General features: G+C 75.4%; 35 protein-coding genes, 3 tRNA genes and 2 pseudogenes (1 of these 40 cut by a window edge). 23 read left to right on the forward strand and 17 right to left on the reverse strand.

Features of this window, described 5'->3' with window-relative positions; translation table 11 throughout:
- Positions 1-111 precede the first annotated feature (111 nt).
- Complete coding sequence (locus tag ACIOHG_RS11280; protein ID WP_400948271.1) at positions 112-2,097, reverse strand: ATP-binding cassette domain-containing protein; 1,986 nt, start codon at positions 2,095-2,097, stop codon at positions 112-114.
- A 613-nt stretch (positions 2,098-2,710) separates the two neighbouring features.
- Between ACIOHG_RS11280 and ACIOHG_RS11285 the strand changes: the two genes are divergently transcribed.
- The 8 genes from ACIOHG_RS11285 (at position 2,711) to ACIOHG_RS11320 (ending at position 15,645) form a co-directional block, all read left to right on the forward strand.
- Positions 2,711-2,783 (forward strand) — tRNA-Gln (locus tag ACIOHG_RS11285).
- 10 nt (positions 2,784-2,793) lie between these two features.
- Positions 2,794-2,878 (forward strand) — tRNA-Ser (locus ACIOHG_RS11290).
- A 20-nt stretch (positions 2,879-2,898) separates the two neighbouring features.
- Positions 2,899-2,990 (forward strand) — tRNA-Ser (locus tag ACIOHG_RS11295).
- A gap of 517 nt (positions 2,991-3,507) precedes the next feature.
- Complete coding sequence (locus ACIOHG_RS11300; RefSeq protein WP_400948274.1) at positions 3,508-6,225, forward strand: SdrD B-like domain-containing protein; 2,718 nt, start codon at positions 3,508-3,510, stop codon at positions 6,223-6,225.
- A gap of 159 nt (positions 6,226-6,384) precedes the next feature.
- Entirely contained in the window at positions 6,385-8,685 is a 2,301-nt protein-coding gene (locus ACIOHG_RS11305) for a hypothetical protein (RefSeq protein WP_400948277.1), read from the forward strand.
- A 386-nt stretch (positions 8,686-9,071) separates the two neighbouring features.
- A complete protein-coding gene (locus ACIOHG_RS11310; protein WP_400948280.1) occupies positions 9,072-12,290 on the forward strand; it encodes a type 2 lanthipeptide synthetase LanM family protein in 3,219 nt (1,072 codons plus the stop codon).
- Entirely contained in the window at positions 12,287-12,487 is a 201-nt protein-coding gene (locus ACIOHG_RS11315) for a hypothetical protein (RefSeq protein ID WP_400948282.1), read from the forward strand. The genes ACIOHG_RS11310 and ACIOHG_RS11315 overlap by 4 nt, the downstream gene beginning before the upstream one ends.
- Before the next feature lie 245 nt (positions 12,488-12,732).
- Positions 12,733-15,645, forward strand: a complete 2,913-nt coding sequence (locus ACIOHG_RS11320; RefSeq protein WP_400948285.1) for a helix-turn-helix transcriptional regulator — start codon at positions 12,733-12,735, stop codon at positions 15,643-15,645.
- Here ACIOHG_RS11320 and ACIOHG_RS11325 read toward each other — a convergent pair.
- From ACIOHG_RS11325 to ACIOHG_RS11350, 6 genes are all read right to left on the reverse strand, one after another.
- Positions 15,538-16,440 (reverse strand): thioesterase II family protein, encoded by a 903-nt coding sequence (locus tag ACIOHG_RS11325; RefSeq protein WP_400948287.1) that lies wholly within the window; start codon positions 16,438-16,440, stop codon positions 15,538-15,540. The genes ACIOHG_RS11320 and ACIOHG_RS11325 overlap by 108 nt on opposite strands.
- Positions 16,437-18,236, reverse strand: a complete 1,800-nt coding sequence (locus ACIOHG_RS11330; RefSeq protein ID WP_400948289.1) for a non-ribosomal peptide synthetase — start codon at positions 18,234-18,236, stop codon at positions 16,437-16,439. Before ACIOHG_RS11330 ends, ACIOHG_RS11325 begins: the two co-directional genes overlap by 4 nt.
- Positions 18,229-21,201, reverse strand: a complete 2,973-nt coding sequence (locus ACIOHG_RS11335) for a type I polyketide synthase (protein WP_400948292.1) — start codon at positions 21,199-21,201, stop codon at positions 18,229-18,231. The genes ACIOHG_RS11330 and ACIOHG_RS11335 overlap by 8 nt, the downstream gene beginning before the upstream one ends.
- Entirely contained in the window at positions 21,198-24,485 is a 3,288-nt protein-coding gene (locus ACIOHG_RS11340; protein WP_400948293.1) for an amino acid adenylation domain-containing protein, read from the reverse strand. Before ACIOHG_RS11340 ends, ACIOHG_RS11335 begins: the two co-directional genes overlap by 4 nt.
- Positions 24,482-25,759 (reverse strand): acetyl-CoA carboxylase biotin carboxylase subunit family protein, encoded by a 1,278-nt coding sequence (locus ACIOHG_RS11345; protein WP_400948296.1) that lies wholly within the window; start codon positions 25,757-25,759, stop codon positions 24,482-24,484. The genes ACIOHG_RS11340 and ACIOHG_RS11345 overlap by 4 nt, the downstream gene beginning before the upstream one ends.
- A 116-nt stretch (positions 25,760-25,875) precedes the next feature.
- A complete protein-coding gene (locus tag ACIOHG_RS11350) occupies positions 25,876-27,474 on the reverse strand; it encodes an MBL fold metallo-hydrolase (protein ID WP_400948298.1) in 1,599 nt (532 codons plus the stop codon).
- Between the two features lie 221 nt (positions 27,475-27,695).
- Here ACIOHG_RS11350 and ACIOHG_RS11355 point away from each other — a divergent pair, with 221 nt between their 5' ends.
- From ACIOHG_RS11355 to ACIOHG_RS11415, 13 genes are all read left to right on the forward strand, one after another.
- Complete coding sequence (locus ACIOHG_RS11355) at positions 27,696-29,006, forward strand: ATP-grasp domain-containing protein (RefSeq protein WP_400948300.1); 1,311 nt, start codon at positions 27,696-27,698, stop codon at positions 29,004-29,006.
- 58 nt (positions 29,007-29,064) lie between these two features.
- Positions 29,065-30,390 carry an acetyl-CoA carboxylase biotin carboxylase subunit family protein gene (locus tag ACIOHG_RS11360; protein WP_400948303.1) on the forward strand — a complete coding sequence of 442 codons (1,326 nt, stop codon included), beginning with the start codon at positions 29,065-29,067 and terminating at the stop codon, positions 30,388-30,390.
- The gene (locus ACIOHG_RS11365; protein WP_400948304.1) at positions 30,381-31,676 is read left to right on the forward strand and encodes an MFS transporter; all 1,296 of its coding nucleotides are present in this window, start codon (positions 30,381-30,383) and stop codon (positions 31,674-31,676) included. Before ACIOHG_RS11360 ends, ACIOHG_RS11365 begins: the two co-directional genes overlap by 10 nt.
- 8 nt (positions 31,677-31,684) lie before the next feature.
- A complete protein-coding gene (locus ACIOHG_RS11370) occupies positions 31,685-32,260 on the forward strand; it encodes a hypothetical protein (RefSeq protein WP_400948307.1) in 576 nt (191 codons plus the stop codon).
- Positions 32,261-32,310: 50 nt separating this feature from the next.
- Positions 32,311-33,579: an ATP-grasp domain-containing protein gene (locus tag ACIOHG_RS11375; RefSeq protein ID WP_400948309.1), complete on the forward strand. Its 1,269-nt coding sequence runs from the start codon at positions 32,311-32,313 to the stop codon at positions 33,577-33,579.
- A gap of 41 nt (positions 33,580-33,620) precedes the next feature.
- The gene (locus ACIOHG_RS11380) at positions 33,621-34,892 is read left to right on the forward strand and encodes an ATP-grasp domain-containing protein (RefSeq protein WP_400948312.1); all 1,272 of its coding nucleotides are present in this window, start codon (positions 33,621-33,623) and stop codon (positions 34,890-34,892) included.
- Positions 34,889-35,929: an enolase C-terminal domain-like protein gene (locus ACIOHG_RS11385; protein ID WP_400948313.1), complete on the forward strand. Its 1,041-nt coding sequence runs from the start codon at positions 34,889-34,891 to the stop codon at positions 35,927-35,929. The genes ACIOHG_RS11380 and ACIOHG_RS11385 overlap by 4 nt, the downstream gene beginning before the upstream one ends.
- A 52-nt stretch (positions 35,930-35,981) precedes the next feature.
- On the forward strand, positions 35,982-37,916 hold the full coding sequence (locus ACIOHG_RS11390; RefSeq protein ID WP_400948316.1) for an alpha/beta hydrolase family protein: 1,935 nt from the start codon (positions 35,982-35,984) through the stop codon (positions 37,914-37,916).
- A 52-nt stretch (positions 37,917-37,968) separates the two neighbouring features.
- The gene (locus tag ACIOHG_RS11395; protein ID WP_400948317.1) at positions 37,969-39,186 is read left to right on the forward strand and encodes a fatty acid desaturase; all 1,218 of its coding nucleotides are present in this window, start codon (positions 37,969-37,971) and stop codon (positions 39,184-39,186) included.
- Positions 39,186-40,181: a proline dehydrogenase family protein gene (locus ACIOHG_RS11400; RefSeq protein ID WP_400948319.1), complete on the forward strand. Its 996-nt coding sequence runs from the start codon at positions 39,186-39,188 to the stop codon at positions 40,179-40,181. Before ACIOHG_RS11395 ends, ACIOHG_RS11400 begins: the two co-directional genes overlap by 1 nt.
- Before the next feature lie 11 nt (positions 40,182-40,192).
- Positions 40,193-41,335: an aminotransferase class V-fold PLP-dependent enzyme gene (locus ACIOHG_RS11405; RefSeq protein ID WP_400948322.1), complete on the forward strand. Its 1,143-nt coding sequence runs from the start codon at positions 40,193-40,195 to the stop codon at positions 41,333-41,335.
- Between the two features lie 108 nt (positions 41,336-41,443).
- A complete protein-coding gene (locus ACIOHG_RS11410; RefSeq protein WP_400948325.1) occupies positions 41,444-41,935 on the forward strand; it encodes a GNAT family N-acetyltransferase in 492 nt (163 codons plus the stop codon).
- Positions 41,936-42,079: 144 nt separating this feature from the next.
- Positions 42,080-42,901: an SAM-dependent methyltransferase gene (locus tag ACIOHG_RS11415; protein WP_400948328.1), complete on the forward strand. Its 822-nt coding sequence runs from the start codon at positions 42,080-42,082 to the stop codon at positions 42,899-42,901.
- Between the two features lie 71 nt (positions 42,902-42,972).
- On the opposite strand, the pseudogene ACIOHG_RS11420 reads toward ACIOHG_RS11415, so the two are convergent.
- The 4 genes and pseudogenes from ACIOHG_RS11420 to ACIOHG_RS11435 all read right to left on the reverse strand — a co-directional run.
- Positions 42,973-43,698: pseudogene (locus tag ACIOHG_RS11420) on the reverse strand (putative Ig domain-containing protein); the annotation flags it as partial.
- Between the two features lie 201 nt (positions 43,699-43,899).
- Positions 43,900-44,586: pseudogene (locus tag ACIOHG_RS11425) on the reverse strand (serine protease); the annotation flags it as partial.
- A 181-nt stretch (positions 44,587-44,767) separates the two neighbouring features.
- Positions 44,768-45,046 carry a GlsB/YeaQ/YmgE family stress response membrane protein gene (locus ACIOHG_RS11430; RefSeq protein WP_400948331.1) on the reverse strand — a complete coding sequence of 93 codons (279 nt, stop codon included), beginning with the start codon at positions 45,044-45,046 and terminating at the stop codon, positions 44,768-44,770.
- 101 nt (positions 45,047-45,147) lie between these two features.
- Positions 45,148-47,352: a M4 family metallopeptidase gene (locus ACIOHG_RS11435; RefSeq protein WP_400948333.1), complete on the reverse strand. Its 2,205-nt coding sequence runs from the start codon at positions 47,350-47,352 to the stop codon at positions 45,148-45,150.
- A gap of 181 nt (positions 47,353-47,533) precedes the next feature.
- Between ACIOHG_RS11435 and ACIOHG_RS11440 the strand changes: the two genes are divergently transcribed.
- Entirely contained in the window at positions 47,534-50,242 is a 2,709-nt protein-coding gene (locus ACIOHG_RS11440) for a LuxR C-terminal-related transcriptional regulator (RefSeq protein WP_400948335.1), read from the forward strand.
- A 33-nt stretch (positions 50,243-50,275) separates the two neighbouring features.
- Here the strand turns inward: ACIOHG_RS11440 and ACIOHG_RS11445 are convergent, their stop codons facing one another.
- From ACIOHG_RS11445 to ACIOHG_RS11455, 3 genes are all read right to left on the reverse strand, one after another.
- Positions 50,276-52,072, reverse strand: a complete 1,797-nt coding sequence (locus tag ACIOHG_RS11445) for a ricin-type beta-trefoil lectin domain protein (protein WP_400948337.1) — start codon at positions 52,070-52,072, stop codon at positions 50,276-50,278.
- Positions 52,073-52,409: 337 nt separating this feature from the next.
- Positions 52,410-53,000: a Dps family protein gene (locus ACIOHG_RS11450; RefSeq protein ID WP_400948340.1), complete on the reverse strand. Its 591-nt coding sequence runs from the start codon at positions 52,998-53,000 to the stop codon at positions 52,410-52,412.
- A 117-nt stretch (positions 53,001-53,117) separates the two neighbouring features.
- The gene (locus ACIOHG_RS11455) at positions 53,118-53,648 is read right to left on the reverse strand and encodes a hypothetical protein (RefSeq protein ID WP_400948342.1); all 531 of its coding nucleotides are present in this window, start codon (positions 53,646-53,648) and stop codon (positions 53,118-53,120) included.
- Positions 53,649-53,931: 283 nt separating this feature from the next.
- Between ACIOHG_RS11455 and ACIOHG_RS11460 the strand changes: the two genes are divergently transcribed.
- On the forward strand, positions 53,932-54,150 hold the full coding sequence (locus ACIOHG_RS11460; RefSeq protein ID WP_400948345.1) for a hypothetical protein: 219 nt from the start codon (positions 53,932-53,934) through the stop codon (positions 54,148-54,150).
- Between the two features lie 66 nt (positions 54,151-54,216).
- On the opposite strand, the gene ACIOHG_RS11465 is transcribed toward ACIOHG_RS11460, so the two are convergent.
- From ACIOHG_RS11465 to ACIOHG_RS11475, 3 genes are all read right to left on the reverse strand, one after another.
- Positions 54,217-55,362 (reverse strand): hypothetical protein, encoded by a 1,146-nt coding sequence (locus ACIOHG_RS11465; protein WP_400948346.1) that lies wholly within the window; start codon positions 55,360-55,362, stop codon positions 54,217-54,219.
- 386 nt (positions 55,363-55,748) lie between these two features.
- Positions 55,749-56,354 carry a hypothetical protein gene (locus ACIOHG_RS11470; protein WP_400948349.1) on the reverse strand — a complete coding sequence of 202 codons (606 nt, stop codon included), beginning with the start codon at positions 56,352-56,354 and terminating at the stop codon, positions 55,749-55,751.
- Positions 56,355-56,427: 73 nt separating this feature from the next.
- Positions 56,428-57,671, reverse strand: partial view of an FUSC family protein gene (locus ACIOHG_RS11475; protein WP_400948352.1) — the 3' portion only. Its footprint extends 469 nt past the window's final position; the window shows 1,244 of its 1,713 coding nt (coding positions 470-1,713); its start codon lies off the right edge, out of view; the stop codon is at positions 56,428-56,430.

The following is a 57,671-nucleotide window of genomic DNA, read 5'->3' on the forward strand; positions in this document are numbered from 1 at the left end:
CGCTGCTCCTGGGCCCACCGGGCGGGGCGGAACCCGGCGGCGTCATCGCCCCGTCGGGCGGAGATCATCCGGGCGTAACGAAACCAGCTCTGCAAGATGGCGCAAAACTTTTCAAGCACGCGCCTGGCCGGGGAGCCGTCCGGCGTCCGGAGTGGTGTCGTACTGCTGGGCCTGGATGCGGTACATCCGGCCGTAGAGCGTGTCGCCGGCCATGAGCTGGGCGTGGGTGCCCTGTTCGACCAGGCGGCCGTGGTCGAGGACGGCGATGTGGTCGGCCTTCGCGGTGGCGGCGAGGCGGTGGGTGATCAGGACGACGGTGGCGCCGAGGTCGCGCAGGCGGCGGATCTGTTCGAACGCGGCGATCTCGGCGGCCGGGTCGAGCGCGCTGGTGGGTTCGTCGACGACGACCAGGGCGGGGTGGCGGCCGTCGGCGTCGGGGGTGGTCAGGCGCAGGTGAGTGCGGGCGAGCGCGATGGTCTGCCACTGGCCGCCGGAGAGGTTGACCCCGCCCTCGAAGCCCCGGGCCAGCAGGGTGCGCCGGCCGTTGGGGAGGGCGTCCAGGACCCGGTGCAGGTCGGCGTAGTCGGCGGAGGCGTCCAACTGCTCCCCGGCGATGGGGACTTCGGGGCGGCCGAGGAGCAGGTTGGCCTCCAGGGTGAACGGCCAGCGCTGGTAGGTCTGGTCGAGCAGCACGGTGGAGCGGAACTGCTGGTGCCGGTCCGCCCCGTCGGCGGTGTCGACGCCGTCCCAGCAGATCCTGCCGCGGTCGGGCAGGTAGACCCCGCACAGCAGGTGGGCCAGGGTGGACTTGCCGGAGCCGTTGGCGCCGACCAGCGCGGTGACCCGTCCGCGCGGGAGGGTGAGGCTGACCCGGTCGAGGGCGGGGGCGGGCTTGCCCGGGTAGGTGAAGGTGACGTCCTCGACGGTGATCGCCTCCGGGCGCCCGGGCAGCGGGGTGCCCCCGGCGGGCACGGCGCGCCGGTGGCCCTCGGTGCGCAGCCGGTCGAGGTCGCGGACGAACAGGGACTCCTCGTAGAGCGAGTTGACGCGTTCGACCAGGGCGCCGATCCCGGCGGCGCCGGTGCGGATCGCCAGGACGGCGGTGAAGGCGCCGGCCAGCGGGACGGCGTGGTCGAGGACGAGCCAGCCGAGCAGGGCGAACGCGCCGGCGGTGGCGAGGCCCGCCAGGGCGGCGGTGAGCGTGTCGGTGCCGGCCCGGGCGCGGGCGAGGCGGCTCTGCTCGCGTTCGGCGGCCTGCGACATCAGGGCGTAGTGGTGCAGCAGGAACGGTCCGGCGGCGTGCACCCGCTGCTCGGCGGCCGAGTAGGGGTGGATCAGCAGGTCGGCGATGGCGGTGCTGGCCCGGGCGTGCTGGAGCATCGCCCGGGTGGAGGCGTACCGGCGGCGGGCGGTGACCACCGCGCCCCAGCCGCGGGGCGCGGTGATCAGCACCAGCATGCCCAGCAGCAGCGGGTCCAGGACGGACAGCACGCCGGCCACGGAGACCAGGGAGAGCGCGCCGGTCAGGACGGCGGTGGCCTGCCCGATGATGTTCTGCAGCGACTTCGCACCCCAGCGGGCGCTGTCGACCACCTCCAGGAACTCCGGGTCCTCGATCGCCGCGAGCTCCGAACGGCTGACCACCTCCAGGAACTCCAGGGTGGCGAGGCGGAACACGGCGGGCTCCAGCCGCCCCGCGGCCCAGGTCGACAGCGTCGCCAGCACCGCGGACCCGGCGGCCAGCGCCCCGGCGACCGCCACGGCGGGCACCGCCGCGCGGGTGACCTGCTCGATGCTGCCCGGCGCCATCAGCGCGGCCAGCACCCGGTTGACGGCGATCAGCGCGGCCGCCGCCGCGACGCCCCGCAGCACCTCGGCGCCGATCAGGACGCCCAGGGCGCGCGGGCTGGCCGCCCGGGCCATCCGCCCCGCCAGCAGCAGGAAGCGCGGGATCTGCCGGGCCACCGCGCCGAACGACAGCCCGTCGGCGGCGAGTTCGTGCCTGGCCCAGCCGTAGCTGTAGCGCATCGGTCCACCGAACAGCAGCCGCTCACTGTCGGAGACCGGCGGTTCGGAGGTCTCGGTCCTGCGGGTCACGTACGTCCTCTCGGTCGGTGGATCCCGTTCGGGAAGGCCCCGTTGGCGCTGACCGGCGACGGCCGCCGGCAGGTGCGGGTCGGGCTTGGTGGCGTGCCGGCGCGGCGTCTCCGCGCAGCGGGCGTCGAGGCAGCGGCGGGTGGTGCCCCGGTGGTCGCGGGTGGTGCCCCGGTGGTCGCGGGCCGTACGCGAGTTCGTGGGCAGGTGTCCCACCGTAGGCGGCGGTCCGGGCCCCGGGCGGCGGGTTGCGGGCGGCACCACACGATCCGGTGAATCGTCCCAACTAGTCTGATCTGCAAGGCTGTTGCCGACAGGTTCGGACACTCCGGCGCGGGTCGCCGACGGGCCTCGACGGTCCCGGACGGGCCGGTGGGGAAAATCCGTTGCCCGTGGGGGCGTTCCTGGCGCAGAGTAGGGGCATCGCCCGGCAGCAACTCGGTGGAGAGGAGCGCGAAATGAGCAGCAGCAGCAGTAGCCAGTCGTATCAGCGTTCCTCGAGCTCCCAGCGGAGCACGGGGCTCTCCTCCTCGCGGTAGCCGGGCTCGACAGCGCCGGGCCGCCCACGGGGAAGTCTCCCCGTCCGGGCGGCCTTCTGCTTGCCGCCCTCCCGCAGTGCCGGATGGTGCAACTGGCAGCACGCCTGACTCTGGATCAGGAAGTTCGGGGTTCGAATCCTCGTCCGGCAGCGCAGCACCAGGAGAGTTGGCCGAGTGGTAAGGCAGCGGCTTGCTAAGCCGTGGTCGGGTGAAAGCCCGCGCGCGTTCGATCCGCGCACTCTCCGCGCGACAACCGCAGTTCACTGGAGGAGCCAGCCGACAGGTGGCGCCGGCCTCGGTCTCGAAAACCGTTGGGGTGCGCGAGCGCCCGTGTGGGTTCGACCCCCACTTCCTCCGCTTTCTCCGCCAAGGGCGAGCTGGGCACGGGAGAGCCCAAGGGCCGGTCTTCGAACCCCCGGCGCGGCCCCGCGGTGGTCGGTGCGTGCTCTCGGCGTGCCGGCCGGAAATCCTCGTACTGGGTGTGCTTGGGTTTTCGGCCGGGGCGGCGAGAGGGCGTGCCAAGGGGGTACCTCCCAGCCCCCCTTGGGGCTGGGGGAGCCGTGGGGCAGGCGGGGGTTCGACGACCGGCCCAAGGGCCTGTAAAGCCCCCGCTTCGGCTGTGCCGGTTCGACTCCGGCCTCGCCCACCCGCTTCCGTCCCTCCCCCGTCAGCGCGGGCGTCCCGCTCGAACTTCCGCTCGAACCGGGGCGGCCCGGAGTCGTGCATTTCCCTGACTGAGCGTCAATTTTCTTGTTCTGTGCGCCGGATGGCTGTATTCCGCTTACGATTCGGCCAAAAGACTGGTGTGCGCAGGGCCGTTGGGGTGGTTTCGCGGCCCCGGTCCGGCGTGCCTTCCCGACCACGAGAGCAGGGCATGATCCAGACAGCAGAACAGCCTCGATCACCCGTGCCGGGCACGGGCCGGCGGCGGGCCGGGCGGGCCGCCGCCGTGGCGGTGGCACTGGCCGCCGCGACGGCGGTGGCGGCGCCGTCCGCCGCGCCCGCCGGCGCGGAGGGCTCGGTCACGGTGCGGGTGGTCCGCGCCGTCGACGCGAGCGGGACGTGGAGCCCCGCGCTGGAACCCGGCCTGGCCGGCGTGACGGTCACCCTCACCGGCGACGACGGGGCGGTGCGCACCGCCGTCACCGCCGCCGACGGCACCGTCACCCTCACCCCCGCCAGGGCCACCGCCGGCGGCAGGTACCGGGTGGAGGTGGTCAATCCGAAACCGGGCGTGCTGTACCCGGCGTTCGCCGCCCGCGAGGGCCTGGCCGGCGCCCCGAACCGGCTGAGCAGCAACGAGGAGTTCGTCGACCTCTCGGCGGGCAAGCAGGCCACCCTGACCACCGGCCTGTGGAACCCGTCCGACTACTGCCAGGCCAACGCCCCCCTCGCCACCGCCTGCCAACCCGCCGCGACTGCGACGGCCGACCGTCGCACCCTGCTGACCTTCCCGTACCGGGCCCGCAGCTCGAACGGCGGCGCCGGTCAGGTCACCGACCTGGCCACCGGCCAGGACACCGGCACCCTGTTCGGGCTGGCCTGGAACCGGGACGACCGGCGGCTGTTCGGCTCCGCGCTCGCCAAGGCCGGTACCCGGTACGGCCCCGGCGGCCCCGGCGCGGTCTACGTCACCGACCCGGCCACCAAGGCCACCTCGCTGTTCACCACCGTCCCGAACGCCGGGACGACCGGACACGACGGTGACGACGGCGGCTTCCTCGCTGCCCCGGGCAAGGAGAGCCTGGGCGGGCTGAAGCTCACCGAGGACGGCCGCGACCTGTACGTGGTCAACCTCGCCGACCGCAAGCTCTACCGGTACGACGCCACCGCGGCCACCGCCGCCGCACCCAAGGCCGTCTACCCGATCCCGGCGGCCGACTGCCCGGCCGCCGGCGACTGGCGTCCCTACGGCCTCGGCATGCAGGACGGCGTCGGCTACCTCGGCGGCGTCTGCTCCGGCGAGTCCACCCAGAAGATCACCGACCTGCGGGCCGTGGTCCTCCCGTTCGACCCGGCCACCGGCGTCTTCGGCGCCGCCGTGCTGGACCAGCCGCTCGATTACCCCCGCCTGCGGGCCACCCCCTGGGCCACCGATCCGGCCTGCCAGGGCGCCGGCTGGTTCCCGTGGACCGACGCCTGGCCCACCGGCAGCACCGGGCAGCCCTGCGCGGGCCGCGGCTTCGCCAAGCCCGAACCGGAGCTCGGCGAGATCGGCTTCGAGACCGACGGCTCGATGCTGCTCGCCTTCCGCGACCGCCTCGCCGACCGCATCGCCGGCCAGAACCTGACCGCCCCCGTCTGGTCCGGCGGCGACCTCGACAAGGCCTGCAAGTCCGGCGGCAGCTACGTCCTGGACGTCAACGAGGGCTGCGGCGCCACCACCCGGGGCACCAAGTACTTCGACGTGCACCGGATGACCACGTACCACCCGAACGCCGCCTACGCGGGCCTGGCGCTGTCGAAGGTGGAGAACTCCATCGCCACCGCGGGCGTCGACCCGGACAACACCATCTGGGGCTACGGCCCGATGTTCACCCTCCGCGACGGTACGGTCGACCCCGGCTTCGGCCTCCGGCTCAACGACAGCGCGCACCCCGCCGCTTTCGGCAAGGGCGCCTCGCTCGGCGACCTGGAAGTGCTCTGCGACCGGGCGCCGCTGCAGATCGGCAACCGGGTCTGGTACGACCCGGAGCGCTCCGGCCTGCAACTGCCCCAGCAGCAGCCCGTCCCCGGCGCGACCGTCGACCTGTACGACGCCGACGGCAAGAAGGTCGGCAGCACGAAGACCACCGCGCGCGGCGAGTACTACTTCGACGACAGCAACGTCACCGGCGGCCTCAAGCCGAAGACCGCGTACACCATCCGGCTCGACAACCCCGCCGACTACGCCAAGGGCGGCCCGCTCCACCACTGGGTCCCCACCGGCGCGAACGTCGGCGACAACCGGCTGACCGACTCCGACGGCACCGTCCCCGAGGGCGGAACCTACGCCGAGCGGGCCCTGACCACCGGAGCGGCCGGACAGGACGACCACAGCTTCGACTTCGGCTTCCAGCCCCAGCGCGGCGCGCTGCGCCTGGCCAAGCAGGACCAGGACGGCAAGCCGCTGGCCGGGGCCGTGTTCCAGCTGTGGCGCGAGACCAACGGCACCGACGGCCCCCAGACCCGTGGCGACAAGGCCGACACCAAGGTCGGCGGCCCCTGCACCACCGGCACCGACGGCACCTGCACCACCCGGGCCGACCAGGGCACCTACTACTGGGAGGAGGTCGCCCCGCCCCAGGGCTACACCGCCCCGCGCGAGCCGGTCCTCGGACCGGTCGTCCTCGACGACGACCACCTGGACGCGGGCATCACCACCACCGCCGTCAACACCCCGATCCCGCCCACCCCCACACCCACCCCGACCCCGACGGTGGACACCCCCGCCCCGCCGCAGGCCCGCCCGGTCCCGTCCGGCCCGCTGGCCAGCACCGGAGCAGGCGGCAACCTGCCCTACCTGCTCGCCGGCGGCGGCCTGCTGGCCGCCCTCGGCGCCGGCCTGCTGATCGCCGCCCGCAGGCGCCGCACCGGCCGACGCACCACCTGACAACCGGCTGACGCATCGTCAGCACAGTACCGGTGCCCCGGGGCGGGGACGGCCCAGTCGTTCCGCCCCGGGGCACCGCTCCGACTGGGGAGGTCATCCATGTTCGATCGTTCACTCCGTACCTTCCGGCTCCGACGGCGAGGGCCCGCCCGGGGAGCGTTGGCCGCCGTGCTGGCGCTGCTCGCCGTCGGCCCCGCCCCCTTGGCCGCCACGCCCGCCGCGGCCCGGCCCGCCGCCGCCGTCACCACCGCCACGGACCTCACGGACACCGGGACCCCGGTGGTCGCGGAACTCGCCGACGGCGACACGGTGCTGCTGGCCCGGCGCTGGGGCGACGTCCTCCACCGGCGGGTGCACCACCTGGCGGACGACTCGTGGGGCGACTGGGAGAGCACCCTGGGCACCGCGGCGAGCGATCCCGCGGTGGCCCGCGAGCTGAACACCCGGCTGTCGGTGGTCGCCCGGCGCGACGACGGCCACCTGTGGTGGCAGCGGCAGAGCACCGGCGGCTGGTCGGACTGGACCGACCTCGGCGCCCCCACCGGCACCACCGCGGTCGGCTCCCCGGTACTCGTCACCGACGACAACACGCTCACCAACCGCGCGGCGGACAGCAGCGGCGCCGTCCGGGGCAACACCGACGGGCGTCTCGAGCTCTTCGTCCGCGGCGCGAACGGGCAGCTGTGGCACCGGATGCAGAAGTCGCCCAACGGATCGGCCTGGAGCGGCTGGGAGTCCCTGCCCGGCTTCTGGTCGGGCGGCTTCACCGCCGTCACCGGTGCCGACGGCCGGATCACGGTGGCCGCCCGCAAGGACGACGGCCGGGTGCGGGTCATCACGCAGCAGAGCCCGAGCAAGCCCGACAGCCCGCTGCCCGCCGACAACTGGCCGTCCTGGACCGAGATCGGGACGGGCTTCACCGGGGGCCTCGCCCTCGCCTCCAATATCAACGACAAGGGCACGGCCCTGCTCCAGGTGTTCGGCAACAAGAGCAACGGCACCCTGTGGACCGTCGCCCAGACCACGCCCCGCAGCGCGCAGAACCCCGCCGGTGAGTGGGACACCGGCCTGAACCTCGGCCCCGCGGTGGCGGCCCGGCCCGCCGTCGCCACCCACAGCGACGGCCGCCTCGCCGTCTACGGCACCGACCCGCAGGGGCACGTCACCTACCGCACCCAGACCTCCGCCGCCACCAGGAACAGCCCCGACGGCATCTGGGAGGGGAACTGGCGCGCCCTCGGCGACCGGGCGGTGCGCTCCCTCGCCCTGCGCCCCGCCTCGGGCACCGGCAACGACGGCTTCGGCGTCTTCGCGCTCGACCGGGACTCCTACACCCTCTACCAGCGCACCCGCCTCGCGCTGGGCTCCGCCGACGGGAACCGACCGGACCTGTGGGCGGACTGGAACAACCTCTCCGCCGCGGGCGACAACCCGTGCGAGGGGCCCGGCAGCCTCGGCTGCCTGAACATCACCGCCGACTTCGGCCCGTTCCTCGGCCTGGAGGACAAGGCCGACTCCGGCAGCCGGGCCGGCGTCGGGCTGCCCGACATCTCCGGTCCGGAGGAGTGGTCGCTGCGCCCGCTGGCGGGCGACCCGGGCGGGCAGGTCACGATCGTCGACCGCAGGTGGAGCGGGTGCCTGCAGCCGGACGCCGCCGGCTCCATCGCCACCCACCTGCGCATCGCCCCGTGCGACGCCCGCATGCCGCAGGGCTGGTACCTCGATCCCGTCCCCACCGCCGGCACCGACCCCGCCACCCGGGGCCTGGCCGGCTACCGCATCCGCTCCGGCGGCTCCGGCACCTGCCTGACCGCGCTGGTCGCCAACCGGTTCAGGCACACGGCCGCGCTGCCGGAGATGATCTCCTGCGACACCACCGACGACAACGACCACACCGTCTGGAAGTTGGAGCACAACGGCGTTCCCACCCCCGGCGTCCTGAACACCGCGCTCGACCAGGCCGCCCGCAGGTGCGCGAACGACCCCGGCCGCACCGGCAGCAACTGCGTCTTCGTGCCCGTCCAGCAGGAATCCTCCGCCTACCGGGCGGCGGGCGGCTGCGTGGTGGGGAAGGTCGTCTACAACCAGAGCTCCGCGGTGAACTCCTACAGCCTCTCCTGGACCCGCACCACCGGCACCGAACTCTCCGTCGGCGGCTCGGTGGGAGGACGCCTCAGCATGCTGAGCGCGCAGTTCACCGCCTCCGCCACCTGGGTCCAACAGGACTCCGTCACCGACCAGTTGACGATCAACGTGCCGGAGGGCCAGTTCGGCTGGATCGAGTCCCGGCCGGTCCGGCGCGAGACGGTCGGCTACTGGGAGTTCACCGCCACCGGCCGCGCCGCCTGGACCGTTCCCGGCCGCAACCTCTCCTACGCCAAGGACGGCACCGACGGCGCCACCGTGGTCAACGTCTTCCGCTCCTCCCCGACCCCGCCGACCAGCAGGAGCTGCGGCTGACCCGTCCGTCCGGGCCCGCCCCCGCCGAGGGGGCGGGCCCGTTCGAGGGCGGGGCGGGCCCGTTCGAGGGCGGGTCGAGCGGTTCGCGTGCGTCGGGGAGTACCTTTGTCGTGCGGGAAGATCGCCTTGTTCCCAACGAGTTTGACGCAGCGTCAGGTTCGTGTGCTCAAGGCCATGGGTGCGAAGGGCCGGTGACCGAAAGGCACTTGGCTCCTCCCCGGCGGGCGGCGACCCGTCCCCGGCGGTTGCGCATGGGGGTGCGGCCCCCATCTTCCTCCGGATCGTCGCGGGCCCGTGGGGGCCCGGCCCGCAGGGGAGGGGGCTCGAACGCCCGGGTGGGGTTGCGCCCTTGTCGGGAGGCGGAGAGCCCTGCAATTCTCTGGCCTGTGATCAGCACCATGATTGCTCCTGCCGATCCGGCCGTATCCGGCCACCGGCGAGGCGGGCCTTCCGCCGTCGAACTCCTCCCCGACCCGCGACCGGAGTGCGCCGCGTTCGTCGCGGCGGCGATCGCCGCCGCCCCGCTCGCGCCGGTGGTTCCGGCCGGGGAGCTGCCGGGCACCTCCGGCTTCCGGTTCGTCCTGGCCCCCTTCGCCGAGCTGGCCGCCACCCGCCTGCCGACCGCCGTCCCCGACACCGACCTGCCGCGCCTCCGGGCCCGGTTCACCGACCGCCTGACCCGGAGCCTGGCCCGGCAGGCCGCCCGCACCCTGGTGCTGGAGCTCAACGTCGCCCGGGCCGAGGGCCGCCTGCCGGGTGACACCCCCACCGAACGGTTCCGTTCCTTCCTGGCCATGACGGCGCGTCAGGACGGCCTGGCCGCCCTGCTGTCCGAGTACCCGGTGCTCGGCCGACTGCTGGCGCAGACCTGCCTGAACGCCGCCGACGCCCTGACCGAGCTGCTCGACCGCTACACCGCCGACCGGGCGGAGCTGGTCCGCACCCTGCTGCCCGCCACGCACGCAGACACCGGCACGAGCGCAGACACCGGCACGAGCGCAGGCATCGGCACCGACCCCGGGCCGCTGGTCTCGGTCCGCACCGCCGCCGGCGACGGGCACCGGCACGGCCGGAGCACCGCCGTGCTGACCTTCGCCGACGGCTCCCGGGCGGTGTACAAGCCGCGTCCGCTGACCGCGCACCGGCACTTCAACGAGCTGGTCGACTGGTTCAACGGGCAGCCGGGCGTGCCGGAGCTGCGCACCGTCGCCGTGCTGGAGCGGCCCGGCTACGGCTGGCTGGCGTACGTGGCCGCCCTCCCCTGCCGGGACCGGGGCCAGGTGGAGCGGTTCTACCGGCGGCAGGGTGCCTGGCTGGCGCTGCTGCACGCGCTGGACGCGACCGACCTGCACTTCGAGAACCTGATCGCCCGGGCGGACCACCCGGTGCCGGTGGACGTCGAGACCCTGTTCCACCCCCCGGTGTCCGGGGCCGCCCCCGACGGCGACCCGGCGGCGGTCGCGCTCGCGGCCTCGGTCCACCGGGTCGGCCTGCTGCCGCTGCTGGTCTTCGGCCCGGACGGCACCGCCCTGGACGCCTCCGGCCTGGGCGGCGACGCCGGGAGCGCGGCGCCGCTGCCGGTGGCGGCCTGGGCGGAGAGCGGCACCGACCGGATGCGGCTGGTCCGCCGGGCCGGGACGATCGCCGGGGCCGAGAACCGCCCCCGGCTCGGGGAGGCGGCGGCCGACCCGGCCGAGTTCACCGAGGCGCTGGTGGCCGGGTTCCGCGCGGGCTACCGGGCGATCGCCGCCGGACGGGAGGCACTGACCGGCCCGCGGGGCCTGGTGCACCGCTTCGCCGCCGACGAGGTGCGGGTGGTCCCCCGGGCCACCCAGGTGTACGCCACGCTGCTCGACGAGTCGACCCACCCCGACGTGCTGCGCGACCCGGCCGACCGCGACGAACTGCTGCGGCTGCTCGGCACGGACGCCCTCGGCGCCCCCGGACCGGCCCGGCTGCTGGAGCACGAGATCGCCCAACTCTGGGACGGCGACGTGCCGTTGTTCACCGCCCGGCCGGGCCTGACGGACCTGTGGGCCGGCCCCGGCCGGCGCGTCCCGGGTGCGCTGGAACGGCCCGGGCTGGCCCGGGTGGTGGCGAAGATCCGGGCGATGGGGCCGGCCGACCTCGCCGCCCAGGAGTGGATCGTCCGGGCCGCCCTGGCCACCAGGTCCACCGCCCCCGCCCACCGCAGCAGCCGCACCGGACCGGCTCGGAGGGACCGGACGACGCAGGCGTCGCAGGCGGACCGGCCGACCGCGGAGCGGCTGCTCGCCGCGGCCCGGCGGATCGGCGACCGCTTGGCGGACGGGGCGCACCGGGGCCGGGGCCGGGCCAACTGGCTCGGGCTCGAACTGCTCGGGGACCGGTCCTGGCGGTTCGGCCCGGCCGGGGCGGACCTCGGGCACGGCTACCCGGGCCCCGCGCTGTTCCTCGCCGAACTCGCCGTGCGCACCGGGCAGGAGCGGTACGCGGAGACCGCCCGCCGGGCCCTGCGCCCGCTGCCCGCGCTGCTGGACCGCCTCGCGGCGGAGCCGGCGGACCGGGCCGCCGTGGGCCCGGGGGCCTTCGCCGGGCTGGGCGGCATCGCCTACGCGCTGGCCCGGACCTCCGTCCTACTGGCCGACCCCGAGCTGGCCGCCTGGGCCGACCGGGCCGCCGAACTCACCCTTGCCGCAGTCGAGTTCGAGCTCGACGCCGAGGTCGGGCTCGACGCCGAGGTCGGGCTCGACGCCGAGGTCGGGCTCGACGCCGCGGTCGGGTTCGACGCCGCGGTCGAGTTCGGCTCCGGCGACGGGCTGGTCGCGGGGACGGCCGGCGGGCTCGCGGCGCTGCTCGCGGTGCACGGGACCACCGGGAGTGCCGCGGCCCGGCTCGGCGCCGCGCTCTGCGCCGAGCGGCTGACGGAGCGTCCGCCGACGGAGCGTCACCCCACGGGCGCCTCCACGGCCGTCCCCACGGCCGCCCCCGGGTTCGCCGAGGGCGCGGCCGGGGTCGGCTGGGCGCTGCTGCGGTTCGCGGCGGCCGGCGGCGGGCAGCGGTACGAGCGCGCGGGCCTGGCGGCGCTGCGCCACGCGGCCCGGGGCGCCCGGGCCGCCGACGCCCGCACCGGCCCGACCTGGTGCCGGGGCCTGCCGGGGATCGCGCTGGCCGTGGCCGACAGTCCCGCCGCGCTGGCGGTGCCGGAGCTGGCCGGGCTGGTCGGGCGCGCCGTCCGGGAGGTCGCGGCGGCCGGTCCGCTGCCCGGCCACGCCCCGTGCCACGGCGAGTCGGGCGTCCTCGAACTGCTCGGCGTGCTCACCGATCCCGCTGCCCGGGAGCTGCTGGAGCGCCGGGCGGCCGCCCTGGCCGCCGCGCTCGACCGGGCGGGACCGGTCTGCGACACCCCCGGCGGCCCGGCTGTCCCGGGGCTGCTGACCGGACTGTCCGGCATCGGTCTGGGCCTCCTGCGGCTCGACCCGGCCGGGCGAACAGCTTCGACGCTGCTGCTGCAGCCGTCGCCGACGCGTCCGTCGTACACCGACGGCGCGACCACCGCACCCTCAGCGCGTCCGTCGTGCACCGACGGCGCGACCACCACCGGAGAGAGGAACACCCAGGCATGAACGTCGAAGAGACGGTCCGCAGTTGGAAGCAGCCGAAGGCGCGCGGCGAGCGGGCCGCCGACCACCCGAGCGGGCAGATCCTGCTGCGCCCCGGCGGCGGCCCGCGCCGCAGCCGGCTGCTCGCGGGTTTCGACGAGCAGTCGATCCTCGGGACCCTGACCGTGACCGTTCCGTTCGTGGCGACCGCGATCGGCTAGTGCGCGTGCGCACGGGCCCGGTCCCGGTTCCGGTCGTGGTTTGACCGGGAGTTGACCCGGCGTCGGCAGTCTTCGGCCGGTGTGCCCGTGGCCGTACGGGCGCACCGGCCGTCGTGCGCGCGGTGGCCGGGCGTCGTACGGCAGGTGGCCGACCGTGGTACCGGCAGGAGGACGGCCGTCGGACGAACCGTGCGGTGGCCGTTCGTCCCTGTCCGCATGTCGATCCATCAAGTAGCCTCCACGACATGCGCATGACTTCCTCACCCGTGGTCGGTCGGGACGCCGAACTCGCCCTGGCCGACAACCTGTTGTCGGACGCCCGGCAGTGTTCCGGGCGTGCGCTCTTCCTGCTGGGGGAGGCCGGGATCGGCAAGTCCCGGCTGGCCGGCGAGTGCGAGTCCAAGGCGGCCGCGCTGGGTCTGCCGGTGCTGCGCGGGCGGGGCAGCCCGAGCGGGTCGGGCACGCCGTTCCGGCCGCTGGCGGAGGCGCTCTCCTCACGGTTCCGGATCGGCGGGCCGCCGACCGATCCGGCGCTGGCGCCCTACCGTCCGGCGCTGGCCCGGCTGATCCCGGAGTGGCGGCCCGCGACGGCCGTCGGGCATCCGGAGGGCGTGGTCGACCTGGCCGAGGCGCTGCTGCGGCTGCTGGCCGTGATCGGGCGGCAGCAGGGCTGCCTGCTGGTGCTGGAGGACCTGCACGACGTGGACTCCGAGACCGTCGCCGTGCTGGAGTACCTGGTCGACAACCTGGCGGGGCTGCCGGTCCTGCTGGTCGGCACGCTGCGCCCGCAGCCGGGCCCGGCCCTGGACCTGGTGGACGCGGCCGACCGGCGGCGGGCCGCCTCGGTGGCCACCCTGCGGCCGCTCAAACCGGGGGCGGTGCGGGCGATCGCGGCCGGCTGCCTGGGGGTGCCGGTCGCCGGGGTGCCGGTCGAGCTGGTCGAGCGGCTGGTCGCCGGCGGGGACGGGAACCCGTACCTGGTCGAGGAGTTGCTGGCCGAGATGGTCGGCTCGGGCCTGCTGCGCTGGGGCGGCGGCGGGGGCTGGCAGGTGGTCGGCGACCTCTCCACCACCGTCCCGGCCACCGTGGTGCGGGGCTACCGGCGGCGGATCGAGCTGCTGGCCCCGGAGGCCCAGGAGGTGGTGCTGCTGGCGGCCTCGCTGGGGGCCCGGTTCTCGGTCGCCACGCTGCGCGCGATCACCGGGACGGCGGACCGCCGCCTGTTCGCGCAGCTGCGCTCCGCCGTCGAGGAGGGCCTGATCGTGCCCGACCCGGCGGGGCCGGACCGGTACGCCTTCCGGCACGCGCTGACCGCCGAGGCGGTGCTGGCCGGCCTCCCGCCGGCCGAGCGGGCGGCGATCGCCCGGCAGGCCGCGATCGGCCTCCAGCAGGCCGACCCGGAGCTGACCGACGACCACTGCCAGCTGGTCGCCGACCTGCGGATCGCGGCCGGCGACCTGGCGGACGCGGCGCTGCTCTACGCCGAGGCCGGGCGCCGGGCCCGGGCCGACGGCCTGTCGGGGTCGGCCGTGGCGCTGCTCGGGCGGGCCCACGAGCTGGCCGACCCGTCGGCCCGGACGGCGATCGCCGAGTCGCTGCTGTACGCGCTGGCCGACGCCGGGCAGCTGGACCGGGCGCTCGCCCTGGTCGACTCGCTGGCCCCGGCCGGGGCGGCGGCGCTGGGCCCGGACGCCCGGATCGCCCTGCACACCCGGCTGGCCTGGGTCGCGGTGGCGGCCGAGCGGCGGGCCGACGCCGTCGGCCAGTTGGCGGCCGCCCGGGCGCTGCTCCGGGACGGCGGCACCCCGCAGCAGGGCGCGGCGCTGGCCGTGGTCGAGTGCGGGCTGGCCCTGCTGCCCGGGCAGGGCGGGTGCACGGCGGAGGCCGAGCGGAAGGCCCGGGCGGCGGCGGAGGTGGCCGAGCAGACCAAGCAGCCCGTGCTGGCCTGCCAGGCCTGGCAGATGCTGGCGCTGCTGGTCCGGGAGCGCGGCTTCGACGCGGCCGACGCCTGCCTGGAGCGGATGCTCGCCGTCGCCGAGACGCACACCCTGCCGCTGTGGCGGGTGGAGGCGCTGACCCGGCTGGGCGCCAACACGTACATGCGGACCGGTGACATCCGCCGGCTCGAACAGGCCTGGGAGGCCGCGAACGAGCTGGGCGCGATCCAGCTGGCACAGACCGCGGAGAGCGTGCTGGCGATGAACGCGGTGCTCCGGGGCGATCCGCGGCGGGCCGAGGAGATCCTGGCCCGCTGCCTGGGCGCCAGTGCCCGGATGGGGAACCTCGGCACCCGCCGCTACCTGCTGCTGGTCTCGGCGACCCTGGGCGCGCACCGGGGCCGCCGCCGCGAGATGGAGCGCGGCCTGCTGGCGTTCCGTCAGGCCGGGGGCGCCGAGTCGCAGTTGACGCCGGTGATGCTGGGCCTGTGCCGGGCCGTCTGCGCCCTGCTGGAGGAGGACCGGACGGCCGCCCGGGCCGAGCTGGCCGCCGCGGCCGCCTGGGAAGCGCTGCACCCGAACGTCTACTACCTGGCCGGCCGGTACGGGCTGAGCCCGCTGCTGGAGGTGCTGGCCGGCCGGGCGACCCGCGCGGACTTCGCGGCCGTCGCGGCCAACCCGGCCGCCGGGCTGGCCTGGAACCGCCAGTTCCTGCTGCTGGCCGACGCCGTGCTGCTCGGCCGGGAGGGCCTGGGCGAGCGGGCGGCCGAGGCGGTCGAGGACTTCCGGCAGCACGCCGTGATCTTCCCGACCGGCCACCACCTGGGCCTGCGCCTGGTCGCCGAGGCCGCCCTGGCCGACGGCTGGGGCGACCCGACGTCCTGGCTGCAGGCCGCCGAGGAGTACTTCCACCAGCTCGACGTGCCCGCCGTGGTGGGCACCTGCCGGGCGATGCTGCGGCAGGCCGGGGTGACCGTGCCGCAGCGCCGCAGCGGCCGGGAGCTGATCCCGGCCGAGCTGCGCGCCCAGGGCCTCACCCCGCGCGAGTACGAGGTGCTGGCCCTGCTGGTCGACCGGCCCGGCAACCAGGACATCGGCCGTCAGCTGTGCATCTCACCGCGCACGGTCGAGAAGCACGTCGCCAGCCTGCTGCAGAAGACCGGCCTGTCCTGCCGCGCCGACCTGAGCCGGCTGGCGGCCGAACTGCCCGCCGGCGGCTGAACCCGCCGCCCGGGAGGCCGGGGCCGGGGCCTCCCGGGCTGCGGTCTCCCGGTACGGGGCCTCCTCCCGGTACGGGCCGAGCGGGCCCAGGTACAGGTCGAGCGGCGGTTCGGGCGCGAGGTAGAAGTGCCCGCCGGGCAGCGCCTCGTGCCGGAACGGCCCCCGGGTGAGGTCGCGCCACAGTTCGCCCTGGCGGTGCGTCACGTGCGGGTCGTCCGCGCCGCGCACCACCAGCAGTTCGCAGGCCAGCGGCGGGCCCGGGCGGTGCGCGTAGCGCTGGAACAGCTCGAAGTCGGCCCGCAGGTAGGGCAGCACGAGTTCGCGGACCCGGGGGTCGGCCATCAGCTCGGCGTCCGCCTGGCCCGCCTCGACGATGCTGCGCACCGCCGACTCGTCGTTCCAGACGGCGTCCCGCACCGAGACGTGGGCCGGGTCGTGCGGGGCGCGGGCCGCCGAGACGACCAGGCGGTGCACGCCGTGCCCCTGCTCCTCCAGCCGCCGGGCCACCTCGTAGGCGACGATCGCGCCCATGCTGTGCCCGAACAGCGTGACGGGCCGGTCGAGTGCGGGGAGGAGGGCGGCGCAGACCTCCTCGGCCATCGCGTGCAGGTCGTGGTGGCAGGGCTCCAGCAGCCGGTCGGCCCGGCCGGGGTACTGGACGCCGAGCACCTCGACGTCGGCGCGGCCCCGGGTGGCCCAGCCGCGGTAGTAGTTGGCCGAGCCGCCGGCGTGCGGCAGGCAGACCAGCCGCCGCGGCGCGCCGGGGCGGGGCTCCAGGATCCGGACGGTGGTCACGCGTCGACCTCCTGACGGTGCGTCAGCACCATGTCGTGCAGTTCCTCGAAGGAGCGCAGCCCGTAGACGTCGGCGAAGTCGAGCCGGACGCCGAAGGCGACCGCGATCGACTCGATCAGCAGGATCAGGTCCAGCGAGGTGCCGCCGGCGTGGAAGAAGTCCGCGCCGTTCCCGGCGGGCGTGCCCGTCCGCTCCAGCCAGAACCGGGCCAGCACGGCCCGGTCGTCCGTACCGACTGCGGGTGCGGCCTCCGGTGCCTGGGGGAAGGGCAGGGCCTTCAGGGCTTCGCGGTCGACCTTCCCGGAGGGCTTGAGCGGGAACGCGTCGACCAGCGCCAGTTCGTCGGGCACCAGGTGCTGCGGGGCCCGCCCGGCCAGCCGGGTCCGGACGGCCAGCGGGTCGACGCCCGGGGCGGTCGGGCGGACGAAGGCGCGGACGTGCCGCTGGTGGCCGGTGCCGACGGCGGTGGCGACCACCTCCCGCACCTCCGGGTCGGCGGCCAGCAGGGCCTCCACCTCGGCGAGGTGGATGCGGTGCCCGCGGACCTTGAGCTCGTCGTCCTCGCGGCCGTGGAACTCCACCGTCCCGTCCGCGCGCAGGGCGGCCCGGTCGCCGGTGCGGTACATCCGGGCACCCGGCCGGTCGGAGAACGGGTCCGGCAGGAAGCGCTGCTCGGTCATCGCCGGGTCGCCGACGTAGCCGAGGGCCAGCCGGTCGCCGCCGAGGTGGAGGTCGCCGACCTCGCCGGGCGGCAGCGGGCGCAGCCGCTCGTCCAGGACGTGGCAGGTGGCGCCGGCCAGGGCCGTTCCGATCGGGACGGAACTCCCCTGCCGGTCCCAGCCGTTGAGCCGGAAGGCGGTGGAGATCACGGTGTTCTCGGTGGGGCCGTAGGTGTTCAGGAACTCCAGCTCCGGGAACCGGTCCAGGACGCGCAGCGCCTGCTCGCGCGGCATCACGTCGCCGCCGACCATCAGGCACCGGAGCTCGCCCAGCGCGTCGGGGTGGTGGTCCGCGAGCAGGGCGAACACCGCCGGGGTGAGCACGGCGGTGGTGACCCGCGCGTCCCTGAGCAGGTCGGCCGTCTCGTGCAGGGACAGCGCCCGGCGCGGGGCGCACAGCACCGAGGCGCCGACCAGCAGGGCGCCCCAGATTTCGAACATCGCGGTGTCGAAGGTCAGCACCGTGTGCACCAGGAGGGTCTCGTCCGGGTCGCGGCGCAGCACGCCGGGGCGCAGGCAGAGCGCGGTGAGCGCGCCGTGCGGCACCGCGACCGCCTTGGGCGCGCCGGTGGAGCCGGAGGTGAAGATCACGTAGGCCGGGCGGTCGGGGTCGCCGGCGGGCAGCAGGTCGAGCGGGTCGGCCGGGCCGGGCTGCTCGACCAGGTCGCGGACGGGCCGGCTGTCGACGCCGACGCCCGCGGGCAGCCGGTGTTCCGAGGTGGTCAGCACGAGTGCGGCGCCGGCGATGGTGGTCATCCGCTCGATCCGCTCCGCCGGGCAGTCGGGGTCGATCGGCACGAAGTGCCCGCCAGCCAGCAGGATTCCGAGCATCGCCACCAGCGTGTCGCGGTCGCCGACGCCGAGGATGCCGACCGCGTCGCCGGTGCCGACGCCCCGGCCGCGCAGGGCGCCGGCCAGCCGGACCGCGCGGTCCCACAGTTCGGCGTAGCTGGAGCTGCCGGTGCTGTCCCGGGCCGCCACCTTGTCCGGGTGTTCGGCCACCCGGCGGCGGAACACGGCGTCGACGCACTCGAAGTGCTCCCGGTCGGGGCGGCCGGGCAGGGTCGCGCTACTCATCCGTTGCCTCCTTCTGCGACGGCGTCATGAGCCGTTCGACGAGCCGGGCGTGGTCGCCCATGGTGGGTGCCAGCAGCAGGTCCCGGAGCGGGACCTGCACGGTGAAGACCTGCTCCAGCCGCCGGGCGAGCCGGATGGCGAGCAGCGAGTCCCCGCCGCTGGCGATGAACCCGGCGTCCTCGGTGAGGCCGGGGTGGCCGAGGAGTTCGCGCCAGGCGGCGGCCACCGCCTCGGCGGGGGTGGGGAGTTCGGCGGGGACGGGCGGTTCGGCGGCGGCCGGCCCGGCCGGGGCGGTCGGGGCCGGGGCACCGGTCGGGGCGGTCGGGGCGGCGGCCCAGACCGTCTCGGGGGCGAGGTGGCGCCCACCGCCGAAGGTGGTGCCCGGCAGGTGCAGCCGGCGGCCGGCCGGGATCAGCGCGGGCAGCTCGACGGGCTGGCCCTCGGCCCACAACCCGGCCAGGGCGAGGGCGAGTTCGTCCTCGGCCCGGGGGTCCTTGCCCGGCACCAGCGGGAGGCTGTCCAGTCCGGCGGCGGCGGCCGTCCCGGCGAGCGCCCGGCCCGGTCCGACCTCGACGGCCAGCGCGCCCGGGTACAGCTCGCGCAGGGCGGCGATGCCCGCGCCGAAGCGCACCGTCCGGCGGACGCCCTCGGCCAGCACGGCCAGCGGGGTCTCGGTGCCGGCCGGCACCACCGTGCCGTCCAGGGCGGACACCCAGGGCAGTGAACTCCGGCCGCCGGTGCGGCCGGCCAGGCGCGCCCGGAGGGCCCGGGCGGCGGGTTCCATCGCGGCCGAGTGGAAGGCGTGCGAGGTGTGCAGGCGCCGGGCCGGGACCCGCCCGGCGAGCCGCTCCTCCAGTGCCCGGACGGCGTCCGCCGGCCCGCTCAGCACGCAGGCGTCCGGGCCGTTCACCGCCGCGATCTCCAACCCGCGGTCAACGGCGGCGGGTTCGGCCAGCAGCGCGCGGGCCTCGGCCTCGGAGCAGGAGAGCGCCAGCATCGCGCCGGGCGGGCAGGCCTGCATGCTGCTCGCCCGGACGGCGACCAGGTCGGCCGCCTCGGCGAGGTCGAGGACGCCGGCCAGGCAGGCGGCCGTCACCTCGCCGAGGCTGTGCCCGGCCAGCGCCGCCGGGCGCAGCCCGATCCCGGCCAGGGCGCGGACCGCCGCGTACTCCAGGGCGAACAGCGCGGGCTGGGCGAGTGCGGTGGCGCGCAGCTGCTCGGCGGGGAACTCCGGGTCCCGCAGCGCCCGGTCGACCGGCCCGGCGGTGGCGGGCGGCAGGGCGGCGAGGCACTGGTCCAGCTCCTCCCGGAAGCCGGGCAGCACGGTCTGGAAGGGCAGCGCCATGCCCGGGCGCTGGGCGCCCTGGCCGGGGAGCAGGAAGAGCAGCGGGCGCGGCCCGTCCTGCGGCACCCGGCCGCGGACCCGCCGGGGGCCGCCGCGCAGCGCCCCGGCGAGTTCCGGGCCGGTCCGGCCGACCACGGCGAGCCGTTCGGCCAGCGGGGTGCGGCCGGCCCGCAGGGTGAAGGCGGCGTCGGCGGCGTCCGCCTCCCGCTCGGCCAGCACCTCGGCGAGCCGGGTCGCGGTCCGCTCCAGGCTCTCCGGGCGGACGGCGGACAGGGTGAGGATCGAAGCCCGCCCGTCCGGTGCCGGGGCGGCCGGGGTCTCCCCCGCCGGGGCGGCGGGGGCCTGTTCGACGATCACGTGCGCGTTGGTGCCGCCGATCCCGAAGGAGCTGACGCCCGCCCGGCGGGGCTCGGGGCCCTGCCAGGCGCGGGCCTCGGTGGGCACCCGGAGCGGGGAGTCCGGCTCGGCCAGCAGCGGGTTGAGGGTCTCGAAGTTGGCCACCGGCGGGACCTGACCGTGTTTCAGCACCAGCAGGGCCTTGTACAGTGCGGCCAGTCCGGCGGCCGCGTCGAGGTGGCCGATGTTCGCCTTGAGGGCGCCCACCGGGATGCTCCCGGCCGGGCCGGCGCCGCGCAGGGCGGCGGAGAGCGCCGTCCACTCGATCGGGTCGCCGACGTAGGTGCCGGTGCCGTGCGTCTCGACGTAGCCGAGCGAGCCGGGCGCCACATCGCCGGAGCGCAGCGCCGCCCGGATCACGGCGGTCTGCCCTTGCGGGGCGGGGGCGTTGAACCCGGCCTTGGCGGAGCCGTCGTTGTTGACGGCCGAGCCGAGGATCACGCCGTGGCAGGCGGCCCCCGCCGCCAGGTCCTCGAAGCGGCGCAGCACCACCGCGATCACACCCGAGCCGCCGACGGTGCCGGTCGCCCGGGCGTCGAAGGGGCGGCAGCGGCCGTCGGCGGACATGATGCCGCCGCGCAGGTGGGTGTGCCCGGCCTGCGGGAAGCCCACCGAGGCGGCGACCACCACGGCCTGGTCGCAGTCGCCGGCGTTCAGCGACTGGACGGCCAGGTGGACCGCGACCAGCGAGGAGGAGCAGGCGGTCAGCACGTTGACCGCCGGGCCCTCCAGGCCGAGCCGGTAGGCGATCCGGCCGGCCATGAAGTCCCGGCCGGTGCCGACGTGCAGGGCGGCCAGGGTGTCCGCCGAGGCGGCGGGGTTGCCGAGGATCCGGGACAGGTACTTGCTGCCGGAGGAGGAGGCGAAGACGGCGGTGCGCAGCCGGTCGGACCGCGGGGCGCGGCCGGCGTCCTCCAGGGCCGCCCAGCTCGCCTCCAGCATCAACCGGTGCTGCGGGTCGATGAGTTCGGCCTCGCGGGGGCTGATCCCGAACAGTTCGGCGTCGAACCGCTCGGGGTCGGCCAGCAGTCCGCGGACCGGGACGTAGGCCGGGTCGTCGAGCAGGTGGCGGGGCACGCCCAGGGCGGCCAGCTCGTCCGGGTCGAGGGTGCTGGTCAGCTCCTCGCCCGCGCAGACCGCCGCCCACCACTTCGCCGGGTCCGCCGGGCCGGGGAGCCGGGCGTGCAGGCCGGTGACGGCGACGTCCAGGGAACGGTTCCTCACCTTCCGTCCTCCGTCCCGGCCGTCCCGGCCGTCCGCCGGGAGCGGCCCGCAGCGACCCGGAGCCGGCGCCGGTCCGGGCCGTCGGCGCCGTCCTCGGTGTCCGAGTCGTCCGAGTCGTCCGAAGCGCCCTGGGCGTCCTGAGCAGCCCGGGCCGCCGGGGCGTCCGCGACCGGCGTCGGGGGCTCCGGCGTGCCGGGGTCGGCCCCGGCGCCGCTCGCGGCGAGCAGCGCGGTCTGGGCGTCGACGGTGGCGGCGGCGAACAGCTGGACGATCGGCACCCGGGTCCTGGCCCGGTCCTCCAGTTCCATCTGGAGCAGCGGCACCAGCAGCGAGTGCCCGCCCGCGTCGAAGAAGTTGACGTCCCCGGTGGCGGGCGCCGCGCCGAGCACGGCGGCCCAGGCGTCCCGGACCAGGGCCCGCAGGTCGGGTCCGGCCACCGGGGCGGCGGGCGCGGCGGGCGCGGCCTGCTCGGTGGTCGGCTCGGCGGCCCGCAGCGCCTCGCGGTCCACCTTGCCGTGCGGGGTGCGGGGCAGCTCCGGGAGGGTCCGCAGCACGCCGGGGACCATCGCGGGCGGCAGGGTCTCGGCCAGCCGGGCGCGCAGCTCCCGGAGGTCGAGCCCGTCCTCGGCCACCAGGTGGGCGGTCAGGCTGCCCCCGTCGGGCGCGAGCAGCACGGCGGCGTCGAGCACGCCGTCGGCCGCGCGCAGGGCGGCCTCCACCGCGCCGAGTTCGACCCGGTGGCCGCGGACCTTGACCAGTTGGTCCCGGCGGCCCAGGTAGCGCAGGCCGCCGTCGGGGCCGCGGCGGACCCAGTCCCCGGTGCGGTAGGAGCGGGCGCCGGGCCCGGTGCCGTACGGGTCGGGGCGGAACGCGGCCGCGGTGGCCTCGGGGCGGCCGAGGTAGCCGCGGGCCACTCCGGCGCCGCCGACGTGCAGTTCGCCGGCGGTGCCGGGCGGCATCAGCCGTCCCTGCCGGTCCAGGACGTACAGGCCGGCGCCGGGGACGGGGCCGCCGATGTCGACGGGGCCCGGCTCCTCGAAGCGGCGGTAGCTGCACCACACCGTGGCCTCGGTCGGCCCGTACTCGTTGATCAGCGGGGTGGCCGGGAGCAGCGCGAAGTGCCGCTCCAGCAGGGCCTCGGGCAGCACCTCGCCGGCGGTGGTGACCACGTCGAGGGTGCCGAGGGCGGTGCGGTCGGCCCGTTCGGCCCGGTCCAGCAGTCCGGCGTACAGGGCGGGGACGGCCAGCAGGGCGGTGACGGCGTGGGTCTCGATCAGGCGGAGCAGGCTCTCCGGGTCGCGGACCTCCTCGGTCCGGGCGACGACCAGTCGGCCGCCGGTGGCGAGGGTGCCCCAGAGTCCGGCCACCGAGGAGTCGAAGGAGAGCGGCGAGACCAGCAGGAAGGTGCGGTAGCCGCCGTAGGTGAGCCGGCGGGCGGTGGTGGAGGCGGCGAGCGCGCCGTGTCCGACCTCGACGCCCTTGGGCTCGCCGGTGGTGCCGGAGGTGTAGATCAGGTACGCCGGGTCGTCCGGCCCGCTGCGGTGGGCCGTCCAGCCCTGGTCGGGCAGTGCGGCGGGGTCCTCGATCGGCAGCACCTCGGCCTGCGGCAGGCGCTCCTGCCAGGCGGGGTCGGCCAGCACGAACCGGGCTCCGGCGTCCGCCAGGACGGCGGCCAGCCGGGCGGCCGGGTGACCGGGGTGCAGCGGCAGGTAGGCGCCGCCGGCCCGGAGCACCGCCAGCACGGCCACCACCGCCCCGGCGGAGGGTTCGGCCAGCACGGCGACCGGCGTGCCGGGGCGCACGCCCCGGGCGGTGAGCCGGGCGGCCAGGGCGTCGGCGCGGGCGAGCAGTCGACCGTACGTCAGTTCCTCGGTGCCGCAGACCAGCGCGGGGCGGTCGGGGTCGGCGAGGGCGATCTCGGCGACCGCGTCGGGGACGGCGCGGAAGCCCGCGGGCAGGGGTGCGCCGCGGCCGGCGGCCAGCAGGGCGGCGCGCTCCTCGGCGGAGAGCGGGTCCAGCGTGCCGACGGCGGCCCCGTCGTCGGCGGTCAGGGCGGTGAGCAGGGCGGCCACGTGGCGGGTGAGCTGCTCGATCTCGGCCGCCCGGTAGCGGGCGGTGCGGTAGGTGGCCAGCAGGTCGGCGGAGGCGCCGTTGTCCCGCAGCACCAGGGTGAGGTCGTACTTGGAGTGCCGGGTCGGGAGTTCGAGGGTGCCGACCTCCAGGCCGGGCACCTCCCGGGGGGCCTCGCGGGCCTCGAAGTTGAACAGCACCTGGAAGACGGGGGTGCGGGTGGCGTCGGGGGTGATCCGGAGGCGGCGGACCACCTCCTCGAACGGGACCGCGCGGTGGGTGAAGGCCCGCAGCAGGCCGCGCTGGACGGCGGCGCAGAACTCCGGGCCGGGCTGCGCCGGGTCGACGTGCACCCGGACCGCGGCCGGGTTGACGAACATGCCGACGGTGTCGACGAATTCGGCGGACCGGGTGTCCATGGTCGAGCCGAGCACCAGGTCCTCGGTGTCGGTGTAGCGGGCCAGGGTGAGCGCGAAGGCGCTGAGGCCGACCACCTGGGCGGTGCTGCGGTGGCGCCGGGCGTAGTCGCGGACGGCCGCCCAGGTCCGCTCGGTGAGCGGGACCCGGACGACGGCGCCGTCCTTGGCCGCGGTCCGGGCGGCGGGTTCCAGGCCGAGCGGTTCGGCGGTCTGCGGGAGGTTCAACTCCTCGATCCAGGCGTCGAGTTGTGCCGAGTCGAGGTGGAGCGCGGCCTCCCGTTCGACGTGCTCGGGGTAGCGGCGCCCGGCCGGGGCGGGCTCCCGGCCCGCGTAGGCGGCGAACAGGTCGCGGGTGATCAGCGCGATCGAGCGGCCGTCCACCACCGCGTGGTGGGCGTTCAGCACCAGGACGTGCTCCTCGGGGCCGAGCACCAGCAGTTCGGCCTCGGCGAGCCGGCCGCCGACCAGGTCGAAGGACCTGGTCACGGCCCGGTCCAGCGCGGCGGGCAGCTCCGTCGGGGCGATCTCCCGGACGGCGAGCGGGAACTCCTCGACCGGCCACTGGGCGCGCCGGGGCTCGTTGTCCACCTCGAACAGCCGCAGCCGCAGCTCCTCGTGGCGCTCCAGCACGGTCTGCCAGGCCCGGGCGAGGGCCGCCCGGTCGAGCGGGCCGCGCAGCCGTCCCGCCCAGGGGGCGGTGTACTCCGCGCTCCCCGGTTCGAGGACGTGCGCCAGCCACAGCCGCCGCTGGGCGGACGACAGCCCCCCGCTGCCCCTGGACACCTGCTCCGTCATCGACTTCCCCTCTCGTGCGTGTAGGTGAACGTGGGCCGGAAGGCTTCCGGTATCGCCGCAGTGAGCCGGCCGAGGGCCGCGTGGTCGGGCACCCGCCCGTACAGCCGGCCGAGCCGGTCGGCCGCGCCGGCCCGCCAGTCGAGCGGCTGGCCGGGGCGGCCCCGGACGTCGACCAGGTCGACGCCGGGCAGGGCGCGCAGCCGGTCCAGCGGGCCGGCCTCGACCAGGCTGCGGGCGCCGACCGGCGGCACCAGCGCGTACTGGTAGGCGACCTGCCGGAACTCCGGGACCTCGGGTGCCGGGCGGCCGAGGGCGAGCAGCAGGGCGGCCTCGACCGCGTCGTACCCGGCGCCCCGGCGCAGCAGGTCGACGACCAGTCCGCCGACCCGGCCGTTCACCTCGATGACGCGCGGGCCGTCCGGGGTCAGCTTGATCTCGGTGTGCACGACGCCGTCCCGGACCCCGAGGGCCCCGACGGCGGCGTCGGCCAGTGCGCGGACCTGTTCGGCGGTCGACGCGCGCAGGGTGTGCGGGACGAAGGAGCCGCGTTCGCGGAACGGCTCCTCCAGCCGGAACTTGCCGGTGATGCAGAGGAGTTGACGCTCACCGCCGTGGACGGCGGTCTCCACCGAGACGTAGTCGCCCCAGTCGGGTCCGGCCGCCGCGGGCGCGCCGGTGAGCAGGCTCTCCACCAGCAGGACGGCCCCGGCGGGGGCGGTGGCGAAGAAGTCCGCCGCCAGCCGTTCGGCCTGCGCCGCACTGTCGGCCCGGCGGACGGAGCGGCTGCCGGTGCCGGTCCGGGGCTTGAGCACCACGGGCGGGCCGACCTCGGCGACGGCGGCGGCGACCTCGGCGGGGCCGGCCACCGGCACGCACCGGGTGGTGTCGATCCCGGCGGCGGCGAACAGCCGCCGCTGGAGCAGTTTGTCGGTCAGCCGCCGGGTGGTCTCCGGGCTGTGCCAGCGGGTCAGGCCGAGCGCGGCGGCCAGGTCGCCGGTCTCGGCGAGGCGGTGCTCGCTGAAGGTGAGCAGGCCGTCGGGGTTCCGGGCGGCCACCTCCCGCGCCGCGGCGGCCGGGTCGAGGCCGCTGACGTCGCAGAGGTCGAAGCGGCCGCGCAGGCCCGGCAGCAGTTGCGCGACGTGGGCCGAGTCCTGGTCGATCACCAGGAAGAGCTCGGCCCCGCAGTCGCGGGCGGCCGCGGCGATCTCGCCGGGCCCGGCGGCGCCGTCGTCGTAGACCACGCCGAGCCGCGGGCTACCGGATCTGCTGTGCATACCCATCCATCCGTCGAAGCGAGTGGCCACCCGGTGCTGCGGGCGCCGGGCGTTCCTGCGATCGGCCGGTCCGGCGGCCGGCCGGTCCGGCGGCCGGCCGGTCCGGCGGTCGCCGGTCAGTCCTGCGGGCCGGCCGGCCAGGAGCGCTCGGCGGTGAGGTAGAGCAGTTCGGAGCGGACGCCGCGCTGCCCGGCCAGGTCGCGCAGCACCACCTCCTGACGCAGCTGCTCGGCCTCCGGGTCGAACCAGCAGCCGGTCAGGTGCTTGAGCCAGGGCTCGATCCCCAGCGCGTAGACGAAGATCTGCCGGGCGCCGAGCCGCTGGGCGAGCTGGTCGGCGGGGCCCGCGAAGGAGCCCTTGAGGCCGCGCTCCAGGCTGTGCTCGCGGGAGATCGGGGCGTCCAGCAGCGGGCCGTAGAGCCAGGTCAGCGGGGCGCCGACGCACTCCAGGCCGATGAACAGGGCGTCCACCGTACCGATCTCGGCGGCGACCAGGTCGTAGAGGGCCGGGTCGATCGGCGAGGTGTCGGTGGCGAACAGGAAGCCGCGGCCGCCGAGCCGGACCATCGGCACCATCTTGGCGCGGATGTCGAGTTCGCCGTGCTCGCCGAGGAAGGGCAGCGCGGTGATCGTGGCCGGGCCGGCCTGCAGGCTCTGCATGTCGGCGAGTTCGACGACGTTGCGGAAGCCGAAGTGCTCCAGCATCGAGCGCAGGCCGATGTCGGCCAGGCTGCCGCCGGAGGACTGCGGCACCACGACGGTGCCGATCCGGCGGCGGAGCTGGAGCAGCGTCTCCAGCGAGAAGTGGTCGGAGTGGCCGTGGCTGAGCACCACGACGTCGATGGTCTCCGGCAGGTCCGCGATGGTGAAGTGGCCCTCGAAGCCGTCGCCGTCGTAGCCGAGGGTGGGGTCGGTCAGCACGGTGAAGCCGTCGTAGTCCAGCAGCACCGAGGCGTGGCCGAAGTACTGCATCCGCACCCCGCCGGTCCGGTTGGGCGCGTAGCGCCGGGGCTCCTGCTCGGTGAACAGGCGGCGGAAGCCGACCCGGGCCGCCTCGTCCAGGCCGAACTTCTCCGCCAGCTCCTCGACGTCGACCGGGGCCAGCCGGGCCGCGAACAGCTCGTCCAGCAGCTCGGAGGCGAACGGCACCGCCAGGTCGGTGCGGCCGGGGGCGGGCAGCACCGGCGAGCTGTAGACGAAGGGCTGCGCCCGGTCGTGACGCTCCATCAGCGAGACGGTCTGGGCGTGCGGTTCGGTCGCGGGGGTGCGGTAGAGCAGGCTCTCGAAGAAGCGCAGCCCGGCGTGGTTGGCGGTGTCGTAGACCAGTTCGGTGATGCCGCGCAGGGCGGGCGGCAGGTCCTGGTAGAGCGGGGCCAGGGCGCGGCCGTCGCCGTTCTTGGCGAGGGTGGCGCGCATGGTGTCGATGTCCTCGGCCAGCCGGATGCGGGCGCCGCCCTCGGCGAGGGTGCGCTCCAGCAGGTCGGCGACGCCCTGCGGGCCGGCCGGGCCCGGGTCGATGAACGGGGCGCCGAACATGCTCGGGTCGGCCAGCGCCCGGGCGTGCTGCTCGGGGCGCTCCAGGTAGCCGCGCAGGGCCGGCAGGTGGCGCTTGACCAGGTTGAGCGCACCGGTGTGCGGCGCGGCCACGAACGGCACCGCGTACCAGCGGTGGACCAGTGGCTGCACGACGGTGGCCGGCGAGAGGTAGGCGCGCATGCGGGGTCTCCATCCGTGCCGCGGGGGCACGTTCGAACGGGACGGTCGGGTGGCGGCGCCCACTCTGGCCCGGACCGGGGCCGGGCGCATGGGGAGCCGGCTCCCAGATTCCGCACACCGGTCCGGACGGAATCTGGGGGCGCTCCCCCCATGTCCGGGGGCGGCGGCGCTGGAAGCGTTGCCGGGTGCCGCCCCACCCGACGAACGAGAGCGAGGGGACCATGACCCCGGTCCACCGGCCCGACACCGCCGTGATCGTGGATGGCTACTCCACGGGCGCCTTCCTCCCCCCGGCCTTCGCGGCCCTCGGGGTCGAGGTGGTCCACGTGCAGAGCACCCCCGAGCCGATGCTGACGATGCTGCAGCCCGACCCGGCCGCCTACCGGGAGCGCTACGTGCTCTCCGGCGGGGCCGGGCTGGCGGGGACGGTGGCCGCGCTGTCGGCGCTGTCCCCCGTCGCGGTGCTGGCCGGCCAGGAGCCCGGGGTGCCGCTGGCGGACCGGCTGGGCGAGCTGCTCGGGCTGCCCGGCAACGGCACCGCGCTGTCCGCGGCGCGCCGCGACAAGTACGAGATGATCGAGGCGCTGCGGGCCGCCGGGCTGCGCTGCGCCCGGCAGCAGAAGGGCTCCGACCCGGCGGAGCTGGCCGCCTGGGCGGTCGCCGAGGGCGGCTTCCCGACCGTGGTCAAGCCGCTCAGCTCGGCCTCCACCGACCACGTGTACGTCTGCCGGACCGCCGAGGAGGTGGCGGCCGCGGCCCGCCGGGTGCTGGACTCGACCGACATCTTCGGCAGCCGCAACACCGAGGCGCTGGCGCAGTCCTTCCTGGCCGGCACCGAGTACATCGTGGACACCGTCGGCGTCGGCGGCGCGCACTACGTGTGCGGGGTCTGGGAGTACGAGAAGACCGAACTGCCCTCCGGGCGGCGGATCTACGACCGGGACGTGCTGCTCGACCCGGGGGCCGCGCCGGTGCCGGAGCTGATCGCCTACGTGCTGGAGGTGCTGCGGGCGCTGGGCATCGAGCACGGCCCGGCGCACGCCGAGGTGATGCTGACGCCGGAGGGCCCGGCCCTGGTCGAGATCGGCGCCCGGCTGAACGGCAACATGAACCCGGGCTTCCACGACGCCTGCCTGGGCACCAACCAGGCCCACCTGACCGCGCTCGCGTACACCCGCCCGCAGGAGTTCCTGGACCGGTACGCCGGCCGGGTCTACACCAAGCACCGCGAGGCCGTGGTGCACAACACCCGGACCGAGCTGGACGGCGAGGTCGCCGCGGTCGACCAGGCGGCGGTCGACCGGATCGCCGCGCTGGAGACCGTCCACCTGGTCGGCGTCAAGCTCGCCCCCGGCAAGCGGCTGCGCCCCACCACGGACCTGCTGACCAGCCCGCTGCGGATCTTCATGACCGGCCCCGACGCGGAGTCGCTGCGGGCCGACCACCGCACCATCCAGACCCTGAAGGACGCGGTCTACCGGCTGGTCGAGAGCCCGGCCGCCGTCCCGGCCGCCGTCCCGGCCGACGCCTGACCGCGCACCCGCGCGCACCCGCACCCCCGCAAGCACCCGAGGAGAGGTTAGCCACCGTATGGACACCGAACGACGGCCAACGGTCCTGCTGTTGGGCACCGACAAGTACGTGATGCAGGCCTGCGTGCGCAACGGCGTCGACGCCGTGGTGGTCTGGGGCTCCACCGCCTACGACTACGGCATCGTCCCGGTCCCCGAGCAGTTCACGGTGGTCCGGGTCGACGACCAGAGCAGCGTCGAGGCCGTCCTGACCGCCCTGCTCCGGGCCGGCCTGGCCGACCGGGAGTACGACGCGGTGCTCACCTCCGACGAGTGGGCGATGGTGACGGCCGGCATGGTCGCCCAGCACCTGGGCTGCCGCGGCATCGACCCGGTCACCGCCGCGCACTTCCGCGACAAGTCGCTGCAGAAGCGCCGGATCGCCGCGGCCGGGCTGCGCACCGCCCGGGTCACCGTGATCGACGACATCCACGACGTGTCGGCGATCACCGAGCTGCCCTACCCGCGGGCGGTGCTCAAGCCGATCGCCGGCGCCGCCACCGCCCGCACCTCGGTGGTCACCTCGCTGGCCGACCTGGAGCAGCGCAGCAGCCAGTACCGCAAGGAGAAGACCGCCCAACGCACCTTCGCCCTGGAGGAGTTCGTCGAGGGCGACGAGTGGGTCGCGGACGGCGTGGTGTTCGAGGGCGAGATCGTCTTCCACGCGCTCGGCACCTACGGCGACCCCTGCCTGACCGTGGTCGACCAGGGCCTGCCGCTGCGGCTGCGCCGCTTCGACCCGAAGTCCGAGGCGTGGGCGTACGAGCTGGGCGACCCGTTCGTCCGGCGCGCGATCGAGGCGCTCGGCCTGCGCGACGGCGCCTTCCACCTGGAGATGTTCCACCACCCGGAGCACGGGCTGGCGTTCGGCGAGTGCGCCTCGCGGCGCGGCGGGGCGCTGATCCACGAGGAGCTGCAGGCCAAGTTCAACGTCCACCTGGGCGCCGCGCAGCTGTTCGCCGCGCTCGGCCGCCGGCCCGAACTGGACGTGGTGGAACGGCCGGAGACGATCGGCGGGACGTACCTGCCGGGCCGGCCGGGCACCCTGATCAGCTGCCCCTCGCCGGCCGAGCTGCGGGCCCAGCCCGGCGTGGAGTTCGCCCGGGTGGAGTTCCCGTTCGGCGGCCAGTTCGCGGACGGCCTGGGCTCGACCAACCAGAAGCTCGGCCAGGTGCTGGTCGCCGCCGACTCCGAGGACGAACTCCAGTCCCGGCTGTCCGAGTTGCGCACCTGGTTCGCCGAGCGCACGGTGGTCGCCCCGTACGGCGGCACGCTGCGCGAGCTGCGCGCCTGGCAGCGCGCGACCTGGCCCGACCAGGACTACCGGGACGCCCTGTGGGACTGACCGGGAACGCCCCGGCGGTCGAGGGGCCCGCGGTCGGGGCGCCCCGGCCGCGCAGCCCGCTGGCCCGGCTGCTGCCGGAGACCGCGGAGCAGCGGGCGCTGGCGGCCGGGAGCTTCGTGAACTCGCTGGGCGCCGGGATGTTCATGACCAGCAGCGTGCTCTACTTCACCCGGATCGTCGGCCTGCCGATGGCCGAGGTGGCGACGGGGCTGTTCTGCGGGGCGATGGCCGGGCTGGCGGCCGGGCTGGTCGCCGGGCGGATCGCCGACCGCTGGGGGGCCAAGGAGACCCAGATCGGGGTGATGCTGATCGGGGCCGCCACGGTGGCCTGCTACCTGGCGGTCCGCACCTTCTGGCCGTACCTGCTGGTCTCGGTGCTGCTCGGGGTGGTGTTCGCGGCCGCCAAGTCCAGCCAGGCGCCGCTGGTGCGCCACTTCGGCGGCGACAACCCGACGGTCTTCCGGGCCTACCTGCGCTCCTCGACCAACCTGGCGATCGCGCTGGGCGCGCTGATCGCCGGCGTCGGCATCCAGCTCGACTCCGCCCCGGCCTACCTGTGCCTGGTCGGCGGCCGGGCGGTGGGCTTCGCGGGCAGCGCGCTGGCGCTGCTGCGGCTGCCCCGGCCGGCCCCGCTGCCGCCTCCCGGCGACGGCCGCCGCCGCTGGGGGGCGCTGCGGGACCGCCCGTACCTGACCGCGACGGTACTCAACTCGCTGATGGCGCTGCACTACGCGGTGCCGACCTTCCTGCTGCCGCTGTGGATCGTCGACCACACCGCGGCCCCGCGCTGGATGGTCTCCGGCGCGCTGCTGCTCAACACGGTGCTGGTGATCGGCCTCCAGGTGCGGGTCAGCCGCGGGGTGGACGACACCGGGGCGGCGGGCCTGCGGATGCGGTACGCGGGGGCGGCGGTGCTGGTCGGGCTGGTCATGATGGCCGCCGCGAGCGGCCGCTCGACCTGGGTCGCGGTGGCCCTGCTGCTGGCCGCGGTGGCCGTCTACACCTTCGGCGAGCTCTGGCACGCCGCGGCCTCCATGGAGTACTCCTTCGGCCTCGCCGCCCCGCACGCCCAGGGCGAGTACTCCGGTGTCTTCGGCCTCGGCGCGGGCGTCGCCGAGGCGCTGGCCCCCGCCGTGATCGGCGCGCTCGCGCTGACCTGGGGGCCGCCCGGCTTCCTCGCCCTCGGCCTGGGCTTCCTGGTCGTCGGCGCGAGCTGCCGCCCGCTGATCGACCACTCCCTGCGCAAGGCCGCCGAGGCGGCGGCCCCGACCCCCAGAAAGGCGTGACCGGAGAGATGACCACCACGACCGATCCGCAGTCGCTCGGCCGGGACATGCTGGAGCTCGTCCCCGACCTGCACTTCGACCACGAGGAGATCCTGAAGGCGTACCAGCAGGTGGTGGACCGGGTGCCGGTCACCGACCCGGAGCACCCGGAGCAGCGGCTGAGCCGCCTGGGCCTGACCCACCGGGCGGGCGCGGCCGACCCCTGGCACGACGCCGGGACCGGCCAGTTCGACCAGCAGACCGGCGAGAAGCGCTTCGAGGAGTCCGAGTTCTCGTTCTTCAACGAGGAGTTGAAGGACACCTACTTCTACCACCTGTACCAGAGCCTGCCGTTCCAGATCGGCCGGATGCGCCTGGTGCCGCTGCACCCGGGCGAGATCTACCACATGCACACCGACGCCTCCCGGGTGGCGCACGTGGCGATCGTCAGCAACGAGGACAGCCGGCTGCTGTTCCGCACCGGCCACACCTACCACGTGCCGACCGACGGCCGGGTGCACCTGCTCAACACCCGGCTGCACCACTCCGCGTACAACGCGGGCGGCACCACCCGCATCCACCTGACCATGACCAAGGTCGAGTGAGCACCCCCCGTCCCCTTCCGTCCCACCCCACCGACCCGTAGGGAGCCCGCATGACCGCCCCGCAGCCGACCGAGCAGGACCGCCCGGTCGTGGTGCTCGTCGACGGCTACACCACCGGCAACTACCTGCCGCCGGCCTTCGCCCGCAAGGGCGCGGACGTCGTCCACGTGCAGAGCACCGCCGAGTTGATGACCACGATGCTCGCCCCGGACCTGAGCGCCTACCTGGCGAACCTGGTCTGCGACTCCCCCGAGGAGACCGCCCGGCAGCTGGCCGCGTACCGGCCGGTCGCCGTGGTGGCCGGCCAGGAGCCCGGCGTGCCGCTGGCCGACCGGCTCTCCGAGCTGCTCGGGCTGCCCACCAACGGCACCGCGCAGTCGGCGGCCCGCCGGGACAAGTACGAGATGATCGAGGCGCTCCGGCGGGCCGGGGTCCGCTGCGCCGAGCAGTTCCGCAGCGGCCGCCCCGAGGAACTGGCCGAGTGGGCCGAGCGGCGCGGCGAGTACCCGGTGGTGGTGAAGCCGCTGACCTCGGCGGCCGCCGACGGCGTGGCGATCTGCCGGGACGCGGCGGAGGTCCGCAAGGCCGCCGAGGCGATCCTCGGCACCCGCACCGTCTTCGACGAGCCGAACCTCGAAGTCCTGGTCCAGTCCTACCTGGTGGGCGAGGAGTACGTGGTCGACACGGTCTCCTGCGCGGGCCGGCGCTACACCTGCGGGGTGTGGCAGTACCGCAAGAAGCTGATCGGCACCCACAACATCTACGACTACGAGCTGGTCCTGCACCACGAGGACCCGCGGGTGGCCGAGCTGATCGCCTACATGGACACCGCGCTGCGGGCGCTCGGCATCGTCTTCGGGCCGACCCACGCCGAGGTGATCATCACCGCGGACGGCCCGGCCCTGGTCGAGGTCGGCGCCCGACTGGCCGGCGGGATGAACCCCGCCTACCACGACGAGTGCCTGGGCGCGAACCAGGCCGACCTGACCGCGCTGGCCGCCGTCCGCCCGGCGGAGTTCCTGGAGCAGTACGCGGACCGCCACTTCCGCAAGCTGCGGGAGGCGTGGCTCTACACCACGCCCACCGAGCTGGACGGCGTGGTCGACAGCTGGGACCGGGACGTGCTGGCCGAGATCGAGGGCCTGGAGACCGTCCGGGGCCTGAACGTGAAGATCAAGGAGGGCGCCCGCATCCGGCCCACCGTCGACCTCTACACCAGCAGCCTGCGGATCTTCATGGCGGGCGACTCCGCCGCGCAGGTGGAGCGCGACTACCTGCACATCCGGCGGATCAAGGACCAGGTCTTCCGCCTGCGCTGACCCTCCGTCAACCCCCTACCACTACGCGGGAGTTCTCCAGCATGACCACCACCGAAGGCACTCCGCCGCAGCTGCTCCTGGTCGGCGGCGCCGCGCCGAACGCGCTCAGCGTGGACGTGGCCGTGCAGGCCCTGGCCCAGGCCCGGGCCCGCGGGCTGCGCACCCACGTCACCAACCAGGAGGCCACCGTGACCGCCACCCCGGAGGTGGCCACGGCCGCCGACGCGGCGAGCGCGGTCGACTTCGAGGACCCGGCGGGCAGCGCCAAGTGGGCGGCCGCCCGGCGCGCCGAGGGCGAGCGCTTCGACCTGGCCCTCGCGGTCCGCGAGATGGCCCAGGTGGCGGCGGCCGAGGTCGCCGCCGAGCTGGGCGTCCCCGGCAACCCGCCGGAGGCGGTCCGCCGCATCCGCACCAAGGACGCCTGCCGGGCCGCGCTGGCCGCGGCCGGTTTCCCGCAGCCGGCCGTGCGGCTGTGCGCCGACGAGGCCGCGGCCCGGGCCTTCCTGACGGAGAGCACCGGCCCGTGGGTGGTCAAGCCCCGGGACGCGATGGGCAGTCTGGGCGTCAGCCGGGTGGACGGCCCGGAGGGCCTGGCGGCCGCGATCGAGCTGCTGCCGGGCCGGGCGCCGTTCCTGGTCGAGGAGTTCGTGGACGGACCGGAGTTCAGCGTGGAGGGCCTGTTCCTCGGCGGGGAGCCCACCGTGCTCGCGGTGACGGCGAAGGAGAAGCTGCCGCCGCCGTTCTTCGTCGAGGTCGCCCACGTCCTGCCCGCCCCGCTGCCGGAGGCGGACCGGGCCGAGATCGACCGGCAGGTCCGGGCCGCGCTGACCGCGCTCGGCCTGTGCTTCGGCGCCTTCCACGTCGAACTCTGGCTCACCGCCCGGGGCGTGGTCCTCGGCGAGGTGCACGGGCGGGTCGGCGGCGGCTGGATCCACACCATGCTGCCGCACGTCTTCCCCGGCCTGGAGCTGTTCGGCCTGGTCATGGACGACGCGCTCGGCCGCCCCGCCGAGCTGCCGGCCGCCTCCTCCCGGGCGGCGGCCAGCCGCTTCCTGGCGCCCCCGCCCGGCCGGCTGGTCGCGGTCGAGGGCTGGGAGGAGGTGCTGGCCCACCCCGGCCTGCTGTACGCCGAACTGACCGTCCGGCCGGGCGACGTGATCAACCCGTTCCGCTCCGGCCAGGACCGGGTCGGCTCGGTCGTGGTCGGCGCGGACAGCCCGGCCGAGGCCGAGCGGCTGGCCCGGGAGCTGGCCGACTCGGTGCGCTTCGTCACCGAGCAGCCGGAAGAGCTCTCCGAGGAGGCCGGGGCATGACCGGCACCACCGACACCGCCGGGGCCACCGACACCACCGACACCGCCCGGGCCGGTCTGCGGGCCGAGGTCGCGGTGGTCCCGCACCTGCTGGACCGCCCGTTCCGGATCTCGCACATGACCATCGCCACCGTCGACCGGGTCCGGCTCCGGCTGATCGGCTCCTGCGGCCAGGTCCGCGGCGAGGGCGAGATCGCCGCCGACCTCGGCTACGGCCAGGACGGCCCGGCCATCGCGGCCGAAGCCCGGCTGCTGGCGGGCGAGTTGACCCGGGCCAGCGGCACCGAGGCACCCGACCGGCTCGGCGAGCTGCTGGCCGGCGCGGCCGCGGAGTTCAGCGCCCCGGCCCGGATGCTGGTCGAGATGGCCTTCCTGGACCGGGCCGCCCGGACCGCCGGGCTGCCGGTCTGGCGGCTGCTCGACCTGCCCGAGCCCGGCCCGGTCCGGCTGATGCACACCGTCCCGATCGGCGAGGAGATCCCGGCCGCCGAACGGCCGGTGAAGATCAAGCTCGGCGGCCCCCGGGACACCGAGGTGCTGCGCGGCCTGGTCGGCGTGCCCGGACCGGTGGTGCTGGACGTCAACCGGGGCTGGGGGCGCGCCGAGTGGGAGCAGGTTCGCCCGCTGGTGCAGCGGGTCGCGCCCGCCGTCCTGGAGGACCCGGTGAGCGACGACGCGCTGCTGCCGGAGGTGCGCGCCGCGCTGCCCGGCACCGCCGTGCTGCTGGACGAGGGCATCGACAGCCGGGCCGCGGTGGAGCGCGCCGCGCGCACCGCCGACGGCGCCAACATCAAGCTGATGCGCTTCGGCGGCCTGCTGCCCGGCCTGGACGCGCTGCGGCACCTCGCCGCCCGGGGCACCGCCCGGATGCTCGGCTGCTTCCTGGAGCCACCCCGGTCGATCGCCTACGCGGCGCAGCTGGCCGGGCTGTGCGACTGGACCGACCTGGACGGGCACTTCTGGCTCTGCGACGACCCGCCGGTGCTCGGCTACCACCTCGACAGCTCCCGCCCCGGCATCCCCGGCATCCGCTACTGAGGCCGGTGCCCCGGAACCGCCCGTCCCCGCACCCACGAGGAGTCAGCGCACCATGCAGCACGTCACCGAGCCGCTGCCGTACGGCACCTGGGACTCCCCGGTGCAGGCGGCGGAGGTCGCGCGGGGCGAGGCCCTGCTCGAATGGACCGGCTTCGTCGGCGAGGAGGTGTGGTGGACGGAGGCCCGTCCGCAGGAGGGCGGGCGCAGCGCCCTGACCCGCCGCACCGCCGACGGCCCGGCCCCCGCCCTGCCGCCCGGCTGGGACGTCCGCAGCCGGGTGATCGAGTACGGCGGCCGCCCCTGGCTGGCGCTGTCCGGCCGGGCCGAGGACGGGATCGTCTTCACCCACTGGGACGACCAGCGGGTCTACCGCTGGCGTCCGGGCGCCGACCCGGTGCCGCTGAGCCCCGCCGGGGCCTGGGCCGCCGAGCTGCGGTACGCCGACTTCGCGGTCCGCGGCGAGGAGGTGTGGTGCCTGCGGGAGACCGTCGCCGACGAGGCGGGCACCTCGGTGGTCCGGCACCTGGTCGCGCTGCCGCTGGACGGCCGGGCCGCCGGGGACCCGTCGGCGGTGCGGGTCCTGACGGGGGGTCACGACTTCCTGTCCGGCCCGCGGATCGAGCCGGGCGGCCGCCGGGTGGCCTGGCTCGGCTGGAACCACCCGGCGATGCCCTGGGACAGCACCGACCTGATGGTGGCCGGGATCGCGCCGGACGGCACCCTGACCGGACCGGTCCGGGTGGCCGGCGGGGACGGCGAGTCGGTCACCCAGGCCGACTGGGCGGCCGACGGCTCCGGCGCCCTGTACGCCGTCACCGACCCGGACGGCTGGTGGAACGTGCACGAGCTGGGGCCGGACGGCGGGCGGCGCCACCTGTGCGCCCGGCCGGAGGAGTTCGGCGAGGCGCTGTGGCGGATCGGCCTGCGCTGGTGCCTGCCGCTGCTGGACGGCCGGCTCGCGGTGATCCACGGCACCAGCGGCCGCCGGCTCGGCCTGCTCGCCCCGGACGGGCGGCTCGACGACCTGGAGAGCCCGTACACCGAGTGGTTCTTCCCGGCCACCGACGGCCGCCGGATCGCGGTCGTCGCGGCCGGCCCCCGGCAGGGCCGCACCGTGCTGCTGATCGACCCGGACGGCGGCGGCACCGAGGTGCTGCGCGCGCCGTCCACCGCCCACCCGGAGTACGCCACCACGCCCCACCGGCGCACCTTCACCGGGCCGGACGGCGAGCCGGTGCACGCCCACGTCTACCCGCCGTACCACCCGGCGCACACCGGGCCGGACGGCGAGCTGCCGCCGTACCTGGTGTTCGCGCACGGCGGGCCGACCAGCCGCAGCCACCTGGTGCTGAACCAGGAGATCGGCTACTTCACCAGCCGGGGCTTCGGCGTGGTCGACGTCCAGTACGGCGGCTCCACCGGCTTCGGCCGGGCCTACCGGGAGCGGCTGCGCGAGTCCTGGGGCGTGGTCGACGTGCGGGACTGCGCCACGGTGGCCCGCGCGCTGGCCGCCGAGGGCGTGGCCGACCCGGACCGGCTGGCGATCCGCGGCGGCAGCGCCGGCGGCTGGACGGCCACCGCCTCACTGGCGGCCGAGCCCGGCCTGTACCGGGCGGCCGGCATCTACTACCCCGTGCTGGACGCCGAGCAGTGGCGCACGCAGGGCACCCACGACTTCGAGTCGCGGTACCTGGAGAGCCTGATCGGCGCCTGGCCGCAGCAGCGCGCCCGCTACGCCGAGCGCTCGCCGGTCGAGGGGGCCGGGCGGATCCGGGCCCCGTTCGTCCTGCTCCAGGGCCTGCGGGACACCGTCTGCCCGCCGGCCCAGGCCGAGCGGCTGCTCGCGCTGCTGGCCGGCTCCGGGGTGCCGCACAGCTACCTGACCTTCGAGACCGAGGGCCACGGCTTCCGGCTCGCCGACACCGTGGTCCGCTCGCTGGAGGCCGAACTCGCGCTCTACGCCTCGGTCTTCCGCCTCGCCCCGTGACGCCCGCCCGCCCCCGGGCGTCCCCACCGACCTCTACGCAGGGGAACACGACATGCCCACAGGACGATCCTCGACCGGGTCGACGGACCGCCCCGCTCCCGGCCGCCCGAACCCCGACGGCGCTCCCGGCCGTCCGAACCTCGACGACCTCGACTTCGACCGCCTGCCACCGGCGGTCAGACGGGGCCTCAAGTCCCTGACCGCACTGGACAACCACCACGCGCCGCTGGCGATCGCCTTCGAGTACGGCCTGGTCGCGCTCTGCGTCACCGCCTGCGTCGCGGGCTCCTACTGGGCCTATCCGGTCGCGGTGGTGCTGATCGGCTCGACCCAGCGCTTCCTGGCCCATTTCCTGCACGAGTCGGCGCACAAGAGCCTGGCCCGCAACCGGGTCCTCAACCTGGTGGCCGGCACCGCCCTGTCCGGCTACCTGGTCGGCCAGCTGTACGGGCCCTACCGCAGCTCGCACGTCGGCCGGCACCACCGGCACCTCGGCGAGGCGGACGCCGACCCCGACTACCGCTTCCACCTGGAGTGCGGGCTGTACGACCCGGAGCGCAGCGACCGCGGCTTCCTGGTCCGCGAGGTGCTGCTGTCGCTGCTGGGGCTGCGCACCGTCGACTACCTGCGCTACCTGGTCCGGGACCGGGTCCGGGCCAAGGAGTCGGAGCTGGCGGTCTCGGTGCCGGTGCCGCTGCGCACCGAGCAGCGGCTGTTCCTGCTCCAGTGGGCCGGGGTGTTCGGCCTCTGCGGCTGGCTGGAGGTGCTGCCCGAGCTGCTGCTGTTCTGGTTCGTGCCGCTGCTGACCAGCAACATCGCGATCGGCTGGCTCTCCGAGCTGGCCGAGCACTACCCGCTGCCGGAGAGCGAGTCCACCCGGGTGCTGCTGACCCGCAACCGGCACGGCCGGGCGCTGGAGACCTTCCTGCTCAGCCGGCACGGCGACCGCTTCCACCTGGTCCACCACCTCAACGCGGGCATCCCGTTCTGGAACCTGCACCGGGCCCACCGGCTGCTGCTGGAGGACCCGGCGTACGCGGGCTGGGACGGCATGTGGGCGGGGGTGGTCAGCCGCCCGCGCTCCCGGCGCGGCAAGGAGACGGTGCTCAGCTACGCGGCCAAGTACCGTGCCTGGCGCCGCGGCGGCGGCGACCCGACCACCGCGGACCGCACCTTCGCCCAGTCGATGATGCTCGCCGCCGGCCGGGTCACCGTCGGCGTGCCCGTCCCCGTCCCCCAGCCGTCCGAACCGACCACCGTGAGGCCCTGATGACCGAGGCATCCGTCACCACCGCGCCGCCCGCGGCGACCCCCGCCGGCGCCTCCGACCGGGACGCGGGCCTGGGCCTGCGGCTGCTGGCCGCCGACGAGCGCTGCCGGCGCGCCTTCGCCGAACCCGGCTCGCTGCTGCGCCAGATCGCCTACCCGGCGGCCCGCCGCTACCTGGTCGCCGACGACCTGGCCGGGCTGCTCCCCCGGCTCGACCTGCTCCGGGGCCGCGGCTACCGGGTGTCGGCCGAGTACGTCGGCGAGGAGATCCGGGACGAGGCCGAGATCGAGCAGGTGGTGCGGGCGTACCTGGACCTGCTCGCCGCCGACGCCGGGCCGCTCCAGCTCGGCTTCGACCTCTCCAACGTCGGTCTGCTGGTCTCCCGCGAGCTGGCCGTGCGGAACACCTCGCGGCTGCTGACCGCGGCCGCCGCGCACGGCAGCGAGGTGGTGCTGTCGATGGAGCGCTCCGACCTGGTGGACGAGATCCTCGCGGTCTTCGCCGAGCTGGCCGCCGAGCACGCCAACGTCGGCATCACCGTCCAGGCCCACCTGCACCGCACCGAGCGGGACCTGCCCGGCCTGGTCGCGCTCGGCCGCAAGATCCGGCTGGTCAAGGGCGTCTACGCGGAGGCCCCGGAGACCGCCCTCGGCCGCGGCCCCGAGCTCGACGAGCGCTACCTGGCGCTCGCCGAGTACGCCCTCGGCCGGGGTGCCCGGCTCGCCCTGGCCACCCAGCACGCCGAGCTGCTGGCCGCCGCCGAGCGGCGCGGCCTGCTGGCCGGGGCCGAGGAGATCGAGATGCTGCACGGGGTCCGCCCCGCGCTGCTCCGGCAGTACCGGGAGGCCGGCCACCCGTGCCGGGTCTACACCACCTACGGGCAGAGCTGGTGGCTGCACCTGCTGCACCGCCTGGCCGAGCACCCCGCCATGGCCCTGCGCGCCCTGGCCGACCTCGCCGACCCTTCCGCCGCCGCCTTCGGCACCGACTACTGACAGGGCGTCACATGACCGGACAGCTGATCCACCTCAACACGGCCGGGGCCGGCCTGATGCCCGCGGCGGTCTCCGCCGCGATGGCCGACTGCCTGGCCCGCGAGGCCGCCACCGGCGGCTACGAGACCGAGCAGCACCACGACGAGGTGCTCCAGCACGACGTCTACCGGCGGCTCGGCCGGGTGGTCGGCGCCGAGGCCCGGGACCTCGCGCTCTTCGACAGCGCCACCCGCGCCTGGTGGCGGGTGGTCTCCCGGCTCGCCCTCGGCCCGGACGACCTGATCTGGGTCACCCCGTACGAGTACGCGGGCAGCCTGATCGGGTACTTCAACCTGCGCGACCGCACCGGCTGCACGATCGAGACCGTTCCGCTGCGCCCGGACGGGAACCTCGACCTGGACTGGATGGCGGCCAACATCTCCGACCGGGTCGCCCTGGTCTCGGTCACCCACGTGCCCTCGGGCTGCGGGATCGTCAACCCGGTCGCCGAGATCGGCCGGCTGCTCGCCCCGTACCGCACCCGGTACGCGGTGGACGCCTGCCAGGCCGTCGGGCAGCTGCCGCTGGACGTGGCCGAGATCGGCTGCGACCTGCTGACCGGGGCCGGGCGGAAGTTCCTCTGTGGGCCGCGCGGCAGCGGATTCGCCTACACCACACCGGAGTTGCGGGCCGAGCTGCTGCCCGACTTCACCGACCTGCACGTGGCCCGGGTCAGCTCGCCGACCGCCGTCACGGTGCACGAGGAGAGCGCCCGCACGCTGGAGCTGGGCGAGCGCAGCACCGCCGTGGTGCTCGGCCTGCACGCCGCGCTCGGCCACCACCTCGAACTCGCCGAGGAGGGGCGGGCGTTCCCCCGCAAGGACGTGGTCGAGGCGCTGCACGCCTGCGTCGCCGAGCTGCCCGGCACCGAGCTGCTGGCCCCCGGGACGGAGCAGTCGGGCATCCTGTCCTTCCGGCACGACACCCTGTCGGCCGAGCGGATCCGGGACGGGCTGGCAGCCCGCGGCATCAACGGCTGGAAGATCGCCGGCGACCACACCCCGCTGTACCTCTCGGCCCGGGGCGTCGACACCGCGGTGCGGCTCTCGGTGCACCACTACAGCACCCTGGCGGAGGTGGAGGCACTCGGCCGGGCCCTGCACGCCCTGCGCTGACGCTCCGTCACCCACCGCCCGCCGTCACCGTCCGGCCGCCGTCACCGTCCGGCCGCCGCCCTCCCGGGAGGGTGGCGGCCGGACGGTCCCGGCGGGCATGCTGGGCACATGCTGATCAGGGAAGCCACCACAGAGGACTGGCCCGCCATCTGGCCGTTCTTCCACCGGATCGTCGCCGCGGGCGAGACCTTCACCTACCCGCTCGACCTCGGCCGGGAGCAGGGCCGCGACTGGTGGCTGCTGTCCGCGCCGAACCGCACGGTGGTGGCGGTCGACGAGGCCGGCACGGTGCTGGGCACCGCGAAGATGAACACGAACCACCTGGGCAACGGCTCGCACACCGCGAGCGCGAGCTACATGGTCGACCCCGCGCACTCCGGGCGCGGGGTGGGCCGGGCGCTGTGCGCGTACTCGCTGGACTGGGCCCGGGCGGCCGGCTACCGGGGCATGCAGTTCAACGCCGTGGTCGAGACCAACGTCCACGCGGTGCACCTCTACCGCTCGCTCGGCTTCACCGTGCTGGGCACCCTGCCGGAGGCCTTCCGGCACCCGGAGCACGGCTACGTCGGGCTGCACATCATGCACCGCCCGCTGCCCTGATCCGGCGGGCCCCGAGCGGCCCCGACATCGCCATATTGCCCAATCCCGCCGGCCGGTACCCGAACTGACGGCCCGTCACTACACTCGCCGATGGTGGACGGCACGCCGTCGTGACGGGCCGCCACCTCGGAGCGAGGGGGCCCCATGACGACGAGCACCGACCGCCCAGTGGCCGACGTGGAGTCCGCCAACATCGCGCGGATCTACGACTACTACCTGGGCGGGCTCTACAACTTCGAGGTGGACCGGCAGAAGGCCGAGCGGATCAGGTCGATGCTGCCGAGCGTCGACCTGCTCGCCCGGGCCAACCGGGACTGGCTGCGCCGCACGGTCCGGTTCCTGCTCGCCCAGGGCGTCGACCAGTTCGTCGACATCGCCTCCGGACTGCCCACCATGGGCAACGTGCACGAGGTGGCGCACGCCCGGAACCCGCGGGCCCGGGTGGTGTACGTGGACCACGAGCCCTCGGCCGTGCTGCACGGCGAGGAGATCCTCGCGGACGAGCCGCTGGTGGCGATGATCGAGGCGGACGGCCGGTTCCCGGAGCGGATCTGGGAGCACCCCCGGGTGCGCGAGCTGATCGACCTGAGCCGGCCGGTCGGCATCCTGATGGGCGGCCTGCTGGTGTTCGTCGAGGACAAGGACGACCCGGCCGCCCTGGTCGCCGCCTACCGGGACGCCTGCGCCCCCGGCAGCTACCTCGCCCTGTCGCACCTCTCGGACGACCTGGCCGACCCGGAGACCCGGGCCCAGGTCGGCCGGATGACCGACGCCTACCTGGCGGGCGTGGGCCAGCAGCTCTACGCCCGCCCCAAGGAGGTGATCGCCTCCTGGTTCGAGGGCATGGACCTGGTCGAACCGGGCCTGACCCTGATGGCGGACTGGCACCCCACCCCCGGCCAGGCGGTGGACGCCCAGACCCCGTCGCGGGTCCTCGGCTACGGCGCGACCGCCCGGATCCGCTGACCTCGGACCGCCCGGCGCGTGCCGGGGCCCGGCAGCCGGAGCGGCTGCCGGGCCCGATGGGCGACGGTGCGTCAGCTGGTCTGGATCGCGGTGTCGTCGATCACGAAGGAGGTCTGCAGCGAGGAGTCCTCGACCGCGTTGAACTTCACCGTGACGCTCTGGCCCGCGTAGGCCGACAGGTCGATGCTCTTCTGGGCGTAGCCGGTGGCGGCGTTGACGTTCGAGTACGTGGCGACCGAGGTGCCGTTGACGGTCACGGTCAGCTTGTCGTACGCGGTCGTGCCGGTCTCGGCGGTGTCGATGTGCAGCCAGTAGCTCAGCGTCGCCTTGCAGCCGGCCGGGATCGTCACCGACTGGGAGAGGCTGTCGGTGTGGGCGGAGCCGTAGCCGTCCATCCACGCCTTCCAGGAGCCGGAGTGCGCGGCCTGGGAGGAGGAGTTGTCGACCACGCCGGAGGTGCCGGTCCAGGGGGCCGCGCTACCGGTCTCGAAGCCGGGGTTGCCGAGCAGCTGCGCCGGGGTGCAGGTGCCGCTGCTGGTGGTGACCGCCCAGGAGAAGGTGGCGGAGGCGGTCTTGCCGGCCGCGTCCTTGACCGTGACGGTCACCGAGGAGGTGCCGGCGGCGGTGGCGGTGCCGCTGATCAGGCCGGTGGAGGCGTTGATCGACAGGCCGGCGGGCAGGCCGGTGGCCGACCAGGTCAGCGGCGCGGTGCCGCCGGTGGCCTGGAGCTGGAGGCTGACCGCGCCGTTGACCGAGGTGGACTGGTTGCCCGGGTTGGTCACGGAGACCGCCGCGCCGGCCGGCTTGGTCAGCAGGCAGCCGCTGACGTTCAGGTCGATGACCCGGCCGGTGCCGAGGCAGGTGGTGAACCAGTAGGTCTCCTCGCCGTAGCTCTGGCCCTTGGTGACGGTGGTGGTGCCGTCCGCGGCGACCTCGCACGGGTTGTTCAGGGTGCACATCGCGCCGTCGTCGTTGCCGGTGTTGTTGATGCCGACGACCTTGCGGCTGGCGGCGTCGACGATCGGCGAACCGGAGGTGCCGTGCGTGGTGTTGCAACCGGAGCTGTAGCGCAGCGAGTCGTGCCAGGTCCACTGGTCCTCGCGCAGGGTCCCGACGAACCCGTTGATGGAGCAGTTCCAGACCTGCTTCCAGTACGAGGAGGGTATGTACATCGAGGACCCGTCGACCGGGTGGGTGTCACTGATCGTCAGCGCCGTCGCCCCGTACTTGGAGGTGATCGAGGCGAAGGTGTCGGTCAGCTGGTACAGCGCGACGTCGGTCCCGGTCATCGTCGCGTACAGCACCTTGTCCGCCTGGACGGTGCCCAGCGAGGACCCGGCCGAGTTGAGCAGCGTGCCGCTGCGGCTGGCGCTCGCGTTCTGGATGACCTGCCCGGCCGACGGCATGGTCGGCAGGCAGTGCCCGTTGGTCAGCATCATCGCCCGGTCGGTGTCCACCGAACTCGGGTAACGGACCAGCGAGGCCGAACAGTTGCTCAACGCGATGGTGGAGGTCAGATCCCCCGCCTGAACGGCCTGCGCGGGCGCGGCGCCGAAGGTCAGCGCACCCGCCACGACCGTACCCGCCCCGAGCGCGGCGGCGATTCTCTTGAACATGGCTCTCCTTGTGGGGGACTGCGGACGCCTGAGGGGTTTGCGCACGCCCGCGCCGCACGAAAATGCCATGGTCACTTCAATCCGGTCAACCGTACGGACCGAACTCACGCCCGAAATTTTCTCCCCGAACCCCCCGCCGCTCCTTCCTTCCTGACGCTCCGTCACCCCGGACCGGTCACGCCGAGGGCGGGGGAGACGGTCGAACCGTCTCCCCCGCCCTCGGGGGTGTGGCGCGGTGCGCCGGCGCCGGTCAGGCGTGGCGGTGGTGGCGCTTGCCGCCGGTGACCACGCGGTAGAGCAGGAGCAGGATCACCGAGCCGATGACGGCGGCGACCCAGGTGGAGAGGTCGAAGAAGCCGTCGATGGAGTCGACGCCGAAGATGACCTTGCCGAGCCAGCCGCCGAGCAGGCCGCCCGCGATGCCGATCAGCATCGTCACGATGATGCCGCCCGGGTCCTTGCCCGGGACGAGGGCCTTGGCGATGGCCCCGGCGATCAGTCCGATCAGTATCCAGGCGATGATGCTCATCCGTTTTCTCCTTGCCGTGAAGGACCCGTTCGGTGTCGGGACTCTTCTTCGCGCTCCCGGGATTTCCAAACCCCCGGGTTCGCGAGCGGCGCCCGCCCCGGCTAGCCGATGGCGATGTCGTCGAGCAGGAAGACGGTCGACAGGTAGGCGTCCTCCTGGCCGGCGAACTCCAGCTTCACGTTCTTGCCCTTGTAGGCGGACAGGTCGACGGTCTTCTGCACGTACCCGGCGGAGGCGTTGGCGTTGGAGTACATCGCCAGGGTGGTGCCGTTGACGTTGACCTTCAGGGTGTCGTAGGCGATGGAGCCCGACTCCTGGGTGCTGACCTTCAGCCAGAAGGTCAGCTTCGGCGTGCCGGTGGCCGGGACGGCGATGTTGTTCTGCGACAGCGACTCGATCGCGGAGGCGCCGTAGCCCATCATCCAGGCGTACCAGGAACCGCCGTGCGCGCCCTGCAGGGTGGAGTTGGTGATGTCGTTGTCGCTCTGGGTCCAGCCGGTGGCGCCCTGCTCGAAGCCGCCGTTGGTCAGCGCGTTGCCGGTCGGGGACGGCGTCGAGGTCGGCGTGGACGTGGGGGTGGAGGTCGGGGTGGACGTCGGCGTCGCGGTCGGGGTGGAGGTGGGCGTCGGGGTCGGGGTGGGCGTCCCGGTGCCCGGGTCGGGCAGCGCGGTGCCGACGCTGACGGCGGCCCACGCCTTCGAAACGAGGTACCGCTCCTGCGAGTTGGCGCCGTACAGGTTGGCGGCGGCCTGCAGGGTCGCGGTGCGGGCCGAGGCGTAGTTGGTGGTGGAGGTCATGTAGACGGTCAGCGCCCGGTACCAGACGGCCGCCGCCTTGTCGCGGCCGATGCCCGCGAAGGTGTCGCCGTTGCACGGGGTGCCGTTGTGCGGCAGGCCGCCGATGGTCTTGGCGCCGGTGCCCTCGGCGGCCAGGTAGAAGAAGTGGTTGGCGATGCCGGAGGAGTAGTGCACGTCCACCGAGCCCGCGTTGGAGCTGTAGCAGGACAGCGAGTTGCCGTCGACGGCCGGGTTGTCCATCCGGCGCAGGTAGCCGCCCGGCATGTTGAGCTTCTCGCCGATGTAGTAGTCGCCGGGGTCGGCGCTGTTGTTGGCGGAGAACTCGACCATGGTGCCGAAGATGTCGCTGGTGGCCTCGTTCAGGCCGCCGCTCTCACCCGAGTAGTTCAGGTTGGCGGTGGCGGCGGTGACGCCGTGGCTCATCTCGTGGCCGGCCACGTCCAGCGCCGTGACGGGGGTGTTGCCGTTCTGCGAGGAGCCGTCGCCGAAGGCCATGCAGAAGCACGAGTCGTCGTAGAAGGCGTTCAGCAGGCTGCTGTCGACGTGCACGTACGCGGGCGCGCCGCGGCCGTCGTTGCGGATGCCGGAGCGGTTGAAGGCGTTCTTGTAGAAGTCCCAGGTCTTGGCCAGGCCGTAGGAGGCGTCCACGGCGGCGCTCTCCCGGCTCGAAGTGGAGCCGTTGCCCCAGGAGTTGGTGGACTTGCTGAAGACCTGGGCGTTCTGCTTCGGGTTCGACTGCGGGCTGTTGTACGAGTCGTAGACGATGGTGCCGCCGTGCGCGGCGTCGGTGAGGGTGTAGCCGCTGCCGGACTGGGTGGTCTCCAGGGCGACCTGGCCGGCGGTGACGCCGTTGCCGGTGCCCGCGACGCCCTGGTGCAGCTCGTACTGGTCGAGCGGTGCGCCGCTGGTGGCGTCGACGATGACGGCCTCGCGGGAGTTCGCCCCGGCCTCGCCGTCGCCGGTGACGGTGGCGCGGTAGGCGAGGACCGGGACCTTGCCGACCGCGTACACCACCAGGGTGCTGCTGTCCGCGACCCCGGCCTTCGGGTCCTTGACGTGCTTGGCGTGCTTGACGGCCGCGGCCGAGGCGTCGTCGGCGCTCAGCTTCGGCGCGGTGCCGACCGGCCTGATCGCGCCCGGGTGGGCCTGGTCGGAGCCGGTGATCCTGCCGTCCTTGCCGTAGTGGACGACCAGGTCGCCGCCGATCACGGGCAGGCCCCGGTAGGTGCGGTCGTAGCGCACGTGCCGGGAGCCGTCGTTGTCGACCAGCACGTCCTTGGCCAGCAGGCACTCGTCCGGGCCGAGGCCCAGCGACTTGGCGACCGCGCCGGCCTCCCGGTCGGCGGTGCGCACCGCCTCGCCGCGGGTGTCGGCCGTCCACGCCCGGAACCCGGCGCCGGACCGGACGGAGGGGGTGGCGGCCGCGGTGGACTGGGAGGCCACCACGGTCACGGTGCCCAGGGCGAGGGCCGCGGCGACGGCGGCGGCGAGGGCGTTCTTGCGGGGCATGACGATCCTTCCGCCGAACCGGGGTTGGGGAGATGACCGCAGAACGTCGTCTGGGGGGTGGGGGGCGTTCGGCGGCCGTTGGCTCGGCTGTGGCCATGAGGCTAGGGAAGGCGGGGGCCGCCCACATCAGGGGAACCCCTTGACCTGGACCGAAGGGGCCTGGTTGGCGCAGGATGGCCCGATGCCGGACTCCGCGATACGGGCGAGCGCGCTCCAGGAACCCTCCGGGGCGGTGCTTGCGGTGGTACCGGACGAGGTGCGCGGTATCCGCCGGGTGGTGCTGTTCGGGCCGCCCGGAATCGGCCGGACCACTGCGGCCGGCGTCCTGGGCCGGCAGCTGGGCCTGCCCGTCCTGCGGCTGGCCCCGGGCCTGCAGGACGCGCGGATCCCGTACGCCGGGCTGCTCGAACTCGCCCTCGCCCTGGAGCCGTCGGCGGCCGCGCGGGAACTCGTGGCGGCCCTGGACGCGGCCCCGTCCCCCGGGGACGCCGGGGCGTCCCTGCGGCTGCGCCGGCTGACCGCCGCCGCGCTGCGGGAGGCGCCGCCGCTCACCCTGGTGGTCGACAACGCCCAGTGGCTGGACCCGGCCGGCGCGGCCGTCCTGGGCTGGGCGCTGCGCCTGGTCCCGGACCTCCCCGTCGTCGTGGCCGAACGGGCCTGGCGGCCGGGCGCCGGGGGCCACTGGTGCGGGGAGGACGCGTACCCGCTGCGCGTCCCGGCCCTGACGGTCCCCCAGGTCGCGGAGCTGCTCGCGCCGTACCGCCCGAGCCCGCGCGAGGTCGCCCGGATCCACGCCCGCAGCGGCGGGAACCCGGCCCTGGCGCTGGCCCTCGCCGACGGCGCGGGCCAGGACCCGGACGGCGGGGACGGGCCGTTCCTCCCGGCGGCGGCCCGCCGGCTGGTGGGCGAGTGGCTGGCCGAAGTGACGCCCCAGGTCCAGGAGTTGCTGACGCTCGCCGCGCTGGACGACCGGCCCGACCTCGACCTGCTGAGCCGCCTGGCCGGACCGGCGGCCGGACCGCTGCTGGCCGAGGCCGGGGCGGCCGGGCTGGTCGACCTCGACCGGCCCGACCGGACGGTGCGGTTCACCGCCTCCGCGATCGGCACCGAACTCACCGCCCGGCTGCCGGACGCCGCCCGCCGGCTCCTGCACGCCCGGCTGGCCGAGGCCGCCCACGACGGCCTCCGCCGCGACCGGCACACCGCGCTGGCCGCCGACCCCGCCGATCCGCACGCGGCCCGGCGGGCGGCAGCCGCCGCCGTCCGGGCCCGGCTGCGCGGCGAGCACGCGCTGGCGGCCGAACTGTCCCTGCTCGCCGCCGAACGCACCCCGGGCGACGACACCGGCCTGCTCGCCGAACGGGCCCTGACGGCGGTGCGGGACGCCGCACACTACGGCGACCTCCCGCGCGGCCGGACCGCCGCCCGCCTCCTGCTGCACCGGGAGACCTCCCCCGACCTGCGCGTCGACACCCTGGTCGCGCTGATCGACGCGAGCGGACAGCACCTGCAGGACGCGGACCACCTGTTCGCCGACGCGCTGCACGCGGCGGCCGACCGGCCCGACCTGACCGGGCGCGTCCTGCTCCGCCAGTCGATCTGGGCCAACGTCAACGAGGGCGACCCGCACCGGGCCTGCCACCTGGCCGAACGGGCCGCCGCCCTGGCCGAGGCCGTCGGCGACACCGCCACGACCGCGATGGCCCTCACCATGCAGGCCCGGCTCCGGCGCGTCCTGGGCCGCCCCGGGGCCGAGGACTCGCGCGCCCGCGCACTGTCCCTGCCGCGCACCGCCGGCGTCCCCGCCAATGGCACGCCCCAGCACCTCGCCGCCCGGCACGCCCTCTTCGACGACCGGCCCGACCGGGCCCGCACCGTGCTGCTGCCGCTGCTGGTCGAGGCCGAGCGGGCGGGGGACGCCGAAGCCACCGTCGACGTCCTGCGCAGCCTGGCCGAGGCCGAACTGCGCGCCGGACGCTGCGCCCGGGCCCTCGACCACGCCCGGCGCGCCCAGGCCCTGACCGACCGCACCGCGCTGTCACCCGCCCCGGCCTGCTACACCTCCGCCCTGGTCGAGGGCAGCGCCCGGAGCACGGCCGCCGCGCTCGACCACGCCCGCCGCGGCGTCGAGGCCGCCCGGCAGGAGGACAACAAGGTCTTCCTCTCCCGCAACCTGTTCGCCCTCGGCCACCTGCTGCTGACCACCGGCCGGCCGCAGGAGGCCCTGGCGGCGCTGGCGGAGGTGCGCGCCCTGGAGGCGCTCCAGCAGGTCGGCGACCCGTCGGTGCTGCGCTGGCACGCCGACCTGGCCGAGGCCCTGGTCACGCTGGGCCGCCTCGACGAGGCCCGGGACCTGCTGGACGACGTCCACCGCACCGCGACCGGCCTCGGCCGCGACTGCGTGCTGCCCGCGGTCGACCGCGTCCGGGCCCTGCTGGACGCCGCCCGCGGCGACCACGACGCCGCCGCGCGGCGCCTCACCGGCGTGGCCGACCGCCTGCACCACCTGCCGCTCGAACGCGGCCGGGCCCTGCTGGCGCTCAGCCACACCGAACGGCGCGGGCGCCGTCGGGCCGCCGCCCGGGCCGCCGCCCGGAGCGCCGCCGACCTCTTCGCCGCGCACGGGGCGCTCCCCTGGGCCGAGGCCGCCGCGCACGTCCTGGACCGGCTGGAGCCCGCCCCCGCGGACGGCGGCCCGCTCCCCCGCCTCACCGGGGCCGAGCAGCGCTGCGCCGAACTCGCCGCCGGCGGGGCGAGCAACCGGGACATCGCCGCCGCCCTCACCGTCAGCGTCAAGACGGTCGAGGCCACCCTCACCCGGGTCTACCGGAAGCTCGACGTGCACTCCCGGGTCCAACTCGCCCGCGCGGTGGCCCCGGCGGGCGGGTGACCCCCAACCGGGGCGGTGCCGGGCGGCCCCGGGTCAGGGGGCGGGCGGGGCGGCGAAGGGCGCGCTCCAGGTCTGGTTGGGCTGGTGGGTGCCGCAGGTGTAGCCGGCGACGGGCTTGGCCTTGTCGTTGACCGCGCCGCCGGCGATGTCGGCGCAGACCCCGTTGGCCTTCAGCTGACCGGCCAGGGTGTACGTCCAGAGCTGCTTGGCGTCGGCGCCGTCGCAGGTGCGCAGCTTGAGCCCGGCGGACTCGCCGGACAGGCAGAGGCCGGGCGCGGCCAGGGAGGTGATCCGGCCGTCGGTCTGGCGCTGCCACTGCTGGTTGCCGCCGCCGTGGCAGTCCCAGAGGCCGACGGTGGCACCGTTGGTGGCGCCGTTGTAGGCGTCGAGGCAGTAGGCGTAGCCCTGGAAGCCGGGCTGGGCGGCCTGGATCTGGCCGGTGGGCAGGGCGGTGCCGCAACTGCCGGGCGCGATGGTGTACATGACGTTGTCGTGGGCGCCGACGGTGGCGGTGATCGAGCCCGTGACCTGCGAAGTGCTGTGGTTCCACAGGTCCTTGGCGGTGCGGGCGCAGCCGGTGTTGCCGAAGCCGACCCGGGCCAGGTCGATGGTGACGGCGGTGGCGGTGGCGTTCTTGTTGACCACGACCACGGCGCGCGAGCCGTCGGCGAGCGGCTTGACGACGGTCTCGGTCCCGGCGCCGGTGGTGGCGCCGTCGCGGGCGGCGAGGTAGCCGCCGGCGGTGGTGTCCTGGTCGACGGCGATGATGTCGGCGTTCTTCAGGATGCCCAGCTGGGTGGCGTAGCCGGCGGGGTCGGCGGCCATCTTCCGGACGTCGGTGGAGATCATCAGCGGCGAGCCCATCGCCGACCAGAGGGCGAACTGGCTGCGCTGCTCGGCCGGGGTGAGCTGGTTGTTGTCGCCGATCAGCAGCATGTCGGCGTCGTTGTGGTTGCCGGGGCCGTTGTAGCGGGCCAGCGCGACGGTGTCCTCGAAGTTCTGCAGGACGCCGCCCTCGTAGTAGTCGCCGCCGTGCGGCCAGTCCCAGGCCGAGGTGGTGGCGGGGTGCCAGACGGCGATGTCGGGGCTGACCCGCCACATCTGGCCGAGGCCGCGCACCCACTCCTGGGCGTTGTACTTCTCCGGGCTGGTGGGGCCGTAGCCGGCGGGCGCCGACTCGTTGAAGAGGATCTTGCGGCTGGTGCCCGCGGTGGCGGTCCTCAGCGCGTTGGCGAAGGCGGTGAACTCGCTCTGCCGGTTACTCTGGGTGGTGCCGCAGTTGTCGACCTTGATGGAGTCGACGCCCCAGTAGGCCAGCGAGTTGGCGTCCGCCTGCTCGTGGCCCATGATGCCGCCGGGCACGCCCTGGCAGGTGTTGACGCCGGAGGTGGTGTAGAGGCCGGCCTCCATGCCCTGGCCGTGCACGTAGTCGGCGTAGCCGGTGAGTTCCCAGTCGAAGCCGGGCTGGCTGCTGCTCCCCCAGGTCGCGGCGCCGTGCAGGTAGCCGGCGGCGGTGCGCTGCATCCAGCAGTCGTCGACGGTGAGGTTGGTGTAGCCGGCGGCGACCAGGCCGGTGTCCTTCATCGCCTTGGCCTGGTCCTGCATGAACTGCTGGAAGGAGTAGCCGTCCCGGGTGCCGTCGAGCCGGGCCTGGGCGGCGCAGGTGAAGCGCGCCCAGTTGTTGAAGCCCATCATCGGCTTCACCCCGATCGGGGTGCTGGTGTTGGCGGCCGTGCTGTCGGCGGCGGCCGGGGCTCCGGCGGCCACGGCCAGCCCGGCGGTGACGACGGCTGCGGTACAGGCCCCGAGCACGCGGTGGTGCCATCGCATGGGTTCTCCTGATTGCTTCGGAGTGAGCAAACGTGAGCGATACCCGCCATCGGCGAGCACGTTCGAGCAAGAGTGGCGAGGCGGCGCCCGGCCGTCAAGGGATCCGGCGCGACACTCCGAGCCCGGCCCCCGCTTCCGCCCCACCCCTTCCCATCGCGCAGTCGATGCGGAAGTATGCACAAACATGCTTGATCGAGCGCCAGGCGAAGCACATCCGATCACCCCCATCGGCTTCCTGACGCACCGCCGGCCGTTCCGCGCACCCGGCGCTCGGCGCAAACGCGTTCGGCACCACAGGGTCAGTGGGCAGACCCTGTGGTGCCGAACACGGGCGGAATCAGCCGGCGGCCCTGGCGGACTTGCGGGCGGCCTTCTTCGCGGCGCGCTCCTCGGTGGGGACGCCCGCCGTGGCGAGGGTGCCGCTGGAGCTCTCCAGGTGGGCGCGGACGAACCACTGGTACTGCTCCAGGTCGCGGAGCTGCTCGATCAGCAGGTCCTCGGTGGCGGGGTCGACGTCGCCGGCCTGCTTGACCGCGGCCCGCAGGTCGGTGATGACGCCGGTGTAGACCAGGTCGAGCGCCCCCAGGTGGGCGATGGCGTCGGCGCGGCCGACGGCGTAGTCGTCCCAGTCGCGCTCGGCGACCAGCCGCCCGGGCGTGCCGTGCGCGACGCCGCCGAGGGTGGCGATCCGCTCGGCGACGTCGTCGGCCATCTCGCGGACCCGGTCGACCTGGGGGTCGAGCATCTCGTGCACGGCGATGAAGTGCGGGCCGACCACGTTCCAGTGGATGTGCTTGAGGGTCAGGTGCAGGTCGTTCAGCGCGTGCAGCCGCCCCTGCAGTGCCGTGATCAGCTCCGCCCCCTGCGCGGTGGTCAGGCCGGGAACGGTGTAGGCGGGGCGGTCGGCGGCGCGGGTGCTGCGGGCCATGGCGGGGCCTCCTCGATCGGTTCGTTGCGGTGTCCGGTGCACCGCCTCCCCGATTCCGGACGATTCATGGCCCGATCACCCGAAAAACTCGACACCTCCCCGCCCGGGCCGCAGTGTTCAGCCGATGCCGGTGACCGAGAGGGCGGTGGTCCAGTTGGTGCGGATCGCGTTGCGGGCGGCGGCGAGGGTGATCCGGCCGGAGCAGACGGCGTTCTTGAGGCGGGTCTCGACGCCGTCCTTGGTGGTGGCGGTCTTGGTCCCGGAGTAGGGCTCGGGCCACAGGTTCGCGGGGTCGCGCGGGGCGCCGCCGAGTTCGAGGGGGACGAGGTGGTCCTCCTCGTAGGCGGTGGTGGAGGTGTTCGCGTAGCCGTAGTCGGCGATGCCCTGGACCTTGAGCGCGTTGGTGTAGGAGGTGGGCGGGCGGACGGTCGCGGTCCAGCCGGAGACGCAGATCGTGGACTGGATGGTCGACTGGGTGACGTCCGGGTTGTACGCGCCGGGCGTGCAGGCGGGGTCGGGCAGCGGCAGGTAGGAGCGGGAGCAGCTGGCGGCGTGCGCGGTGCCGGCGCCGAAGCCGAGGACGAGGCCGCCGAGGGCCAGGGCCAGGGCGGTGCCGGCGGCGGCCGGTATCCGGGTGGTCGAACGCATGGGTGCCTCCGGGCGCGGGGCTCGGCGCGGATCGCCGAGGTCGCGTCCATGACACTCCCGGTCGCGCTACACGGGTAGACCCCGGGCGGTAAATTCCTCGTGTGGACCGGCCGACGCCCCGTCGACGCGCGGTCGCCGTCCGGCGGGACGGGCCCCGCCCGGTGGTATCGCTGCGGAACCGGGGCATTGTGCGTGCGCCGGAGCGGGGCAGGAGCGTGGACGAAAGGGGTGCTCGGCGCCCAGGAGCTCCGCACCCGGCAGCCCGGCACGATCGGAGGATGCCATGTCCGTCAGTCGTCCCCTCCCCGTCCCCGCGGAGGTGATCGGTCACTCCGCGCCCACCGCGACGCCCGAGTGCGAGTCCTCGACCACGCACGGCATCTCCACGCCCGAGGCGGTGGAGTTGCACTCGGCCTGGCCCGGCTGGGCCCCGCTCCTGGTCATCACGCTCATGGTGGTGTCCGCCGTCGGCTTCGCCGTGGGGCGGATCTTCGGCTGGTGAAGCCGGTGAACGGCGGTCCCCGCCCCCGCCGGACGCGGGGGCGGGGACCGGGGCGCCGACCGGGCGTCAGGAGTGCAGGGAGATGTCCGCGTTCTTGGTCCGCAGGGTGGGCGGCAGGGGCTCGGTGCCGGACGTGCGGACGGCCTCGGCCCGGGCCGCGTGGAAGGCCTCGACGGGGTCGCCCTGCTCGCACCAGACCTGGGCGCCGCACCAGCGGCCGATCAGCCGGAACTGCTCCAGCGCCTCGGCGGGCATCCCCGCCTCGCCCAGGTGGTGGGCCAGCAGGTGGCGCAGGCCGGGCAGGCGCTCGTCCTCGGGCCGGACCTCGGCCAGGGCGCGGGCGACGGCGGCCAGCCGGGCCTGCGCGGCGGGGCCGGTGGGAAGGCCGGAGCCGCGCCCGGCCAGCTCGGACAGCGCGTGCAGGTAGATGCCGGGGAGCGGGCTCCCGGCCGGGGCGCCGTCCATCGCCTGCTCCGCGAACGCCATCATCTTGCCGTTGGTGCCGTACCACTTGGCGCACCAGTACTGCATGCCCTGCCAGTGGCCCTCGTAGTGGTGCGGGGCGCGGGCCACCAGGCCCTCCCAGAGCGGCCGGAACTGCTCGGGCTTGTACTGGGCGCCGCGGGCCGCCGTCACCATGACCACCCAGGGGGCGGGGTTCGCGGGGTCGAGCGGCGCGGCCCGCCGGGCCGCCTCGATCGCCGCCGGCAGCAGTTCGCGGAACCGGGCCATCCGCTCGGCCGGGACCTCGCGGGCGAACCCGCCGCCGCGGATCTCCCAGGCCCGGTGCACCATCAGGTCCGCCTCCAGGGCGGCGGCGTCGCAGTTGTCCGGGTCGGCGGTGCGCCACTCCTTCAGCCAGGCGTCGTCCTCGCGGGCGATGGCGCGCAGCAGTTCGAAGCGGGACCAGCGCGCGTCCCAGTCGGTGCCCGGGGCCGCGACGTGCGTGGCGGCGGTCCGCCAGTCGCCGTTCCAGGCGGCGTCGGCGACGGCCTGCGACTGCCGGCGGACGTGCTCGGGCGCGGGCGGGCCGCTGCGGGTCGGGTCGAGCGACTCGCGCGGCACCAGGCCGTACGCGGCGGCGTCGAAGGAGACCGGGGCGCGGTGCTGCGGACGGGGCTTCGGCGCGGGGGCGGCCGTGCTCCGGCTCCGGTAGCTGCGGAGCAGGGCGATGATCAGGATGGGGGCCGCCAGGACCAACAGGTGTGTCACGGGGGGAGATCATTCCCCGCCGGGGCGGCGGACGGCAATGGGGAATTCCGGAACCCGTCCGCCGACGAACGGCCGCCCCGTACCGCCCGGACCGGCGCCCGCTCCCTGACGGCCCGTCACCGTCCGCGCCGGGGCGGACGGGTCGGGTCCCGGCCGGGCGGCACGCCGCTTCCTGCCGGAAAGGGTGACAGGTGTCGGCGCCGGGGTCTACGGTCAGCACACGGCCCAACGGCAGCGCCCTGCGAGCCCCCGTCCCGGGCGACCCACACTCGCCCGAGGACGGTTCCCGGCCGGTGGAGCAGTGACCGGCCGCAGTCCGGCCTCCGGGGCCGCCCCGCCCTCCCCTGTCGCGGGCGCCCCGGAGGGCCCGGCCGGAGCGGCCCGGGCTACGACAGGTAGGACCGCCGGGTGCGCTTGACGACCAGGTCGACCTGGACGCCGGCCGGGGCGAGGAGGTGTGCCAGCTCCCGGCACAGGGCCTCGGGGTCGGTGCCGGACGGCGGCAGCGCGGTGGGCCGGAGCAGGCGGCCGTCGGCGAGCAGGACGAACAGGGTGAGCCGGGCGGCGGGCGGTTTCCCGTCGTCCCAGTACGACTCCACCAGGGAGTGCTCCAGCCAAACCTGCCGCACCTCGGCGAGCGGCCTCGGCGGGTCGGTGCGCGCGGCCCGCAGCACGGTCAGGGTGTCGGGGGCGGCGGCGGGCGAGAAGCGCAGCCGGCGCGCGTCCCGGTAGGCGCCGCGGACGTCCGCGACCGCGGCGACGGCGAGCCCGAGCAGGGCGGCCGCGCCGATGGCGGCCCAGATCGGGCCGGGCCCCGCGTCGTGGGCGACCAGGCCCAGGTAGAGCGGGGTCCCGCAGACCGCGCCGATCAGCAGCGCCCCGAGCGCCCCCTCCGCCCACTTCCCGGCCGCGAAGCGGAGCGGCCCAGCCCCCTCGCGCAGCACCACGTCGACCACGTCGGGGTTCGAACGGTCGATCCTCACCCGGCTCATGACAGTACGTTAGGCCCGCTCCCCCGGTGCCGGAAGGGCGCACCGGGGCGCGGTGGCGGGCCGGCCCGGGCCGTCAGGCCCGGTGGAGTCGTTCGAGCAGCAGGTAGGCGCGTTCCTCGGCGGCGGCCAGGACCGCCGGGTCGACGCCGGCCTCCCAGAGTTCGCCCGCCGCCGCGTCGTCCGCCTCGCGCAGTTCCACCGCGGCGGCGGCCAGCTCGGCCCGCAGGTCCGGACCGGCCGGGGCGCCGCCGGCCAGGGCGCGTTCGGCCGCCGCGGTGGCCGCGGCGCAGGCGGCGAGCGCCCGTTCGACCCGGACGGCGGCCCGGTCGTGGACCACCAGCAGCGCGCAGAGCAGGCCGAGGACGATGCCCAGGACGCTGCCCAGGGCCCGGTCCAGCACCAGGTGCCCGGCGGGGGCCGGCGCGGCCAGGTCGCTCATCAGCAGCGCCAGCGGGGTGACGAACAGCACGCCGAGCGCGTAGTTGCGCACCACGGCGTACTCCAGCAGGAACTCCAGCACCACGACCACCACGACCAGGGCCGCCGGCCCGGGCCCGGTGGCCAGCACGGCGACCGCGAGCAGCAGCCCGGCGAAGGTCCCGAGCGTGCGCTGCACGGCCCGGTGCGCGGTGGTCCGGACGCTCACCGAGTGCAGGACGGCCGCCGCCGACAGCGCCGCCCAGTAGCCGTGCCCGAGGCCGAGCAGCAGTGCCAGGCCGCCCGCGGCACCCGTCCCGAGCACCATCCGCAGCGCCGGCACGACGAGCACCGCGCCCCGGTACGCCCGCCGCCCGCCCGGCCCGCCACCCAGCAGCTCGGCCGCCCGCCGCCCCGCGCCCCCGGGCACCGGGGCGCCCGCGCCGCCCGACGACGGCCCCGACGACGGCCCCGACCGCGCTCCGGGCTCGCGTCGACTGGCGGTCAACTCCGCGGCGAGTTCCCGCAGTTGATCGGCCCGGGCGGCCGCGTCGGGCGGGTTGCGGCGGGCCGAGCGGACCAGCAGCGACCAGCACAGGTCCGTCGCCCGCAGTCCGTCCCCGCCGCGCCCGGTCTCCGAAGCCCCTGCCGCCACCGCGGGCGGGCGGGCCCCGAGGGTGTCGTAGGCGCGCAGGACGGTCTCGGTGGCGCGGTGGCGGGCGCGGGCCCGGGCGGCGGGGTCGGCGGGATCGGTGTCGAGCAGGGCAGCCACGGCGCGCAGGGCGGTGGCGGCGGCCCGGTGCTGCGGCCGGTCGGGGTACCGGAGCCGGCCGACGAGGGAGAGGGCCCAGGCGACGGCGGCGGCCCCGGCGGCGGCCGCGCTCTGCGCGGCGATCTCGC

The sequence above is a fragment of the Kitasatospora sp. NPDC088134 genome (assembly GCF_044741705.1).
In the GTDB taxonomy this organism is placed as follows: Bacteria; Actinomycetota; Actinomycetes; order Streptomycetales; family Streptomycetaceae; genus Kitasatospora.

Bases quoted from the DNA above. Each gene is read 5' to 3' on its own strand.
- ACIOHG_RS11300 (WP_400948274.1), top strand. From the start codon at position 3,508: ATGATCCAGACAGCAGAACAGCCTCGATCACCCGTGCCGGGCACGGGC.
- ACIOHG_RS11315 (WP_400948282.1), top strand. From the start codon at position 12,287: ATGAACGTCGAAGAGACGGTCCGCAGTTGGAAGCAGCCGAAGGCGCGC.
- ACIOHG_RS11320 (WP_400948285.1), top strand. From the start codon at position 12,733: ATGCGCATGACTTCCTCACCCGTGGTCGGTCGGGACGCCGAACTCGCC.
- ACIOHG_RS11330 (WP_400948289.1), bottom strand. From the start codon at position 18,236: ATGAGTAGCGCGACCCTGCCCGGCCGCCCCGACCGGGAGCACTTCGAG.
- ACIOHG_RS11340 (WP_400948293.1), bottom strand. From the start codon at position 24,485: ATGACGGAGCAGGTGTCCAGGGGCAGCGGGGGGCTGTCGTCCGCCCAG.
- ACIOHG_RS11345 (WP_400948296.1), bottom strand. From the start codon at position 25,759: ATGCACAGCAGATCCGGTAGCCCGCGGCTCGGCGTGGTCTACGACGAC.
- ACIOHG_RS11350 (WP_400948298.1), bottom strand. From the start codon at position 27,474: ATGCGCGCCTACCTCTCGCCGGCCACCGTCGTGCAGCCACTGGTCCAC.
- ACIOHG_RS11355 (WP_400948300.1), top strand. From the start codon at position 27,696: ATGACCCCGGTCCACCGGCCCGACACCGCCGTGATCGTGGATGGCTAC.
- ACIOHG_RS11360 (WP_400948303.1), top strand. From the start codon at position 29,065: ATGGACACCGAACGACGGCCAACGGTCCTGCTGTTGGGCACCGACAAG.
- ACIOHG_RS11370 (WP_400948307.1), top strand. From the start codon at position 31,685: ATGACCACCACGACCGATCCGCAGTCGCTCGGCCGGGACATGCTGGAG.
- ACIOHG_RS11375 (WP_400948309.1), top strand. From the start codon at position 32,311: ATGACCGCCCCGCAGCCGACCGAGCAGGACCGCCCGGTCGTGGTGCTC.
- ACIOHG_RS11380 (WP_400948312.1), top strand. From the start codon at position 33,621: ATGACCACCACCGAAGGCACTCCGCCGCAGCTGCTCCTGGTCGGCGGC.
- ACIOHG_RS11385 (WP_400948313.1), top strand. From the start codon at position 34,889: ATGACCGGCACCACCGACACCGCCGGGGCCACCGACACCACCGACACC.
- ACIOHG_RS11390 (WP_400948316.1), top strand. From the start codon at position 35,982: ATGCAGCACGTCACCGAGCCGCTGCCGTACGGCACCTGGGACTCCCCG.
- ACIOHG_RS11395 (WP_400948317.1), top strand. From the start codon at position 37,969: ATGCCCACAGGACGATCCTCGACCGGGTCGACGGACCGCCCCGCTCCC.
- ACIOHG_RS11400 (WP_400948319.1), top strand. From the start codon at position 39,186: ATGACCGAGGCATCCGTCACCACCGCGCCGCCCGCGGCGACCCCCGCC.
- ACIOHG_RS11405 (WP_400948322.1), top strand. From the start codon at position 40,193: ATGACCGGACAGCTGATCCACCTCAACACGGCCGGGGCCGGCCTGATG.
- ACIOHG_RS11410 (WP_400948325.1), top strand. From the start codon at position 41,444: ATGCTGATCAGGGAAGCCACCACAGAGGACTGGCCCGCCATCTGGCCG.
- ACIOHG_RS11415 (WP_400948328.1), top strand. From the start codon at position 42,080: ATGACGACGAGCACCGACCGCCCAGTGGCCGACGTGGAGTCCGCCAAC.
- ACIOHG_RS11430 (WP_400948331.1), bottom strand. From the start codon at position 45,046: ATGAGCATCATCGCCTGGATACTGATCGGACTGATCGCCGGGGCCATC.
- ACIOHG_RS11435 (WP_400948333.1), bottom strand. From the start codon at position 47,352: ATGCCCCGCAAGAACGCCCTCGCCGCCGCCGTCGCCGCGGCCCTCGCC.
- ACIOHG_RS11440 (WP_400948335.1), top strand. From the start codon at position 47,534: ATGCCGGACTCCGCGATACGGGCGAGCGCGCTCCAGGAACCCTCCGGG.
- ACIOHG_RS11445 (WP_400948337.1), bottom strand. From the start codon at position 52,072: ATGCGATGGCACCACCGCGTGCTCGGGGCCTGTACCGCAGCCGTCGTC.
- ACIOHG_RS11450 (WP_400948340.1), bottom strand. From the start codon at position 53,000: ATGGCCCGCAGCACCCGCGCCGCCGACCGCCCCGCCTACACCGTTCCC.
- ACIOHG_RS11455 (WP_400948342.1), bottom strand. From the start codon at position 53,648: ATGCGTTCGACCACCCGGATACCGGCCGCCGCCGGCACCGCCCTGGCC.
- ACIOHG_RS11460 (WP_400948345.1), top strand. From the start codon at position 53,932: ATGTCCGTCAGTCGTCCCCTCCCCGTCCCCGCGGAGGTGATCGGTCAC.
- ACIOHG_RS11470 (WP_400948349.1), bottom strand. From the start codon at position 56,354: ATGAGCCGGGTGAGGATCGACCGTTCGAACCCCGACGTGGTCGACGTG.